Here is a 56,232-nt window from a genome sequence, read left to right as displayed (position 1 = left end):
TTCGTCGCGGTCGTCGCACAGAAGCGGTACTTCTCCTCGGCCTCGGCGGTGGCGTAGGCGAGCCGCTCCGAGTCCGTCAGATTGACCCGGACCTCGACGCAGTCGGCGGGCGCGATGTAGCCCTGCGCCTCGATCTCCTTCCACGGTGCGTCGAAGCGCTTGGGTCCGATGAGCGAGAACACGTCGGACTCGCGCCCGTCCTCCCGGACGAGGGTCGCGGTGAGCCCGAGCCGCCGCCGGGCCTGCAGGTCGGCGGTGAACTTGAAGACGGGCGCGGGCAGCAGGTGCACCTCGTCGTAGACGATCAGCCCCCAGTCCCGGGAGTCGAACAGCTCCAGGTGCGGGTAGATGCCCTTCCGCTTGGTGGTGAGCACCTGGTACGTGGCGATGGTGACCGGCCGGATCTCCTTCTTCGTACCGCTGTACTCGCCGATCTCGTCCTCGGTCAGCGAGGTCCGCTTCACCAGCTCGTGCTTCCACTGCCGGGCGGAGACCGTGTTGGTCACGAGGATGAGCGTGGTCGCCTTGGCCTGTGCCATCGCACCGGCTCCGACCAGCGTCTTTCCCGCGCCGCAGGGCAGGACGACGACGCCGGAGCCGCCGTGCCAGAACCCCTCGACGGCCTGCTTCTGGTACGGCCGCAGCGACCAGCCGTCCTCGGCGAGGTCGATGCGGTGCGCCTCGCCGTCGACGTAACCGGCGAGGTCCTCGGCCGGCCAGCCCAGCTTGAGCAGCGTCTGCTTGATCTGCCCGCGCTCGGAGGGGTGCACGACGACGGTGTCGGCGTCGATCCGCTCCCCGACGAGCGGCTGCACCTTCCGCGACCGCAGGATCTCCTCCAGGACCGGCCGGTCGGTGCTGGTGAGGACGAGGCCGTGGGTGGGGTGCTTGGACAGCGTCAGCCGCCCGTACCGGGCCATGGTCTCGGCGATGTCGACGAGCAGCGCGTGCGGGACGGGATAGCGCGAGTACTCGACGAGCGCGTCGACGACCTGCTCGGCATCGTGCCCGGCGGCCCGCGCGTTCCACAGGCCGAGCGGCGTCAGCCGGTACGTGTGAATGTGCTCGGGCGCCCGCTCCAGCTCCGCGAACGGCGCGATGGCCCGCCGACAGGCGTCGGCGAGCTCGTGGTCGACCTCCAGGAGCAGCGTCTTGTCGCTCTGGACGATAAGAGGTCCGTTCACGTGATCAGGTCCTTCCGACACCGTGCCGTTCCCGTAACGGCCAATCCTCCAGTGTGCCCGACCCGCGGGTCGGCCGCGTCGCCGTGAGCCCGCCCTTACGGGGAAAGAGCTACCGCGGGCATCTTGTTAGGTATTTAGCTAAGGTGCTAAACATAAGCCATGACAGACGCTCAGGACGAGGCAGGGGCCTTTCGGGCCCTCGCCGATCCGACGAGGCGCCAGATCCTCGAGGACCTCAGAGGCGGTGAGCTCGCGGCCGGCGAGATCGCGGCCCGGTTCGCGATCAGCGCGCCCTCCATCTCACGGCACCTCGGCGTCCTCAAGGGCGCCGGTCTGGTCACCGAGCGGCGTGAGGGCAACCGGATCCTCTACACGCTGGCCGAGGAACGCCTGGCCCTGTGCGTCGGCCGGTTCCTCAGCGCCGTCTGCCCCGAGCAGATCGTGCTCCGCCACACCACATGGCGCCCCGGGGCGCAGAACGAGGGGTCATGAGGCAGCCACGACTGTCCAGCGTCATCGAACGACGACTTCTGGTGAACTACCGGGTCGCCCCGGACGCCGCGGCCCGGCTGCTCCCCGAGCCGCTGCGCCCGCAGGTGGTGAACGGCCACGCGGTCGCCGGCATCTGCCTCCTGCGGCTCGGAAAGGTGCGGCCGGCCTGGGCACCCGAGGCGTTCGGCCCCAGCAGCGAGAACGCGGCGCATCGGATCGCCGTCGAATGGGACGGACCCGACGGCGTCGAGACCGGCGTCTACATCCCACGCCGCGACACGGCCTCCCGGCTCAACGCCTGGGCCGGAGGCCGGGTCTTCCCCGGTGAACACGGCCGCGCCGATTTCGAGGTGCACGAGACGCCCCACCGGACGCGTGTGGCCCTGGAGACCTGGGACGGCGACATCCGGGTGGACGTCACCGTCGAGCCGGCCGACGAGCTGCACGGCAGCGAGCTGTTCGCCGATCTCGCGGCGGCCTCCCGTTTCTTCCGCGCGGGGGCCAAGGGCTTCTCGCCCACCGGCTCGGGCCACCGCCTGGAAGGCATGGAGCTGCACACCGACGCCTGGCACGTGGAGGCCGGCCGGGTCCGCGCCGCCGCGTCGTCCTTCTTCGAGGACCCGGACCGCTTCCCGCCGGGGAGCGCGACCCTGGACTGCGCTCTGATCATGCGGCACGTCCCCGCCGACTGGCGGCCGCTCCCCGCGACGGCCACGAGCCGAGGCGCTCTACTCGCCTGCTGAAGGGCGCGGTCACCGCCGGCCGGCCCTCCCGACGCGCGCCCCGGATGAGTACCCGGGCCGCGCCGGATGAGTACCCGCGCGCTGGGGGCCGGACCCGCAGGGGCGGTGGGATGGGGGTATGACGAACAGCACCCGACGGCCCGCCGCCGTCACCGCCGGGGCCTGCGCCGCCGCGTGGCCCGCCGCCACCGCTCCCGGTGACGAGGCGGACCCGCGGTGGTGGGTGGCGCCGCTCGTGGCGACGGTGGCCGCGCCGCTGCTGTCGTTCCTGACGGCGGTGTGGGCGGACCTGTTCACCGCCCTCCCCGTCTTCCTGATCGGCGGCTTCGCCCTGCCCCTCGCGCTGGTCGTGCCGGGCTGGTGCCTCGCCCGGACCCGCCGGCGCCGCCAGGCGCGGATCAATCTCGCCACCCTCGCCTGCTGCCTCGCGGTGGCGTACCCGGCGCTGATCGGCGGCATCGGTGTGGCGGTCGTCGTCGGCCTGTTCCTCACGGGCAACATCCACTCCTGACGGGAAGCCGCCCGTCTAGGCGGCCCCTCCAGGCGGCCCGTTCCCGGCGGCCCGTTCCCGCCGGCCCGTTCCGGGGGCGCCCGCTTCCGACGCGCCCCGCTACACCTGGTCGTCCGCGAGTTCCGCCACGCCCGTGATGCGGTGCAGCGGATACGTGCGGACCTCGTCGGCCGTGTGGTCGTAGCCCGTCACGAAGCCGCCCTCCACCCGGACCGGGGCGATGACCCGCTGGCTCGCCGCGCCCTCCGCGTTGACGTAGCCGATCCAGACGGCCGAGCCCGTCATCGCCGCCGCCTGGACCGTCGCCAGGGTCTCCGCCGCCGACGTGCGCGGCAGGGTGCCCGCGGCCGTCGGGGCCGTCGGCTCCTTGCGCACCGCCGTCGCCGCCCGGTCGCCCGCACGGATCGCGCGGACCGCCGCGCCCAGCAGGGTCGTGTCGGGGGCCGGCGGGCCGTCCGGCACCGGGACCGGGGCCGTGCGGGCCCCCGTGCGGTAGGCGTCCGCGCGGGTGATCAGGACGTCGCCCTCCGCCGACTCGGCGGCCGGCGCGTACCCCATCGACCGCAGCCCTTCGAGCAGCGACGCCGGGTCCGTCTGCGCCGCGAGGACCGTCGGGGCGATCCTGCGCAGGCCCAGACCGGCCGAGCGGCGGTCCGCCAGGATCTCGCCGAGGACGGTGTCGTCGTCGCAGCGCACATACGCGGACGCCGCCCCGACCCGCAGATGCCCGTGCCGTCGCGCCACGTCGTCGACGAGGTAGGCGAGCGGCTGGGGGACCGGGGTCCGGGAGTGCGCCTTGAGGAATTCGTGGAGGTCGGTGGCCGTCTGCCCGGAGTCGAGCGCGCGCCGTACGGACCCGGGAGTGAACCGGTAGACCGTCGCGCCACCCTTCGACTCCACGTCCGCGAGGACGGCGAGCGCGTCGGCCAGCGGCCGCCGCAGCGGCCCCGGTGCGACGGCGGTCAGGTCCGCCTGGAGGAGTACGTGGTCGACGGCCTCGGGCAGCAGCGGTGCCAGCAGGGTCGCCGCGCGGCCCGCCGCCACCGACAGTTCGACGCCGCCGCCCGGCTCGGCGGCGGACGCCGCCTCCGCGAGCGGGAGGTTGAGCAGCGCCCGCGCGGGCCCCGAGAGGGCGCCCCGCCCGGTGAGCCCCAGCAGCTCCGCCTCGGCGAGCGTCCAGCGGGCCAGCCGCGATCTCAGGTCGCCGGGGACCGTCCCGGGCTGGGTCTCCGCGTCCTCCGCGCGGGCCTGCGCCGCGCCCCTCAGCGGCCGTTCCCAGCGGAGCCGGGCGAAGAGCGACTCGGGCTCGGCCGCCGAACCCGGCGGCAGGGTCGCGAGGAGGCCCAGGACCCGGTGCCGGACCTCGGGCGCCGCCGCGCGGTCCAGGTCGGGGCCGAGGACCGAGAGCGTCCGGCCCTTCGTGTCCTGGCCGCCGGCCAGACCCGGTGTACGGGTCGCCGTGAGCCAGGGGGTGACGAGCAGGGCCCAGCGTTCGGCGGGCGGCAGGTCCAGCCAGTCGTCGTAGGCGGGCGTCGGGGCGTACCGTTCGTCCGCCTCGCCGTCCGAGGCCAGCAGCCCCGCCGCGTGACAGAGCTCCAGCCAGAACGCGGCCGTCTCCTCCGTGACGTCCAGGGCCGCGGCGGTCCGCTTCAGGTCCCGTACGGCCAGACCACCCGCGCGCAGCACCGGCGGCCCGCCCCGGTCCCAGGACTTCAGCAGCTCCTCGACGGTGGCGAGCGCCAGCTGCGCCTGCCCGGCCGCCGCGTTGTCCACAACCTGTGGGCGGTACTCGCGCTGCACCCCTGGCTCCGGCGCCAGCGGCTCCGGCGCCCGGTGCGCCCGGCCGCCCCGCAGATGCAGCGCCACCTCGCGCGGCAGCACCATCGTCCGCGGCGACACCGGAAGCAGCAGACCCCGGTCGCGCAGCCAGCGCACCGGAGGTGCCGGGTTCGCCGTCACCTCGCCGTACGGCGGACCCCACACCAGCCGGTCGAGGACGGCCAGCGCGTCGGGGGACGCCATGTCGAGGAGCGCGTCCATCCGGGACCGGTCCGTGAACAGGCCCGTCAGCACGGCCACCGCCGAGACCGGATCGTGCGTCGCGGGCAGCCCGGCCGCCGCGATGATCTCCTGCACGCGGCCCGGCGACATCCCGGACGTCGCCTCGGCCACCGTCGGCCCCAGACCGGTCGGCGAAGGGTGCTGCGCCGACGGCGCGAGCAGCTCCCGCGCCGTCCGCACGAGCCGCAGCCGGTCGTCCTCGCCCCACACGAGCGCCTGCTCGCGCAGCAGCGCCACCGCGCCCGGCAGCGCCCCCTCGATCTCGGGGTCGCCCTCGGTGCCGGTGAGCAGTGCCAGGAGTACGGGGTACGGGGCCGGGTCCGGGGCCACGGCGAGGGCCTCGGCCGTCTGGAGGGCGAACCGGTCGAGCCGTTCCAGGGCGCGTACCACCGAGCCCCGCGTGCCGGCACGCGTCGCCAGCTGCGTCAGGTCGTTCGGCACGGGGTTCAGCAGGTCGGGCCGTGCCCGCAGCAGCGCGGCGAGCCCTTCGTCGCCGCGGGCGCGCAGCGCCTCGGCGAGTGTGCGGGGCGCCGCGGCGGCGCCAGTTACCTCGGGCACGTGCGCCTCCCGGTCGAGCTCACCGATCCCCATCCGCACCACGTTAGCCGCTGCGCAGGCGCTAACGTCGGGCCGTACCGGGCGAACCGGCTGTGGAGGGGCACCGTGGGGATCGAGAGCGACCAGTTGGTCTACGACTATCTGAGCCGGGTCGGCGATCTGGCGCAGCAGCGGCAGCTGCCGGCGAGCGACCGGATGCGGCTGGTGTCGACACTCCGGAACGAGATCGACCGCCGCCGCGCCACTCACGGCGAGGAGAGTCCCGCGGCGGTACGGAGCATCCTCGGCGCGCTCGGCACCCCGGACGAGGTGGTGGAACGGGCGGAGGGCCCGGGCGCGGCGCCGGCATCCGCGCCGTCACCGCCGTCATCCGCGCCGAAGGCGCCGGGGAAGCCGGTGGGGAAGCCGGTGCCGAAGCCCCGCGAGGGGGAGCGGACGAAGGAGCGTACGGGGAGGGGCGCCGGGTGGCTGCCGGGCGCCCGCCGGTCCCTCGACAGGACCGCGTCGGACGAGCCGGCCTCCGGCGGGTCCGGGTCCCGGTCCGGGTCCGGCCGGTCCGCGGCCGGGCGGCCGGTGTCCGCCGTCGGTGAGGGTGCGCGCCCGGACGGAGCCGTCGCCGACACGACCGGGTTCGACACCCCGGGCGGTGGTGACGCGGCCGTCGACGGCGTGTCGGACTGGTGGCGTCTGGAGGACGCCGCCGAGGGTCTGCCGGGCTTCGTGGGCGGGGTCGAGCGCCCGGACCTGTTCAAGGAGCCCGTCCCCGACGAGGCCGAGGACGAGGCCGAGGACGACGGGGAACCCGTCACCGGGAAGCGCCGCCGTCTCGCCCGTGTCCTCCGCCGCCGCAGGCCCGAGGCCCCGGCGGCGGCACCGGAGACCGAGGCGGAGCCCGCGGCGGTGCCGGCCTCCCGCCTCCGCCTCGCGAACCCCTTCGTCCTGCTCGCCGCACTGCTCCTGCTCGGCGGCGCGGTCTTCGGCTCGCTGGTCGCCCTGGCCGCGGGCTGGCTCATCGCGTACGCCTCCCGCCGGCTGACCCCCGGTGAGGTCAGGGCGGCCGTCCTGGTGATCCCGGGCCTCGCCGTCGCGTCGGGCGTCGCCTGGCTGTGGGGCCGGGTGGAGGGCCGTTGGGGCGTCCCGGTGGCGGCGGGCGGCGAGGCGATGGGCGCGGCGGTCTCGGAGACCTGGCCGTGGGTGCTCCGGGGCGCGGCCGTCGCCTCGGCCCTGTTCCTGCTCTGGCGGTCACGCAGGCGCTGAGCGCCGTTCCGGCGGGGTGCCGGCGTGCCGGGGTGCCAGGGTGTCGGCGCGCCGAAGCGCCGGGCGCGGCTCATGCTCAGGTCGTCACCCAGGCACCGAGGCTCGCGTCACCGGCGCCGCGAGCCCCAGCCCCGCGAGCCCCAGCCCCGCGAGCCCCAGCCCCGCGAGCCCCAGCCCCTATGAGCCCCAGCCCCCGCGGGCCTCAGACCGCGTGGGTCTGCGCCGCTTCCTCCGTCTCCCGCCCCGCGTGCCACGGCGCCCCCGGCACCACCAGCGGTGACCCCGTCACCGGGTCCGGCACGACCACCGACCGCAGCCCGAAGACGTCCCGTACGAGCTCCTCGGTCACGATCTCCTCCGGCGGGCCCTCGGCCACCACCCGGCCCGCCTTCATCGCGACCAGGTGGTCGGCGTACCGCGCCGCCTGGTTCAGGTCGTGGAGGACGAGGACGACCGTGCGGCCGCGCAGCCGGTTGAGGCGGCGGACCAGGTCGAGGACCTCCACCTGGTGGGAGATGTCGAGATAGGTGGTGGGCTCGTCGAGGAGCAGCAGGTCCGTCTCCTGGGCGAGGGCCATCGCGATCCACACCCGCTGCCGCTGGCCGCCCGAGAGCGCGTCGACGGGCCGGTCGGCGAGCGCGGCGACGTCCGTGCGCTCCATGGCGTCGGTGACGGCCCGCTCGTCCTCCTCCGACCACTGCTTCCACCAGGCCTGGTGGGGCTGGCGGCCCCGCGAGACCAGGTCGGCGACGGTGATCGCCTCGGGGGCGACGGGCGTCTGCGGAAGCAGTCCGATGGAGCGGGCGATCCGCTTCGTCGGGAGCTTCGCCAGTTCCTCCCCGTCGAGGAGGACGGATCCGCCCGCCGGCCTGAGGAGCCGGCCGAGCGCCCGGAGGGTGGTGGACTTGCCGCAGGCGTTGGGGCCGACGATCACGGTCACCCTGCCGTCGGGGATCACGAGGTCGAGCTCGTGGACGACGGTGCGGTCCTCGTAGGCGAGTGTCAGTTCGCGCGCGGTCAGCCTGCTGGTCATGCCTTGCCTTCCGTACGGCTCCGGACGATGAGCCAGATCAGATACGGGGCGCCGACCGCCGCCGTGAGGACTCCCACCGGCAGTTCGACGGGGGAGAGGAGCCGCCTGCCGAGCAGGTCGGCGAGGACGACGACCGCGGCCCCGGTCAGGGCCGAGCAGAGCAGCGGGATCTGTGCGGTCCTGGTCATCCGGCGGGCGATCTGCGGTGCGAGGAGGGCCACGAAGTCGACCGGTCCCGCGACCCCGGTCGCCACGGAGGCGAGGACGACTCCCACCGTGACGAGCCCGAGGCGGACGCCGCCGAGCCGGGCGCCGAGCGCCGTCGCCGTGTCGTCGTCGAGGGAGACGGTCCGCTGGGCGCGGGCCGCCCACAGCACGGCGGGCAGCATGAGCAGCAGCGTCCAGCGGATCGGCGCGGACTCGTCCCAGCCGCGGCCGTTGAGCGAGCCGGTCATCCAGATCTGGGCCTGCTGGGCGACGAGGAAGTCGCCCTTGGTCATGAAGAGGGTGGTGAGCGACCGCAGGGCGATCGCGAAGCCGATCCCGATGAGGACGAACCGGGTGGCGTGCAGCCCGCCGCGCCAGGCGAACAGGTACACGAGGGCGGCGGCGAGGACGCCGCCGGCGATCGAGAGGTACGGCAGCACGGTGTACGAGGTGAGGCCGAAGGTCATCGCGGCGACGGTGACCGCTCCGGCGCCCTGGCTGATGCCGATGATGTCGGGGCTGGCGAGCGGGTTGCGGGCGACGGTCTGGATGAGGGCGCCCGCGACACCGAACGCGGCGCCGACGGCGAGGGCGACGACGAGCCGGGGCTCGCGCAGCTCCGTCACGACGAACGTCGAGGGCGACGACTGCCCGAACAGGATCCGTACGACCTCGGAGGGGGCGACGAACCGCTCACCGACGCAGAGGTAGGCGACGGAGGACGCGGCGAGGAGCAGCAGCAGGCCCGCGGCGGCGAACGCCGAACGCCGGTGGACGAGGAAGGAGGCGCCCCGGGCGCGGACGAGCCCGTACCCGGCGGGGCGAAGCCTGTCCTTCGTGGGACGGACGGCGGTGGTCGTACTCACGCGGGCACCGCCTTCCGGCGTACGAGAGCGACCAGGAACGGCACTCCGATCAGCGCCGTCATGACCCCGGCGGGCACCTCGCCCGGCGGGAACACGATCCGCCCGGCGACGTCCGCCACGAGCAGCATCACCGGGCCGGTGATCGCGGCCATCGGCAGCACCCACCGGTGGTCGGAGCCGACGACGGCCCGCGCGATGTGGGGAACGGCGAGGCCGACGAAGGCGATGGGGCCGGCGGCGGCGACGCCCGCCCCGGTGAGGACGGTCGCGCCGATCCCGCCCACGATCCGGACGGTCGCGACCCGCTGCCCGAGCCCCTTGGCGACGTCCTCGCCGAGGGCGAGCGCGTCGAGCCCGCGCGCCACGGAGACGACGAGGACCGTGCCGAGGAGCAGGAAGGGCCAGATCTGGCCGACGATCTGGGCGTCGCGCCCGTCGAGGGAGCCGATCTGCCAGAACCGGAACTCGTCGAGCGCGGAGGCCTTGGTGGTGAGGATGCCGGTGGTGACGGAGAGCAGCAGTGCGTTGATCGCGGCACCGCCGAGCGCCAGCTTCACGGGGGTGGCCCCGCCGCGCCCGCCGGAGGCGATGGCGTGGACGGCGACGGCGGCGACCGCGGCGCCGGCGAAGGCGAACCACACGTACCCGGTGAGGGTGTGCACTCCGAAGAAGGCGATGGCGAGGACGACGCCGACAGAGGAGCCCTGGCTGATGCCGAGGATGCCGGGGTCGGCGATCGGGTTGCGGGTGATGCCCTGGAGGGCGGTGCCGGCGAGCGCGAGCGCGGCGCCGACCATCAGCCCGATGAGGGTGCGGGGGACGCGGAGCTGCCGTACGACCTCGGCGTCGGGGCTCGTACCGCCGTGCAGCAGGGCGTCGAAGACCGTGGACGGGGCGATGGCGCGGGCGCCGACGGCGAGGCTGAGGAGGACGGCGAGGAGCAGGGCGACGAGAGCCGCCGAGGTCGCGAGGACCCGTCTGGAACGGAAAGCGGCTGACATCAGGACCCATCGGGTGGTGCGTGTCGGGCGGTACGGGTTCGGTAAGGCTTGGCTCAGTGTAAGCAGCACCCATATGCGGACGCCCGGGCCGGAGGTCCCCCAGAATGGCTCCCATGACGACCTCCGCGACCACCCCGCCGCGCACACCGCCGCTGACCGTCGGCTTCGACCTCGATCTGACGCTGATCGACACCCGCCCCGGCATCAAGGCCGCCTGGGAGGCCTTCTCGGCCGAGACGGGAGTGCCGGTCGACGCGGACCTGGTCGTCAGCCGCCTCGGTCCGCCGCTGGAGCACGAGATGGCGCACTGGGTCCCCGAGGAGCGGGTCACGGAGATGGTGGCCCGCTACCGGGCGCTCTACCCCGCGTACGCGATCGAGCCCTCGGCTCCGATGCCGGGCGCCCGGGACGCGATACGGGCCGTGCGGGAGGCCGGCGGCCGCACCGTCGTCGTCACCGCGAAGAACGGCCCGCACGCCGAGCTGCACCTCGCGCACCTCGGCATCGAGCCGGACGCGGTCGTCGGCGGCCTGTGGGCCGAGGGCAAGGCGGAGGCCCTGAGCGCCCACGGCGCCCAGGTGTACGTGGGGGACCACGTCGGCGACGTCCGCGGGGCCGCGACGGCGGGCGCCGTCTCGGTGGCCGTCGCCACCGGTCCCTGCGCCCCCGAGGAGCTCAAGGAGGCCGGCGCGGACGTGGTCCTGACCGACCTGACGGACTTCCGTGCCTGGTGGGAGGGCTACCTGGCCTGAACCGGTGCGGCCGTGCCGCTCCGGGCCTGCCGCCGCTGGGCCGCGATCGAGCGCAGCACCCCGGCGGCGGCGACGGCGAATCCGACGCCCATCAGCATGGAGACGGTGTACGCCACCGTCGGGAACGGGTCCGTGCCGAGGAACAGCGGAGCCACGGTGACCAGCGTCGCCACCGCGCCGATCGCGAAGAGGATGACACCGGCCTTGACGAGGCCGTCACCCGGAGCGCTGTCGTTCGCCGGTGCGGCAGGGGTTTCACTACGCATCCGGCCAGGGTAGTTCCCTGGCCGAAGGAACACATCGGCGACGTCTTGTCACCGGCCTCCGGACCATTAGCCTGGTGCGGCGGGTCGGGCGACCCGCTGTGCGCCATCCCCATCGACGAGGACGAGGACGAGGACAGACGTGCCTACCGGCAAGGTCAAATGGTTCAACAGCGAGAAGGGCTTCGGCTTTCTCTCCCGCGACGACGGCGGCGACGTCTTCGTCCACTCGTCGGTGCTCCCTGCCGGAGTCGACGCCCTGAAGCCGGGGCAGCGGGTCGAGTTCGGGGTGGTCGCCGGCCAGCGCGGCGACCAGGCACTGTCCGTCACGATCCTCGACCCGACCCCGTCCGTCGCCGCGGCGCAGCGCCGTAAGCCCGACGAACTGGCGTCCATCGTCCAGGACCTGACGACCCTCCTGGAGAACATCACTCCGATGCTGGAGCGCGGCCGCTACCCCGACAAGGCGCAGGGCGCCAAGATCGCGGGCCTGCTGCGCGCGGTCGCGGACCAGCTGGACGTGTAGGACCGCTCGTCGGGCCCCTCAGGGGAAGGCGAGCGCGTCCGGGCCGAGGGGCGGTACGAGTCCCTCGGCCGCGGCGCGGGTGAGCAGCCCGCGGACCGCCGCGTAACCGTGCTCGCCGAGGTCGGCCGTGAACTCGTTGACGTAGAGGCCGATGTGCTGGTCGGCCACCTTCGGGTCCATCTCCTGCGCGTGCTCCAGGACGTACGGCCGGGAGGCCGCCGGGTCGTCCCAGGCCATCCGCACCGAGGCGCGGGCCGCGTCCGCGAGCCGCTCCAGCGTCTCGGCGCCGAGGGAGCGCCGGGCGACGATCGCGCCGAGCGGGATCGGCAGCCCCGTCGTGGACTCCCAGTGCTCGCCCATGTCGGCCAGACAGTTCAGGCCGTAGTTCCTGTACGTGAAACGGGCCTCGTGGATGACGAGCCCCGCGTCGACCTTGCCGTCGCGGACGGCGGGCATGATCTCGTGGAACGGCATCACGACGACGTTCCCGACCCCGCCCGGCACCTTCTCCGCCGCCCACAGCCGGAACAGCAGATACGCGGTCGAGCGCTCGCTCGGCACCGCGACCGTCTTCCCGGTGAGGTCGGCGCCGGTCGCGTCGTCCCGGGTGAGGACGAGCGGCCCGCAGCCCCGGCCGAGGGCGCCGCCGCAGGGCAGCAGCGCGTACTCGTCGAGGATCCACGGCAGCACGGCGTACGACACCTTCAGGACGTCGTGGTCGTCGGTGCCGCTCTCGGCCCAGCCGTTGGTGATGTCGATGTCGGCGAAGGTCACGTCGAGCCGGGGCGCGCCGGGGACCCGGCCGTGGGCCCAGGCGTCGAAGACGAAGGTGTCGTTCGGGCAGGGCGAGTAGGCGATCTTCAGCTTGGTCACGGCGAGGGCTCCAGGAAGACGGTCCGACTGAGCAGCTCGAAGGTGTGCCGGAGCGCGCCGAGGGCCTCGCCGATGCGCCAGGCGGCGCGGTCGCGGGGACCGACGGCGTTCGACACGGCCCGGATCTCGACGACGGGCACGCCGTACGCGGCGGCGGCCTCGGCGACACCGAAGCCCTCCATCGCCTCGGCGGCGGCTCCGGGATGGCGTTCGGCCAGCTCGGCGGCCCGCCCGGCGGTTCCGGTGACGGTGGAGACGGTGAGGACCGGCGCGACGGTGTGCGGCAGGCCCCCGGCGTCCAGGGCGGCGGCGATACGTCCGGTGAGGGCTTCCGGCACGGGGTGCGCGGACCGCCCGAAGCCGAGCTCCTCGACGGTGAGATACCCGTCGGGGGTCTCCGCGCCGAGGTCGGCGGCGACGACGGACGCCGAGACGACGACGGACCCGAGGGGGGCGAGGGGCTGGAAGCCGCCGGCGATGCCGGCGGAGACGACGAGGTCGTAGGGGCTGTCGGAGCCCGTGAGTGAGGCGTGGGCGAGCGCGGTCCCGGTCGCGGCGGCCACGGCGGCCGGTCCGACCCCGCCGACGAGCACGTCGACGAGCGCGCCCCCGCCCGGGGAGGCGGTGTGGCGGCGCAGGACGAGACCCCCCGGCAGCGGGAGGAGCCCGGGGCTGCCGAGGCCGGCGGAGACGGAGTCCGCCTCCGCCGCCACGGCCGTCACGATCAGGATCCGGTGGACCACCGGACGATCAGGATTCCTTCTTCAGCTGGAAGTGCCAGACACCGGTCAGCTTCTTTCCGGTGTTCTCGACGATGGTCACCTGGGTCTTGTCGGTGGCCTCGCCGGTCTGGCTGGAGAAGAAGGCGCTGGCCGGAATGGTCCGGTACGTCTTCTTGTACGGCTCGGGCTCGGCCTGCTGGCCGCCGAGGAAGATGGTCCAGCCGTTGTCCGCGATCTCGGGGTCGACCCCGAAGCGGATCTTGTCGTCCATCGCCACGGTGATGGACTTCTCGGCCTTCTTGTTGAGGCACTGCTGGATCTGCGACTCCTTGATGGCGTCGCCGTCGTTGTAGCAGGCGGCCTCGGAGTGGATCGAGTCGGACCCGACCGTCACGGTCGCGATCGGAGTCGGCTTGTCGCAGGCGGAGAGTACGAGGAGCCCGGCGGAGACGGCCCCGAGGGCGACGGCGGCCCGGCGGCGCGAGCCGGTGAAGAACGCAACGGTCATGAGCCGAAGGCTATCGGGCCGCCGCGCCCGCGCCACGCGGGGGTACGGCGTGCCGCTCTCCGGTACCGGAACGAGACCCCTCCCGGGGCCCCGAACCGGCCCCGACTACGCCACCCGGGCCTTCGACCGGCCCTTGGACCCCGGCCGCCGCCGGGCGGCCGCCAGCAGGCCCCGTACGGAGAGAAGGGCGCCCAGCGCGAGGATCGCGGCCGCCACCGCCATGCCCAGGGTCCCGTTCAGCGGCAGGGCGATGCCGATCGCGCCGCCCACCACCCACGCCATCTGCAGCGCCGTCTCGGAGCGCGCGAACGCCGAGGTCCGGACCACCTCCGGCACGTCCCGCTGGATCAGGGCGTCCAGGGACAGCTTCGACAGGGCCTGGGTGAGGCCCGCGACCGCGCCCAGGACGGCCACCATCGCCCCGCCGAAGAAGATCGACGTACAGATCGCCGTGGCGCAGACCACGCTGATCATGGTGGCGATGATCACCTCGGGCCCGTGCCCCCGGTCCCGCAGCAGCGAGCCGGCCGCCGTGCCGCAGGCGTTTCCCACGCCCGCCGCCACGCCCACGATCCCCAGCGAGACGGCGGCGCTCTGCCCCGACAACGGGTGCTCGCGCAGCAGGAACGCCAGGAAGAAGATCAGGAAACCCGACAGCATCCGCTGCGCCGCGTTCGCCTCCAGCCCGTGCAGGACGGACGGCCCCACCGTCCGCAGGCTCGGCTTCCGCTCGCCGTGCGTCAGCAGATGCGCCCGCCGCTCACCCTTCGCCGAATCCACCTTGGGCGGCATCCGCAGCGCCCAGAACGCCCCGAGCAGGAACAGCGCGCACGCCCCGTACAACGGATACGGGGGCCCCAGGACCTGGAGCCCCGCCCCGATGGGCGCGGCGATCCCGGTCGCGAGCAGCCCGGCCAGGGTCACCCGCGAGTTCGCCTTCACGAGCGAGAAGTCCGGTGGCAGGAGCCGTGGCACGACCGCGCTGCGCACCACCCCGTACGCCTTCGAGGCCACCAGGACCCCGAGCGCCGCCGGATACAACTGGATGCCGCCGGTGGCGACCGCCGCCGACATCATGATCGCCAGCACCGCGCGCGTCAGCATCGCGCCCGCCATCGCCGCCCGCCGCCCGTGCGGGATCCGGTCCAGGAGCGGACCGATCACCGGGGCGAGCAGCGTGAAGGGCGCCATCGTGACGGCCAGATAGAGAGCGACACGGCCCCGGGCCTCGTCGGTGGGCACGGAGAAGAACACGGTGGAGGCGAGAGCGACGGTGATCATGACGTCCCCGGCACCGTTCACGGCATGCAGCTCGATCAGTTTCCCGAGCCCCGACTCGCCCGCGCCGTGCGCGTGAGTCGCCTTGCGAATGCCCTTCGCGGTCCCCGTGAACGGCAGGTGCAGGGCACGACCGACCCTCCGGCCCGCTCTGCGGAGCGGTCCGGCATGATCTTCGGATCGTGCGGGGGACCGTGCGGCTGCCACTCCGTCATAGTGCCCCACCGGCACACCGGACGAACCGTGGCACGACGGTGAAGACCCTCCGGAACGTCCTGAATCCGCCGTCCGCTCCGCCCCACGGACTGTTTCCGGCCACTTTCGCGACCGCCCTCCCGTCCGCCCCCCGGACCTCCCCGGTTCACCTCCCGGACCGTCCGGCACGCCCCTCCGAGCGTCCGTGATCCGGGGCACTTGGGGCGGGCAGGTGGGCTGAGGCCCGCGAACGGGGTAGCGTGCGTAGCGCGTCACCGGCGGAAGCTCTCGGCCGCGCGCCTCTTCGGCATCCCGCAGAATGGATGGCGATAGGTGTGCCCGAGACACGCGAGACAAGTCGGGTGCGCGGACGTCGATGCGGCCCACAGGTCCGCTCCGCCCGCCGCCCGAGGCTTCGCTCCCGCCGCTCGGCCGGCGCACCCGTGAGACGGCGTAGGAGAGAAGCGAGACCTGTGAGTGCTGCGACGACGCGAAGCGGTACCCCGCGTACCCCGCGAGCCACGCGTATCCCCGACCGCCTGTGCGCCGAGGCCGTAGACCTCGCGCGGGAGGCCGCCGAGGAGGCGGCCGCCCCCGGCATCGTAGGGGCACACGTCGAAGTGGTCGCCGAGGGTGACCGCGTCGTCACCCACTACTTCGAGTCCAAGGAACCCGGCTACCGGGGCTGGCGCTGGGCGGTGACCGTCACCCGGGCCTCCCGCGCCAAGAACGTCACGCTCGACGAAACCGTCCTGCTGCCCGGCTCCGACGCCCTCCTCGCACCCGAGTGGGTGCCGTGGAGCGAGCGGCTGCGCCCCGGCGACATGGGCCCCGGCGACCTCCTGCCGACCGAACAGGACGACCTGCGCCTGGAGCCCGGCTACTCGGGCGAGGACACCCCGCCGCCGAACTCCGTGGTGTCGGAGGAGCTGGCCGAGCACCTCGACGTCGAGGACGCCGAGATCGTCACCCGCACCCCCTCCCGGGGCGCGATCGCCGCGGTCGCCGAAGAGCTCGGCATGCGCCGGGCCCGGGTCCTCTCCCGGTACGGCCTCCACACGGCCGCCGACCGCTGGGACGAGGCCTTCGGCGCCAGGACGCCGATGGCCCAGGCCGCGCCGGCCACCTGCGAGTCCTGCGCCTTCCTGGTGCCGCTGGCCGGCTCCCTGAAGCAGACCTTCGGCATCTGCGCCAACGAGTTCTCCCCGGCCGACGGCCGCGTCGTGTCCCTCTCGTACGGCTGCGGCGGCCACTCGGAAGCCGCGATCATGCCGAAGCCCCCGCGTCCGGCACCCCCGGTCCTCGACTCGATGGCGGCGGACGCCTTCCCCCTCCGCCCGGCGAAGGACTCCGGCTCCACGACGGAACCGGACGCGACGTCGGAGGACCTGGGCCACTCGTAACGCCAGGACGCGGCCCGACGCCGCGCCCCGGTCGCCGGCCGCGCCCGCCTCCGCGCGGTCCGCGCACCCTCGTGCGGCCCGCACCTGGCTCGTGCCCCGCGCGGGTCGCGCCCGCCTCGGACTCCAGTGCGGGCCGCGCCTGGCCAGCGCCCCGCGCGGTCCGCGCCCGCCTTCGCCACCCTCGTGCGGGCCACGCCCGCCTTCGCGCACCCACCCCCGTGTGGGCAATCGTCCCGCAGGGCGGGACGGGTGGGCACCCGGGACGACGCCCCTTGCCGGGCCCAGGCTCCTGGTGCCTGGACGTCGCGCTGACGGTGCGGCGCCGTCGTGGGTCGTGCCCACCCGTTCCGCCCCGCGGAACGCCTGCCCACAACCCGGCCCGGTGAGGGCGGCAGCCGCAACCCGGTCCGGTAGGGGCAGGCGGCCGTAACCCCGGACCCGGCCCGGCCGAACGCCTCCGCGCGCCCCGCCCCCCACCGTGCCCCCGCAAGAGCCGTGACCCGGAGCGCGGTACCTTCGGGCACCCGGGCCTGTGGGTCCGGGCCGGACCTCCGGGTTCGGGCAGACCCGGCAGTATCAGCGCCCCGCAGAGTGGAGTCAGACGTGAGCGTCAGCGTCCGGACGACGACCGACGGAACCGATCCCTTCGGCACCGCACGGCTGCGGCGGGGTGTGCTCGACGCCTGGGGCGCCTCGCCCGCCCGGTTCCGGGAGGACGCGAACGCCGAGGAGGACCTCGCCCTCGGCGGCTACCGCGACCGCCTCGTCGTCGAGCTGGCCCAGAACGCCGCCGACGCGGCCCACCGCGCCGGCGTCACCGGCCGCCTGCGTCTCACCCTGCATCCGGCGGATCACGAGGGCCCCGCGATCCTCGCCGCCGCCAACACGGGCGCCCCGCTGGACGCCACCGGTGTGGAGTCGCTGTCGACGCTCCGGGCCTCGGCCAAGCGGGAGCAGACCCAGGGCGCGGTGGGCCGTTTCGGTGTCGGTTTCGCCGCCGTCCTCGCGGTGACCGACGAGCCCGCCGTCCTCGGCCGGCACGGCGGTGTCCGCTGGTCCCTCGCGGAGGCCCGCGAACTCGCCGCGGATTCCGCCAAGTACAGCCCCGGTCTCGGTGACGAGCTGCGCCGCCGCGACGGCCACGTACCTCTCCTGCGCCTTCCGCTGCCCGCCGAGGGCACCGCTCCCGACGGCTACGACACCGTCGTGGTGCTCCCGTTGCGCGACACGGCCGCCCGAGACCTGGCCGAGCGGCTCCTCGCCTCCGTCGACGACGCTCTGCTTCTCACTCTTCCGGGGCTCGCGGAGATCGTCGTGGAGACCTCGGAAGGGGTACGTACCCTCCACCGTTCCGAGGACGACGGCTACGTCCGGATCGTCGACACGGCCACCGGCACCCACCGCTGGCGGACCGTCTCCCACGGCGGCCCGCTCGACGCCGGACTGCTCAAGGACCGTCCGGTCGAGGAGCGCCTGCGCCCCCACTGGTCGGTCACCTGGGCCGTACCCGTGGACGCGGAGGGAGCCCCGCGCTACCCGCGTACGACCCCGGTCGTGCACGCCCCCACGCCCACCGACGAGCCGCTCGGCATTCCCGCCCTGCTCATCGCCTCCCTGCCGCTCGACACGGCGCGCCGTCACCCGGCGCCCGGCCCGCTCACCGACTTCCTGGTGCAGCGCGCGGCCGACGCGTACGCCGAACTCCTCGCGGAGTGGCAGCCGGTGACGACCGCGACGCTCGATCTCGTTCCCGGTCCGCTCGGCAAGGGCCCGCTCGACGGGGCGCTGCGCGAGGCGATCCTGGACCGGCTGCCGAGGGTCGCGTTCCTGGCGCCGGCCGCTCCGTCGGAGGAGCTTCCGGCGCTGCGGCCGATCGAGGCGGAGGTCGTGGAGGGCGCGGGCGCGGACACGGTGGATGTTCTCGCGGAGGTCTTCCCGACGCTCCTTCCGGCCGGTCTGGAGCGGCGTCCGGAGCTCCGGACCCTCGGTGTCGGCCGGGTGCCTCTGACCGAGGCGATCGACCGCCTGGCGGGGGTGGACCGGGCGCCGACGTGGTGGTGGCGTCTGTACGACTCCCTCGCGGGCGTGGACCCGGACCGTCTGTCGGGTCTTCCGGTGCCGCTGGCGGTGCCGGAGTCGGCGTCGGGGCGCGTCTCGGAGCGGTTGGCGGAGCCGGAGGCCGATGCGGACGAGATGTCGGGCTCGGGCGAGCGGGGCCGTATCCGTACGGCCGTCGGCCCTCGCCAGGTCCTCCTTCCGCAGGACCGGACGCCCGCCGAACTGACCCGGCTCGGTCTGAAGGTCGCGCACCCCGATGCCGCGCATCCGCTTCTGGAGAAGCTGGGCGCCCTGCCCGCCACGCCCCGCGCGGTCCTGACGACCCCGCAGGTGCGGGCGGCGGTCGCGGCCTCCCTCGACGCGGGTGAGATCTGGGACGAGGACGCGGAGACGCTGGACGCGGACGAGCTCGTCGAGACGGTCCTCGGTCTGGTCAGGGACGCGGAGCTCGACCCGGGCGAGGAGCCCTGGCTCGGGGCCCTGGCCCTTCCCGACGAGGACGGCGAGCTCTCCCCGGCGGGGGAGCTGGTGATGCCGGGCTCGGCGTTCGCCGCCGTCATGCGCGAGGACGAACTGGCCTATGTCGATGCCGACCTGGCCGTCCGGTGGGGCGAGCGGCCGCTCGCCGCCTGTGGAGTCCTCGCCACCTTCGCACTGGTCCGCGCGACCGATCTGCTGCTCGACCCGGACGAGGTGGAGCCCCGCGAGGGCGACTACCCGGAGCCGGACGACGCCGGGCTCCTCGACGCGGTCGACGTGTGGTGCGAGGACGTCCTCGACCGGCTTCCGGAGTCGCCGGTGCCGCCGGTGGCGACGGAGATCGTGGCCGTACGGGACCTGGACCTGGTCGACGACGACGCCTGGCCGCAGGCCCTCGCGCTCCTCGCGCAGCCGCCGCTGCGGGACGCCCTGACGCAGCCCGTACGGGTGCTGCTGCCGGACGGCACGACGGAGACGGTCCGCTCGTACACGGCCTGGTGGCTCCGTGACCACCCCGTCCTGGACGGCCGGCGGCCGGCCGGACTGCGCGCGGCGGGCACGGACCCGCTCCTGATCGGGCTGTACGACTCCGCCGACGCGACGGGCTTCGAGGACGAGCAGGTCCTCCGGGCCCTGGGGGTGCGCACGTCGGTCGCGGCGCTCCTGGACGAGCCGGGAGGCGCGGCGGAACTCCTGAACCGGCTGGCGGACCCGGAGCGGGAGGTCACGGGCGCCCAGCTGCATGCCCTGTACACGGCGCTCGCGGATCTGGATCCGGAACAGGTGACGCTGCCGGACGAGGTGCGCGCGGTGGTCGACGGCAGGGTGGTCGTGGTCGACGCGTCGGAGGCGATGGTGGCGGACGCCCCGGACCTCCTGCCGCTGGCGGAGGGACTGCCGCTGCTCCCGGTGTCTCCGTCGCGGGCGGCGGATCTGGCGGAGCTGTTCCAGGTCAGGCGGCTGAGCGAGGCGGTGGAGGCGGAGGTCGCGACGAGGGGCGAGGAGCACGAGGTGCCGGACTCGGTCCGCACCCTGCTGGGCCCGGCGACCCCCGCCACGTACATCGAGCACGAGGAGCTCCGGGCGGCGGACACGGAGCTCGACTGGCGTCGCACGCCGGACGGCACGGTCCACGCGTCCACCGTGGAGGGCGTGGCGGCGGGCCTGTCGTGGGCGGCGGGCCAGTGGCCCCGCCGCTTCGAGGTGGCGGCTCTCCTGGAGGACCCGTCGAGGACGGCGGAACTGGCGAGGGACCGCTGGTTCGACTGATTCGACGGGGTGCGACGGGTGCGACTGGTCGGGGCGATGGGGCCGAGGGGTACGGGGGCTCGGTCCCGTCAGTGCTCGACCAGGCAGAACGGGTGGCCCGCCGGGTCCGCGTAGACGCGCCAGCAGCGGGTGCTCCCGCCCGCGTCCAGGAGCGTCGCGCCCCGCGCGACGACCTCCTCGTGGGCGGTGTCCAGGTTCGGTACGCCGAAGTCGAGGTGGAACTGCTGGGGGCGCTCCGGGGCCGGCCAGGTCGGCGGGCGGTGGTCGGGGACTCCCTGGAAGCAGAGGACCGGTCCGCCGGGGGTGTGGAGCGTGGACCAGTTCTCGTCCAGGGACCAGCGGCGGTCCGGCCGGTCGACCTCGCCGCCGAGCACCGCGCGGTAGAACTCGGCGAGCGCGCGGGGTTCGGAGCAGTCGAGGACGACGCACTGCAGTTCGGCGATCATGTGCGGATCCTAGGGTCTGTCGTCACATTCCCGTCGTCGCCCGCGGGGCAGACGGGAATGTGACGACAGACCCTAGGGGGGTCGCGAGCCCGGCCCGATCGGGCGGGCCCGCCGGTCAGCCTCCGGCCGGGATCTTCGCGTCCCTGGGCGTGGGCGTGGCCCGCACCTGGGTCCTGACCGCGCCCATGCTGGCCGCGATCACGAGGGCGATGGCGAGGGCGTCGGTGACCGACAGCGCCTGGCTGAGGATGAGGAAGCCCGCCGTCGCCGCGATGGCCGGTTCCAGGCTCATCAGGATCGCGAAGGTGGGGGCGGGCAGGCGCCGCAGGGCGAGGAGTTCCAGGGTGTACGGCAGGACCGAGGACATCAGCGCGACGGCGAGGCCGAGGCCGATCGTCGACGGCACGAGGAGCTTGTCGCCCGCTTCGGCGATGCCCAGCGGCAGGCTGAGGACGGCGGCGAAGGCCATCGCGAGCGCGAGTCCGTCGGCCTGCGGGAAGCGTCGGCCCGTGCGGGCGCTGAAGACGATGTACGTGGCCCACATCGCGCCCGCCGCGAGCGCGAACGCGGCGCCCACCGGATCGAGGCGGTCGAAGCCGCCGCCGCTGAGCAGGACGACGCCGCCGAGGGCGAGCCCCGCCCACAGCAGGTTCATCAGGCGGCGGGAGGCGACGACGGAGAGGATCAGCGGGCCGAGGACCTCCAGGGTGACGGCGGCGCCCAGCGGGATCCGGTCGGCTGCCTGGTAGAAGAGGACGTTCATCCCCGCCATGGCCGCGCCGAAGGCGACGATCGTGCCCCAGTCCGCGCGGCCGTAGCCGCGGACCTTGGGGCGGCAGACGATCAGCAGGACGGTGGCGGCGAGCACGAGCCGCAGGGTGACGACGCCGAGTGCGCCCGCCCGGGGCATGAGGAGGACGGCGAGCGCCGATCCGAACTGCACGGAGAGTCCGCCCGTGACGACGAGTGCCACGGGGGCGAAGCGGTGACCCGCCAGGCCCTGGACGCGGCTGCCCGTGGGGGCGGCGCCGATCGGCTCCGCACCGGCCACGACCGCCGCCGGGGCCACCTCCTTGACCGGACTGTCCACCGAACCGCTCCTCCACACCGCACACCGGCGCCGTCACACCGACAGCGACACCCTCAACAAAGGTTTAATGAACTGTACTCCTGGTCCAGGATGCTGCACTACCCCTTTCCCGGCCGCCCGGAGCCACTCCGTTCCCCTCTCACGCTACGAGCCCCCGCGCGGCACCGGAAATGCCGATTGTGCTGCGGTTATGCTCCGGACGCATGAGCATCGAGCTGCGCCACCTCCGCTGCTTTCTCGCCATCGCCGAGGAATCCAGCCTCACCAGGGCGGCCGCCCGGCTCCACCTCACCCAGCCCGCCGTCTCACGGACGCTCGCCGCCCTGGAACAGCACCTCGGCGCCCGGCTGGTCGACCGCTCCACCCACCACCTCGCCCTCACCGCCGAGGGCCGCGCCTTCCGGGACCGGGCCGCCGCCGCGCTCGCCGCCTTCGACGCCGCCGTCGACCCGGCCAGGCTGCGCCACCGGCCGCTGCGCCTCGGGCACGCCTGGTCGGCCTTCGGCCCGTACACCACGCCCCTGCTCCGGCGCTGGCAGCGCGAGCACCCCGAGACCCCGCTCGAACTCCTCCGTATCGACGACCGCACCGCCGGTCTCACCCGGGGCGAGGTGGACGCCGCCCTGCTCAGGGGGCCGGTCGACGCGCCGGGGCTGGCCACCGAGGAACTCGCCACGGAAGGCAGGGTCGCCGCCGTCCCCGCCGACGGCCCGCTCGCCGAACGGTCCCGGCTCACCCTCGACGACCTCGCCGGCGGAACCGTCGTCCTCAACACCGTCTCCGGTACGACCACCCTCACGCTCTGGCCCGCCGCCGCCCGCCCGGCGGCCACCGTCACCGTCGCCAACACCGACGACTGGCTCACGGCGATCGCCGCCGGCCGGGGTGTCGGCGTCTCCTCCGCCTCCACGGCGGCGCTGCACCCGCACCCCGGCGTCGCCTACCGCCCGCTGCCCGACGCGCCCCCGCTGCCGGTGGTCCTGGCGTGGCGGGACGCGTTCCCGCACCCGGCGACGGCGGCCCTGGTGGCGATGGCCCGCGAGATCGTCAGCGGGGAGTAGGCGCCGCACCGCCGACGGCGGGACCCACCGCTCCCGGATCGCGGGCGTCATCCGACCCTCCCGGCGCCCTCCTCGATCGCCTCCGCCAGTACCTCCGCCAGGTGCCGCCCCCGCCGGTCCGTCAGGTCGCCGATCTGGGTCCGGCAGGAGAAGCCGTCCGCGAGGACCTCCGCCGCCGGGGCGGCGGAGAGCGCAGGGAGGAGCTGGTCCTCCGCGCAGGCGACCGACACCTCGTAGTGGCCCGGCTCGAAGCCGAAGTTGCCCGCCAGGCCGCAGCAGCCGCCCGCCAGGGCGCCTGTGAGGCCCGCGCGTGCGCGGAGGCGGCGGTCGGCGCCGTCGCCCAGGACGGCGTGCTGATGGCAGTGGGTCTGGCCGGTGACCGGGCGGTCCAGGCGCGGCGGCGCCCAGTCCGGGGCCAGCGTCTCCAGGGCCTCCGCGAACGTCAGGACGGACGCGGCGAGCCGGGCCGCCCTCGGGTCGTCCGGCAGCAGTTCCGGCAGGTCGGTGCGGAGGGTCGCCGCGCAGGAGGGTTCGAGCACCACGACCGGACCCGCGCCGCGCGCCCCGGCCCGCCCCGCCCCGGCCCGCCCCGGCCCCGCCCGCCCCGGCCCCGCCGGCCCCGGCCGTTCCTTCCCGCGCGCCTCCGGACCCCCCTCCAGGACGTCCAGGCTCCGCCGCATCACCCTGCGCGCCGCCCCCAGCTGCCCCGTCGACACATACGTCAGCCCGCAGCACACCCTTCCCTGCGGCAGCGCGACGCCCAGTCCCGCCTCCTCCAGGACCCGTACCGCCGCCCGCCCCACCTGTGGCGCGAGGTGGTCCGTGAAGGTGTCGGGCCAGAGCGTCAGGGCCGCCGGCCGGGTCGAACTCCGGTCGGCGAACCACGAGACGAAGGACTGTTCCGCCACGCGCGGCATCGCCCGCTCCGGTGTCACCCCCGCCAGCCGGGCCGCGAACGGCAGTCCCATCACCGGGTTCAGTGCCCGTCCGAAGACGTCGAGCCAGTGCGGCAGCCGTCCCATCGTCCAGTGCGAACGGGGCCGGCGCAGGACGCCGAGCGGTCCCGCGTAGTGCCGGTCGAGGAACTCGGCCTTGTACGCGGCCATGTCGACGCCCACCGGGCAGTCGCTGCGGCAGCCCTTGCAGGACAGGCAGAGGTCGAGGGCCTCCCGCACCTCCTCCGACCGCCAGCCGTCCGTGATGACCTCGCCCAGCGCCATCTCGTGCAGGAGCCGCGCCCGGCCCCGGGTGGAGTGCTTCTCCTCGCCCGTCGCCCGGTAGGACGGGCACATCACGCCCGGCCCGGAACTCGGGCCGTCCACCCTGCACTTGGCGACGCCCACGCACCGGGCGGCCGCCCTCCCCACTCCCACCAGGGGCAGGCCGGTGAAGCGCAGGCCCTCGTCGAGGGGGCGCGGACGGACCAGCATCCCGGGGTTGAGGCCGCCGTCGGGGTCCCACACGTCCTTGACCGCGCCGAAGAGGCCGACGAGCTCCTTCCCGTACATCCTCGGCAGGAGTTCGGCCCGCGCCTGCCCGTCGCCGTGCTCTCCGGAGAGCGAGCCGCCGTGGGCGACGACCAGGTCCGCCACCGCCTCCGAGAACCGGCGGAAGTCCCGTACGCCCTTCTCCGTCCACAGGTCGAAGTCGATCCGGACGTGGACGCAGCCGTCGCCGAAGTGCCCGTACGGCACACCCCGGAGGCCGAAGTCGGCCAGCAGGGCCCGGAATTCCCGGAGGTACGCGCCCAGCAGTGCGGGCGGGACCGCGCAGTCCTCCCACCCCGGCCAGGCCTCGCCCCCGTCGGGTGTCCGGGTCGCCGTGCCCGCCGCGTCCTCCCGGATCCGCCACAGCGCCCGCTGCCCGGCCGGGTCCTTCACCACGGCCGCGTCGAGCGCGTCCGCCGCCCGGACGAGCCGCCGGGCGGCACCCTCCCCGTCGGCCTCGCAGAACAGCCAGGCCCCGCCCTTCGGCAGCCCGGCCGCGCCGCGTACGAGATCGGCGGCCATGCCCTCCACCGTGAGCGGGCCGTACGGAAGGAGCCCCGCCGCCGCCTCGGCGGCCGCGCTCTCGTCGGCGTACCCGAGGACGACGAGCACGGGGTCGGCGGGCAGCGGGACCAGTCGTACCGTCGCCTCCGTCACCACTCCCAGCGTGCCCTCGCTGCCGCAGAACGAGCGGGCCACGTCCACGCCCCGCTCCGGCAGCAGCGCGTCGAGGGCGTAGCCGGAGATCCGGCGCGGCAGCCCCTCCGGATAGCCGGTCCGCAGCAGTGCGAGGTTCCGTTCGACGAGATCGAGCAGTCCGGGCGGCGCGCCCCGCCCCTCGCGGCCGAGCGTCAACCGCCCGCCCCGGTGCGTCACCACATCCAGCGAGCGCACGTTGTCCGCCGTGGTGCCCCAGGCGACCGAGTGCGCCCCGCAGGCGTTGTTGCCGATCATGCCGCCGAGGGTGCAGCGGCTGTGCGTCGACGGGTCCGGGCCGAAGGTCAGCCCGTACGGCCGCGCCGCCGCCCGCAGCCGGTCGAGGACGAGCCCCGGCCGGACCACGGCCGTCCGCGACTCCGGGTCCAGGGAGACCAGATCCGCCATGTGCCGTGTGAGGTCGAGCACGACGCCGGTGCCGGTGGCCTGGCCCCCGATGGACGTACCGCCGCCGCGTGCCACGACCGGCGTCCCGTGCGCCCGGCACACCTCCAGGACCGCCGCCACGTCGTCGGCGTCCCGGGGCGCGACCGTACCGACCGGAATCCGGCGGTAGTTGGAGGCGTCCATCGTCGCCAGGGCCCGCGCCGAGGCCGAGAAGTCGACCTCTCCGGCGACGGCGGCGCGCAGCGCGGCGGCCAGGCCGGCGGACCTTGCGGCGCGTTCCTCGTCTGTTCCCACAAGGCCAGGATGTCTCAGTCCTCGTCTCATCGGGCGGACATCCGGCGACCGGCCCCTTCCCGACCCGATACTCTCCGCCTCGTGGCTGATATCCAGATTCCCGCTGACATCAAGCCCGCCGACGGCCGTTTCGGCGCGGGCCCCTCCAAGGTGCGTACGGAGGCGCTGGACGCCCTGGCCGCCACCGGCACCTCTCTCCTCGGCACGTCCCACCGCCAGGCTCCGGTCAAGAACCTGGTCGGCGAGGTACGTTCCGGCATCCGTGACCTCTTCTCGCTCCCCGAGGGCTACGAGGTGATCCTGGGCAACGGCGGCTCCACCGCCTTCTGGGACGTCGCGACCCACGGTCTGATCGAGCGGAAGTCGCAGCACCTCACCTTCGGCGAGTTCTCCTCCAAGTTCGCGAAGGCCGCCAAGCTGGCCCCGTGGCTGGCGGAGCCGACCGTGATCTCCTCCGACCCGGGCACCCACCCGGAGCCGGTGGCCGAGGCGGGCGTCGACGTCTACGCGTACACCCACAACGAGACCTCCACCGGTGTCGCCGCCCCGATCAAGCGGGTCGCCGGTGCCGACGCGGGCTCCCTCGTCCTGGTCGACGCGACCTCCGGTGCGGGCGGCCTCCCGGTCGACATCACCGAGACGGACGTCTACTACTTCGCCCCGCAGAAGTCCTTCGCCGCCGAGGGCGGCCTGTGGCTGGCGGCCTTCTCCCCGGCCGCCCTGGAGCGGGCGCAGTCGATCCACGACTCGGGCCGGCACATCCCCGAGTTCTTCTCGCTGACGACGGCGATCGACAACTCGCTGAAGAACCAGACGTACAACACCCCGGCGCTGTCGACCCTCTTCCTGCTCAACGAGCAGCTGAAGTGGATCAACGGCCAGGGTGGCCTCGACTGGGCCGTGGCCCGGACGAAGGAGTCCTCGGACGCGCTGTACGGCTGGGCCGAGGAGTCCAAGTACGCGACGCCGTTCGTCACGGACGCGGCGAAGCGCTCGCAGGTCATCGGCACGATCGACTTCGCGGACGAGATCGACGCGGCGGCGGTCGCCAAGGTGCTGCGCGCGAACGGGATCGTGGACACCGAGCCGTACCGCAAGCTGGGCCGCAACCAGCTGCGGATCGCGATGTTCCCGGCGATCGACCCGGCGGACGTGCGCGCCCTGACGGCCTGCGTCGACTACGTGATCGAGAAGCTGTAACACCCTGTCGTACGCGAGGCCCGGCGTCGGACGTGTCCGACGCCGGGCCTTCGTCGTTCCACCCGACGGCCCCGTGGGGGTCCGACCGCGCCTCCTCGGCCCCACCGCGCCCGCACGTGGGGGAAACGCCGCGGGTCAGCCCCGTCGCAGCAGCCGCTTGACGCCGAAGACGAGGACGAAGGCGCCCGCGAGGACCAGGAAACCGACGGTGACGTTCCCCTTCTCGCCGTCGGCCGCCGGGGACTGCGGGGCCTGCGGTGCGCCCGGGGTGTCCGGGGTGCCGCCCGGCTTCTCCGAGGGGCCGCCGGTGTTCTGCCGCTCCAGCCGCACCACCCGGCTGTTCGCGCCCTCCGCGCCGAGCATGAACGCCGAGCCGTCCCTGGTGTACGTCACCGATTCGGCCTGGCCCTGGAATCCGGCGCCGATCGAGGTGCCGTCGTCGGCGAGGCCGCCGTCCTTCCACACGTACTCGCGGGCCATGAGGTAGCCGCGCAGGACGAGCCGGTCGCCGTCCGGGGAGAACGCGCCGTCGGTCACCCACGGGACCTCGTCGACCCGCCGGAAGACGTTCGTCCCGGACGAGGAGAGCCGCTCGGGGCCCGCGTACAGGCCGCCGCCGTCCTCGTTCTTGCTGGCGATGTACACCCGGCCGGTCTTCGGATGGACCATCAGGGCCTCGGCGTTGCGCGCCCCGTCGGCGTACTTCACGACGTACTGCTTCGCCGCCACCTTCTGGTCCTTGAGCACCTTCGGCTCGGGGAAGCGGTAGATCCAGACGTGGTCCCAGGAGCCGTCGAGGTTGTCGCCGATGTCGCCGACGTAGATGTCGCCGTCCGGGCCGACGGCGATCGCCTCCATGTCGCGGGGGGTTCCGACGCCCTGCATGGTCAGGGTCGCCACGGTCTTGCCCGTACGGGAGTCGACGCCGTAGATCAGGGGCGCGTCCTGGTCGTTGTGCGTCCAGTAGATCCCGGGGTGGGCCCGGCTCGCCGCGAGGCCGCTGGACTCGGTGATCCGGGAGTCCTCGATGGTGAAGTCCCGGTCCGGCTCCTGCCCTTCGGCATGGGCATGACCGACCGGGAGCAGCACCAGGGCCGCCGCCGCGCCGAGGGCGCACAGAGCAGATCGCATGTCCCCCAGCCTGCCACGACGAGGCGACGAGAGCCGGGTCCGCCGACCCTGAAACCTCCTTGACCTGCCCCGGAGCTGCTGTCAGGGTCACGCCCATGGCTACCCCCGTCCCGCAGACGCCCTCCGCGCCGAGCTCCGCCCCGCAGACCTTCACCGCACCCGACGGCACCACGCTCGCCTTCCACGACACCGGCACCGGCGACCCGCTGCTCTGTCTCCCCGGTGGTCCGCTCCAGGACTCCGTCTATCTCGGCGACCTCGGCGGTCTCACCGCGCACCGGCGGCTCATCCGGCTCGACCTGCGGGGCACGGGCGCGTCGGGAGTGCCGGAGGACCCGGCCTCGTACCGCTGCGACCGGCTCGTCGACGACGTGGAGGCGCTGCGCGCGCACCTCGGCCTCGACACCGTCGACGTCCTCGGGCACTCGGCAGGCGCGAACCTGGCCGCCCTGTACGTGACCCGCCACCCGGAGCGCGTCGGCCGGCTCGTGCTCGTCACCCCGGGCACGGCGGCCGTGGGCCTCGACACGGCTCCGGAGGAGCGGCTCGCGGCGGCGCGGCTGCGCCGGGAGGAGCCCTGGTTCGGGCCCGCGTACGCGGCGCTCGAGGACGTCACCGCCGGGCGCGGCACGGCGGAGTCCTTCGGGGCGGTGGCGCCGTTCTTCCACGGGACCTGGGACGAGGCGGCGCAGGAGCGGCACGCTGCGGCGGACGGGCAGCGGAACGGTGAGGGCGCGGGTGTCTTCGCGGGCGAGGGCGCCTTCGATCCGGCGGGCACGCGCGCGGTGTTCGCGGAGTTCGCGCGGCCGGTGCTCGTGGTGGCCGGGGAGGGGGACGTGAACACCCCGGTCCCGACGGCCGCCGCGTACGCGGAGCTGTTCCCGACGGCGGACTTCGCCGTCCTGGACGGCGCCGGGCACTTCCCCTGGCACGACGACGCGGAGCGGTTCGCGCGGACGGTCGGCGACTTCCTGGACCGGTGAGCGCCCACGGCCCGTGTCCCGGATCACGTCGCAGGTCCGGGACGCCGTCCGCGATGATGTGACCATGCGTTTTCTGTTCGTCGGCGACAGCATGACCATCGGACGCGCCGGCGACTGGACCTGGCGGTACCGCATGTGGCGGCACCTGGAGTCCGTGCTCCCCGGCGGGTACGAGATCGTCGGCCCGCGCACCGCCCTGTACGAAGCGGCCGTCGACGCGCCCGCGTCGGAGGCCTACGCCGACCCGGCGTTCCCCGCCGCCGCCCGGCGTCATCTGGCCGGCTGGGGCGAGGGCTGGCTGCACATGGCGCCGGTGATCGGAGAGACGGTCACGGAGACCGGGGCCGACGTGCTGCTGATCTCGCTGGGCCTGATCGACCTGGGCTTCTACACGAACAGCGAGCAGACCGGGGAGAACGTCCGGGCGTTCGTCGCGGCGGCCCGCGCCGCGAACCCGCGCGTCCGGGCCGTCCTCCTGCCGGTCATACCCAATGTGCGCGCCGGGTACGACGCGCCCTTCGCCGCCGAGTGCGCCCGCTTCAACGTGCTTCTCGCGAAGGCGGTCGCCGATCTGGACACGGCCGCCTCGCCGCTGCTGCTGGCGTCGGTTCCGGAGTCGTACGGCCTCGACGAGGACACCTACGACGGCACCCACCCGGGCCCCACGGGCGAGCACAAGCTGGCCGCCGCCTTCGCCGACGCGATGCACCAGGCCTGGGGCCTGGGCGGCCCGTACCGCTACTGACTCCGGTTGCGCAGGCGCGAGCCGATCCAGACGACGAGGAAGGTCACCACGGGGGTGATCAGGATCCACTCGGGGTCCATGGCGGAGTCTTCGGTGAACAGCAGGGCGATGAAGAGGAGGGTGGCGGCGAGGACCGAGCAGAGGGCCCAGGCCGTCGCGGTGGAGAGGGAGCCCTCGAGGGCGGACCGCTGGGCGATCCGCCGGTCGGCCCCGGCTCCCGGGGTCCAGTGGGCTCCGCGCAGTTCCTCCCAGGCGGCCCGGAGCACGGCGATCTCCCGGGCGACGGCGACGTTGTTGTCGTCCACGTACATGAGCTGGACCCGGCTCCCGTCGCGCCTGTACATGAACGAGATGGTCCCCGGCTGCCCCTGGCCCATGCCCGCGCCGGGGTTGGGCACGGCCCTGATGTCGTGGATGTCCTCCCAGGCGAGCCGGCGGTTCTTGACCATGCCGCGGACCCGGATGCCCTTGAGGTCGGCGGAGGTGGCGCAGTTCCGGGCGGCGAGGACGAGCCAGCCGAGGAGTGCGACCAGCAGCAGGGTGATGAGGCTCCCCGGTACTCACGCGGCAGTACGCGCTTCGCCTCCATGGTCCCCCCTGTGTCCCCCGTACGACGGAAGATCAGAGTAGGGGTCAACTCCCTTGTGCTGAAAGGGCTTTGGGTGAATGTCAGGCGGCCCGTGTGAAGCGGTTGGCGAACGTCGAGACGGTGTACGCGCCGATGCCGAGGATGACCTCCAGGGCGTTGCGGCGGGTGTAGCCGGCGGCCTGGAAGGCGGCCAGCTCCTCGTCGGTCACCGCGCCCGAGGAGGCGAGGACCCGGAGGGTGAAGAGGCTCACGGCGGCGAGACGTTCGGGGTCGGGTGCCGGGCCGAGCGCGGCCATCTTGGCCTCGTGCATGTCGACGCAGAGGTGGCACTGGTTGCGGGTGGCGACCGTCAGGATCACGGTCTCGCGGGAGTGCGGGTCGAGGGTGGTGGACTCGAAGGTCCGGTTGAGCGTCAGGAAGCCGTCGAGGGTCTCGGGGGACTCCTTGAGGAGGGTGACGGCGTGGGCGGCGCGGGTGGACATGTCGGTGGACAAGGCGTCTCCGATGCGAGGGGAGTGGGTGTGAGGAGTGGAGAGGAGTAGAATCGACAACATGGTTGACCGTGTGGTGAGAGAAAACGTAAACCAGGTTGTCGATAATGGCAAGGGGGAGGGGCGGGGCTACGAGCTGCCCCTGCTCCTCTTCGGCGGCTTCCGTACCCTCATCGACCGGCTCCACCTCCGCCTCGCCGCCGAGGGCCACCCCGACCTGCGCCCCGCCCACGGCTTCGCCATGCAGGCCATCGGCGCCCGGGGAGCCACCGCCAGCGAGATCGGGCGGCGCCTCGGCGTCTCCAAGCAGGCCGCGGGCAAGACCGTCGACCGGCTGCTCGCCCTCGGCTACGCCGAGCGCGCCGACGACCCCGCCGACGCCCGCCGCAAACTCGTCCACCTCACCCCGTGGGGGTACGAGGCCCTCGCCCGCTCCGCCGCGATCTTCGACGAACTGCGGGCGGAGTGGGCCACGACCCTCGGCGCGGACCGCGTCCGGGACATGGAGGCGGCCCTGCGGAACGTCGTCCCCGCGGAGACGGCGTTCCGCCTGGACGCCACGAGCTGGCTCGGCGCCCCCTAGGGCCTGTCGTCACATTCCCGTCTGCCCCGCGACGCCTGGCACGCACTCTCGCCGCACCGGGCGAAAGTGCGAGTACGTCCAGTACGAGCGCTTCCCCCCGGCACGCCGAGAGCACGCACCAGACGCCGCAGGGCCGCCCTGCGGGCGACGACGGGAATGTGACGACAGGCCCTAGGCCGACAGGACCCGGCCCCCGGGCACGACCGGAAGCCGTACGGCACGGGTCCCGGTGCTACCAGGGGCCGTACGGCCGGGCCCGGTGCGGCCGTACGGACGTCACCAGGCGAAGGCCTCCGGGGACGGACCCGGGCCCGGGAAGATCTCGTCCAGCGCGGAGAGGACCTCCTCGCTCAGCTCCACCTCCAGGGCGCGCAGCGCGCTCGTCAGCTGCTCGGGCGTGCGCGGGCCGACGATCGGGCCCGTCACACCGGGGCGGGTGAGCAGCCACGCGAGAGCCGCCTCGCCCGGTTCGAGACCGTGCTTGTCGAGCAGGTCCTCGTAGGCCCGGAGCTGGGCGCGGGCCGCCGCGTCGGCGAGCGTGGCCGCCGCGCGTCCCTCCGTACGCCGCTTGCCTTCGGTCTCCTTCTTCAGGACGCCGCCGAGCAGGCCGCCGTGCAGCGGGGACCAGGGGATGACCCCGAGGCCGTACTCCTGCGCGGCCGGGATGACCTCCATCTCCGCGCGCCGTTCGAGGAGGTTGTAGAGGCACTGCTCGCTGACGAGGCCGACCGCGCCGCGCCGGGCGGCCGCCTCGTTGGCCTGGGCGATCTTGTAGCCGGGGAAGTTGGAGGAGCCGGCGTAGAGGACCTTGCCCTGCTGGATCAGGACGTCGACCGCCTGCCAGATCTCGTCGAAGGGCGTCGAGCGGTCGATGTGGTGGAACTGGTAGACGTCGATGTAGTCGGTGCCGAGCCGCTTGAGGCTGGCGTCGACGGCGCGGCGGATGTTCACCGCGGAGAGCTTGTCGTGGTTGGGCCAGGCCTCGCCGTCGGCGCCCATGTTCCCGTACACCTTGGTGGCCAGGACCGTCCGGTCGCGGCGGCCGTCGCCCCGCGCGAACCAGGAGCCGAGGATCTCCTCGGTCCGGCCCTTGTTCTCACCCCAGCCGTAGACGTTGGCAGTGTCGAAGAAGTTGAGCCCCGCGTCCAGCGCCGTGTCCATGATGGCGTGGCTGGTGGCTTCGTCGGTCTGCGGGCCGAAGTTCATCGTCCCGAGGACGAGTCGGCTGACCTTGAGTCCGGTGCGTCCGAGCTGCGTGTACTCCATGAACGCCAAGCCAACTGCTTGGAGCGCACTCGAAGCAAGGGCGTTCCCACGGGGTGGCACGCGACGGCGTACCGGGGGAGGGCGAGGGCTACTGGCTGGTCACCGAGGCCACCGCGATGATCGCGAACATCAGTACGAGCACGCCGGCCATGATGCGGTTACGGGTCTTAGGGTCCACACATCGAGGTTAACCCGACCGCTCCCCACGTCCTTCAAGGGGCCAGCCGTCGACCCTCTCGTACCGCGGCTGCTCGCCCCGCACCCCGCTCACCGGCAGGTTCGAGCGGACGAGGGCCAGCTCGCCGGCCTCCCAGCGGGTTCCCTCGAACGTGCCGAGTTCGTCGAGGAAGGGGTGCAGGTCGATCTCCTCGCGCCGCGCGCGGGCCACCGTCAGATGCGCCTGGTACCGGCGGTGCTCCTCCATCGCGACCCCGGCCCGGCGCGCCGCCGCGTCGGCCCGTTCGGCCAGCAGCCGCAGCTCGTCCAGGTCTCCGGCCACGCCCGACCACAGGGCCCGGCGCCCGAAGTGGCCGCCGCCGTGCAGCCGCAGCGAGAGCGGCGGGGTGCGGTGCGCGGCCCGGGCGAGCCGGACCCGCAGCTCGGGCAGCAGCTCCTCGTCGACCTCGCCCATGAAGGCGAGGGTGAGGTGCCAGCCGGGCCGCGAGGTCCAGCGGAGCCCGTCCGCACCGGGCAGCCGGTGCAGACGGTCGACGACGTGTCCGAGTTGGTCCAGCCGCTCCGGGGGCGGCAGGACGGCGGCGAAGAGCCTCATGCGGGCAGTGTGGCAGGAGACGGGCCGCCGGCCGGGTCAGGAGACCTGGTCGTACTTCGCGTCCCAGGCGCCCGGTACGCCGGCCCCGGTGGAGGTGCGGGGCTTGAGCGGGGCCTTCCAGTCGCCGGTGCCGGGGTAGAAGTAGGCGGCGCCGGTCGCGGTGCGGGTGTACAGGTCGGGGCGGCCGTCCTTGTTGCCGTCGCCGATGCCGACGATGTCGGCGTAGACGTTCCAGCCGCCGCCGATCTTCGTCCGGGGCGCGTAGGTGCCGTCGCCCTTGCCGAGGTACAGCCAGAGGACGCCGTCCTTGTCGAGGGCGACGAGGTCTCCGGCCGGGCCGCCGCCGATGTTTCCGGTGGCGGTGATCTGGTGGTAGATCCCCCAGCCGTAGCCGATCTTCTTGCGCGGCTCGAAGGGCGCGGTGACCGAGCCTGTCGCCTTGTACAGGTAGAGGTCGCCCGCCTTGTCCGTGGCGACCAGGTCGGCCCGCCCGTCGCCGGTCAGGTCGCTGCCGCCGGTGAGCTGGGTGTACGTGTTCCACCCGCCGCCGATCCGTACGGGTGCGGCGGTGGCCCCCGGGTCGCCGACGTGCAGCCACAGGACTCCGGTCTTGTCCCGGGCGACGGTGTCGAAGACCGAGGAGCCGGCGATGTCGCCGACGGCCTCGACGCGGTCGTAGCGGTTCCAGTCGCCCGTCCACGCCGTCGAAATGTGGGTCCGCGCGGCGACGAGCCGCCCGGTGGCGTCGTCCCAGAGCGTGTCGATCGCGTCGAGGCTGCCGTCCGTCCGGCGCGCGAACAGGTCGGGCGAGCCGTTCCCCGTGTAGTCGTGCGCCTGGGGCGAGCGGGTCGCGGTGAACGTGCCGGAGGCCGTGACCGACGGCATCCCGTTCCACGGCCTGGCCGTCACCGTCCACTCGTACTCCCCGGCGGGAGCGGACGACCGGTAGGTGTCGCGGCCCAGTTCCCCGGTCCAGTCGAAGCCGAGCGAGCCGTCGGGGAGGGCCCCGGTGCCGGTCTCACGGGGGCGGACGGTCGTCGTGAAGCGGCTCCCCGACTCCTTGTGCCGGAGCTCGACCGAGAGGTCCGCGCCGGTGGTGGAGAACGTCCAGCCCAGCCGGGTCCTGGCGACGCCGTCGAGGCCGAAAGCGGCCGGGACGCTGTCGCCGGTGTAGGTGAGGGGGGTGGTGGGCCCGGGCTGCCCGCTGGAGGCGATCAGCTCGGCGGTCGGCTTCCCGTCCGCGAGCGCGAGCCGGTACACGCCGCTCCCGCCGTCGGCGGTGGTTCCGACGGCGAGCAGGGTGCCGTCGGCGGCCTTCATGACGCTCTCGGCGTGGTCGAGGAGCTTGACGGAGGTCCCGTCCGTCAGGGAGCGGGCCACGACGCCTCGCTGATCGTCGCCGAACACGAACCGGTCGCCACCCAGGGCGCCCATGAGCTTCTTCGGAACGTCGGCGGCGAGCGGCACGCGGGTCACCTCGGCCGAGCCGCGCCGCGCCGACGCGAGGACGGTCGTGCCGTTGAGTTCCTCCGTCCAGGCGACGCGGTCCTGCGTGATCGTGGCTGTTCCGCCCAGCGTCGCGCCTTCGGCGGCGGTGTACTCCTGGACGACGCGGGCGGTGGCGATGTCGACGACCACCAGCTTGCGCGGTCCGGCGTGTTCGAGGGCGCGGTAGTACCCGAGGGCGGTGCCCGGCAGGCTGTCCGCGACGGAGAACTGGCTCTCGCTGCTCTCGGTCATGCCGACCACCTGGCTGGAGGTCGTGACGCCGCCCTGCTGGGTGCTGAGGATCGGGTGCGCGAAATGGCCGTCGTCGAACAGCGCCGAGCCCACCGCGGCCGTGACCTCCCCGTCGAAGTCGGAGTAGGTGACGGGGGCGGCGCCGGTGGCCATGTCGCGCACGACGGCCTTCTCGGTGCCGTACTGCTGCAGCTTGGGCCATGTGACCACCACGGAGTCCGAGGCGGAGCCGAGGACCCTGCCGCCGGTCGTGTCGATCACGGTGGAGACGCCGTCCGCGTACCGGGTCCAGCGCGCGACCCCGTCGGCGTCCCGGGTGAGGAAGCCGGTGGTTCCCGCGCCGATCAGCTGTCCGCCGGAGGCCAGGAACGGGACCGGGATCGGGGCGGCGGTCGTGGCGGCCGGCGCCGTCGCCGCCTCGGGAGCAGCGGCGGGAGCCGCCTCGGGAGCAGCGGCGGAGGCGACGGGAGCGAGGAGCGAACCCGCCGCGACCACCGCCAGGACGGCTCCCACGGACATCTGGACAGGGCGACGGGACAAGGCAGTGCGCAAGGCGTGTTCCTCCCCGACCTGATGGATACGCCCTTGACGACCCCCCGGACCTCCGAATGGTTGTACGACTAGGTTGGCCGGATGACGATCTCCATAAGGAAGGGCGGGGCGGAGGACCTCCCCGCGATACTCGGCGTCCTCGACAGTGCCGTGGTCTGGCTGAACGGCAAGGGGATCACCGCCCAGTGGGGCACCGAGTCGTTCTCCGGGCGGCCGAAGGCGGTGGAGCAGGTCCGGCGGACGATGGGGGAGGGCGATCCGTGGATCGCCGAGATCGACGGCGTACCGGCGGGGACGATGACGCTGACGCCGCACCCCGGGCAGTACATCGAGCCGGCCGACGAGCCCGAGGTGTACGTACGGCTGCTCGCGACCGACGAGCGGTTCCACGGCCACGGGGTGGGCGCGGCGCTGATCGCGCACGCGGTGGAGGAGACGCGGCGGCAGGGGGTGTCGCTGCTGCGGGTGGACTGCTTCGCGGGCAGCGAGGGCCGGCTCGTCGCGTACTACGAGGGCCGGGGCTTCACCCCGACGGAGACGTTCGCGGTGGGCGACTGGCCGGGCCAGGTCCTGGAACAGCGCGTCTGAAACGGGAACGGGCGGCGGCCCGGGACTCCGCCCCGGCCGCCGCCCGCCCGAGGGCTACGCCGCTGTCGCCAGGCGCTCGCGCGCGACGAACCGCACCTGTGGGTGTCCGTGCCGCCAGGCCCAGGCGACCTTGAGGCCGCCGACCCTGGCCAGGACCAGGCCGACGACGACCGCCGCCGTCAGCGAGATGACGCCGCCCGTGGCGAAGCCGACGCGGGCGCCGTAGGTGTCGGTGACCCAGCCGAGGAGCGGTGCTCCGATCGGTGTGCCGCCGGCGAAGACCATCATGTAGAGGCTCATGACGCGGCCCCGCATGGCCGGGTCGGTCGCCATCTGGACGGCGGAGTTCGCGGTGATGTTGACCGTGAGGCCGATCATGCCGATCGGTACGAGCAGCAGCGCGAAGAGCCAGAACGCCGGCGACAGGGCCGCCGCGATCTCCAGGACGCCGAAGACGCCCGCGGCGAGCACCAGCATCCGCAGCCGGGTCGATCCGCGCCGGGCCGCCGCGAGGGCGCCCACGAGCGATCCGGCCGCCATGAGGGTGTTGAGGAAGCCGTACGCGCCGGCGCCGACGTGGAAGACGTCGCCGGAGAACGCGGTGAGCCAGATCGGGAAGTTGAATCCGAAGGTGCCGACGAATCCGACGAGCACGATCGGCCAGATCAGGTCGGGCCGCGCGGCCACGTAGCGCAGGCCCTCGCGCAGCTGGCCCTTGCCGCGCGGGGCGCGCTCCACCTTGTGGAGTTCGCTCGTCCGCATGAGCAGGAGGCTCGTGAGGGGCGCGAGGAAGAACAGGCCGTTGAGGAGGAAGGCCCAGCCGCTGCCGACTCCGGCGATCAGGACACCGGCGACGGCGGGGCCGACGAGCCGCGCGGACTGGAAGTTCGCCGAGTTCAGGGAGACCGCGTTGCGCAGGTGGTCGGGGCCGACCATCTCGGAGACGAAGGACTGCCGGGCCGGGTTGTCGACGACCGTCACCATGCCGAGGAGGAAGGCGATCAGGTAGACGTGCCAGACCTGGATGTTGCCGGAGAGCGTGAGGACGGCGAGCGCGATGCCGCAGAGTCCGAGGGCGGCCTGGCTGAAGAGGAGGAGCTGCCGCTTGGGGTAGCGGTCGGCTATGACGCCGCCGTACAGCCCGAAGAGGAGCATCGGCAGGAACTGCAGGGCCGTCGTGATGCCGACGGCGGCGGCCGAGCCGGTGAGGCTCAGGACCAGCCAGTCCTGAGTGATCCGGGCCATCCATGTGCCGGTGTTGGAGACGATCGCGCCGGTGAAGAACAGCCGGTAGTTACGGATCCTGAGCGAAGAGAAGGTTTCCCTCCGCCCCCGGGTGTCGAGGGTGGGTTTGTGGACGGGTGCGGAGTCTGCTCCGGGTCCCGTACTCAAAGTGCGTCGCCTCCTTGGCGCATGGATTACAGGTGGGCGAGCTTCTCCAGGACCGGGGCGGCCGCGCGCAGCTTGGCCCATTCGTCCTCGTCCAGGCCTTCGGCGAGGGTGGCCAGCCAGGCGTTCCGCTTGCGGCGGGACTCTTCGAGCATGGCTTCGGCCTGCTCGGTCTGGCTGACGACCTTCTGTCGGCGGTCGTCGGGGTGCGGCTCCAGTCGGACCAGTCCCTTGGCTTCGAGCAGCGCGACGATGCGGGTCATCGACGGCGGCTGGACGTGCTCCTTGCGGGCCAGCTCACCGGGGGTGGCGGAACCGCAGAGCGCGAGGGTGCCGAGTACCGACATCTCGGTGGGGCTCAGTGACTCGTCGACGCGCTGGTGCTTGAGGCGTCGGCCCAGTCGCATGACGGCGGAGCGGAGCGCGTTCACGGCCGCGGCGTCGGCGGCGGTCCCGTGGGACAGGTCAGACATGTTTGTTAGCCTAACTCATTACTCTGTCTAAATACCAACGGGAACGCGCCGACGTAGCGCGCGTCACACCCGTATGGCCGCACCCGTGCGTGAACCGGATGCACGCAGATCACGCTTCGGCATCCATGTATCACCCAAACGAGTGAGTCGGATCCGGAAAGTGACGCAAAGAGGCCCCGGCTGCCCCGACCCTGAACGACATGGGATCGACAGTGCTCAGCCTGCGCATCGACGGTGAGCTGCTCGACCGGCTCAGGAGTCACGCCGCGAAAAGAGGAATGAGCGTCCAGGACTATGTCGTCCGGACGCTCATTCGCGAGGATTTCGACGAGCGGTTCAAGACCGCCGTCGACGAGACGGAGAAGTTCTACGGGGACGCGGGCGCGGCCGAAGGGGCTGCGGCCGAAGGGGCGGCGGGCGGCACGGCGACCGACGCCCCCCACGGTCACGTGAGGCCGAGCGCCGGCATCGCGTAGTAGAAGACGAAGACCGCCGACACCACGTACATGGCCACCGGGACCTCACGGCCCCGGCCGGCCGCGAGACGCAGCACGCTGAACGTGATGAAGCCGATGCCGATGCCGTTCGTGATCGAGTACGTGAACGGCATCATCACCATGGCGAGGAACGCCGGCACCGCGATGGTGTAGTCGCTCCAGTCGATGTCCTTGATCGAACCCGCCAGGATCAGGAAGCCGACCGCGAGCAGCGCGGGCGTGGCCGCCTGGGACGGCACCATCGTCGCCAGCGGCGTGAGGAACAGCGCCACCGAGAACAGGGCGCCGGTCACCACCGAGGCCAGACCCGTGCGCGCACCCTCGCCGACGCCCGCCGTGGACTCCACGAAGCAGGTGGTGGCCGAGGAGGAGGTCGCGCCGCCGGAGGCGACGGCCAGGCCGTCCACGAGCAGGACCTTGTTGATGCCGGGGAAGTTGCCGTCCTTGTCGATCAGCTTGGCCTCGTCGCCGACGCCCAGGATCGTGCCCATGGCGTCGAAGAAGCAGGACAGCAGCACGGTGAAGACGAAGAGGACGCCGGTCAGCATCCCGACCTTCCCGAAGCCGCCGAAGAGGCTGACCTCGCCGACCAGACCGAAGTCGGGGGAGGCGACCGGGTTGCCGGGCCACTCCGGGGTGGTCAGACCCCAGGAGGGGACGGTCGCGACCGCGTTGATCACCATCGCCACGATCGTCATGACGACGATGGAGATGAGGATCGCGCCCGGCACCTTGCGGATGATCAGGGCGAGGGTGAGGAGCGTGCCCAGGATGAAGACGAGCACCGGCCAGCCGGTGAGGTGACCGTCGGCGCCCAGCTGGAGCGGGACGGTGGTGTGCGCGGCGTCGGGGATGCGGGAGACGAAGCCCGAGTCGACGAGGCCGATGAGCATGATGAAGAGGCCGATGCCGATCGCGATGCCCTTGCGCAGGCCGACCGGGACGGCGTTCATCACGCGCTCGCGCAGACCGGTCGCGACGAGCAGCATCACGACGACACCGGCGAGGACGACCATGCCCATGGCGTCGGGCCAGGACATCTTCGGCGCGAGCTGGAGCGCGACGACCGTGTTGACGCCGAGGCCGGCGGCCAGCGCGATCGGGACGTTGCCGATGACTCCCATGAGGAGCGTCGAGAACGCCGCCGTGAGGACGGTGGCGGTGACGAGCTGGCCGCTGTCGAGCTGGTGCCCGTACATGTCCTTGGCGCTGCCGAGGATGATCGGGTTCAGCACGATGATGTAGGCCATCGCGAAGAAGGTGGCGAAGCCGCCGCGGATCTCGCGGGCGACGGTCGAACCGCGCTCCGAGATCTTGAAGTAGCGGTCGAGACCCGAGGCCGGCTCCTGGGGAGCGGAGGGCTCGGGGGGCATGGCCTTGGCGGTGGCCGTGGTGCTCATGGGGTTCCTCATGGGGAGACGTCCGATGGCGGTCCATGTGCTCGTACGTCACGTCTTTGTGTGTTCGTACGAGGGAAACCCGCCAGAGGCAAACCGTTTCAGTATGAACACATGAACGAGTGGGCGTCTATCTCCGCGCGTAGATACGAATTCCGGGCACCTAGACTGACCCCCATGGCGAAGTGGACACCGAAGCACGAGGCACCCGAGCCCCTCGAAGGGCCCGTCGTCGCCACCATCACCGGCGGAACGATCCTCTGGTTCGTCCTCTTCCTCGTCCAGGTCCCGTTCTACGGCTGGTTCGACGACCGGGACCTGACCTGGTGGGTGTGGACCTGCCTCGCCGGAGCCGGCCTCGGCCTCATCGGCATCTGGTACGTACGGAAGCGGGACGCGGCGATCAAGCGGCACGAGGCGGCGCGGGCGGCGGAGACGGCGGACGCGACGCCCGGCTCCGAACCGAACCCCGGCTCCGAACCGAACCCCGGCTCCGGGCCGGCCCCCGGCGCGTAGCACCACGGGACCGTTCCCGCCGTTTCCCGTCCTCCCGCGGTCTGATCTTCGCCCTTCTCGGCAGGTGAACGGCCGATTCCGGTCGTACCGTCGAAAACATGACTCAGCGGGCGAAGATCGACACGGGCGGCAGCGGGACGCCGGGGACCGGACCACCTGCGCCCGTCGTCCACCGCCCCGCCGGACTCACCTCGGCCGAGGTCGCCGAACGCGTCGCGCGCGGCGAGGTCAACGACGTACCGGTACGGAGCTCCCGCTCGACCACGGAGATCGTCCGCGCCAACGTCTTCACCCGCTTCAACGCCATCATCGGCGTGCTGTGGGTGATCATGCTCTGCGTCGCCCCGATCCAGGACAGCCTCTTCGGCTTCGTGATCATCGCCAACACCGGCATCGGCATCGTCCAGGAGCTCCGCGCCAAGAAGACCCTCGACGGACTCGCCGTCATCGGCGAGGCGAAACCGACCGTCCGGCGCGACGGCACGGCCGCCGAACTCTCCACCTCGGAGATCGTCCTCGGCGATCTGATCGAGCTCGGCCCCGGCGACAAGGTCGTCGTCGACGGCGAGGTCGCCGAGGCCGACAGCCTGGAGATCGACGAATCCCTGCTGACCGGCGAGGCCGACCCCGTCGTGAAGAAACCCGGCGACCGGATGATGTCGGGCTCGTTCGTCGTCGCCGGCGGCGGCGCCTTCACCGCCACCAAGGTCGGCCGCGAGGCCTACGCGGCCCAGCTAGCCGAAGAGGCCTCCCGCTTCACGCTCGTCCACTCCGAACTGCGCAGCGGCATCTCCACCATCCTCAAATACGTGACGTGGATGATGATCCCCACCGCGATCGGGCTCGTCATCAGCCAGCTCGTCGTCAAGGACGACGACTTCAAGGACGCGGTCGCCCGCACCGTCGGCGGAATCGTCCCGATGATCCCCGAGGGGCTCGTCCTGCTCACCTCGGTCGCCTTCGCGATCGGAGTCGTACGACTGGGCCGCAAGCAGTGCCTCGTGCAGGAGCTGCCCGCCATCGAGGGCCTCGCCCGCGTCGACGTCGTATGCCTCGACAAGACGGGCACCCTCACCGAGGGCGGCATGGACGTCACCGAGCTGCGGCCCCTGAACGGCTCCGACGAGACGTACGTACGGAAGGCGCTCGGCGCCCTCGGCGAATCCGACCCGCGCCCCAACGCCTCCCTCCAGGCCATCATCGACGCCTACCCGGAAACGGTGGAGTGGCGCTGCACGGAGGCCCTGCCCTTCTCGTCGGCCCGCAAATACAGCGGCGCCGCCTTCAGCGAGGGCGACGGCGAGAACTCGACCTGGCTGCTCGGCGCCCCCGACGTCCTCCTCACGGCGGAGGACCCCGTCCTCGCCGAGATCGACCACCTCAACGAACAGGGCCTGCGGGTCCTGCTCCTCGCCCGTACGGTCCACGAGCTCGACTCCCCGGACGTCGCCGCCGACGCCCGCCCGGCCGCGCTCGTCGTCCTGGAACAGCGGCTGCGGCCCGACGCCGCCGACACCCTCGCCTACTTCGCCGACCAGAACGTCGCCACCAAGGTCATCTCCGGCGACAACGCGGTCTCCGTCGGCGCGGTCGCCGGAAAGCTCGACATGCCCGGAGCCGAGCACACCGTCGACGCCCGGCACCTGCCCACCGACCGGGACGAGATGGCGAAGGTCCTCGACGAGAACGCGGTCTTCGGCCGGGTCACACCGCAGCAGAAGCGGGACATGGTCGCGGCGCTCCAGTCCCACGGACACACCGTCGCCATGACCGGCGACGGCGTGAACGACGTGCTCGCCCTCAAGGACGCCGACATCGGCGTCTCGATGGGCTCCGGCTCGGAGGCGACGAGGGCGGTCGCCCAGATCGTGCTGCTGAACAACAGCTTCGCGACCCTCCCGTCCGTGGTGGCGGAGGGCCGCCGGGTCATCGGCAACATCACCCGGGTCGCGACCCTCTTCCTCACGAAGACGGTGTACTCCGTCCTCCTGGCGGTCCTGGTGGTCTGCTCACAGGTCGAGTACCCCTTCCTCCCCCGCCACCTGACGCTCCTCTCGACCCTGACGATCGGCGTCCCGGCGTTCTTCCTCGCGCTCGCCCCCAACAAGGAACGCGCGAAGCCGAACTTCGTACGGCGCGTGATGCGGTACGCCATCCCCGGTGGCGTCATCGCGGGCGCCGCCACCTTCACCACCTACCTCCTGGCCCGCCACCACTACACGGGCCCGGACGCCCTGGCGGCCGAGACCAGCGCCGCCACCCTCACCCTCTTCCTCGTCTCCATGTGGGTCCTGGCGATCATCGCCCGCCCCTACACCTGGTGGCGCCTCACCCTGGTCGCCACCATGGGCGGCGCCTTCCTCCTCGTCCTCGTGGTGCCGTGGCTCCAGAACTTCTTCGCCCTGAAGCTGGCGGGCGTGACGATGCCGTGGACGGCGGTGGCGATCGCCGCGGCGGGAGGGGTGCTGCTGGAGGTCGCGTGGGGATGGGTGAGCCGGAGGTTCCCGGCGTAGAAGCGGAGGGGGCGGCCGCGTTCGTCGTGCGAGAGGGGACGACGGTGGGTCCTGGGGTTCAGGGAGTTGGGAACGCAGACGAGCGTAATCCGATGGACAGTCCTCAAGGACTGGGTGAGCATCTCCGCGATGAACAACGACACTCTCCCCACTCCCAAGAACGTCCGCTTCGTCGAACTCGGCGAAAGGACGTCGCGCGCACTGGCCGAAGGCGACCTCGCAGGCGGCAGCGCCGAGGCCGGGGTCGCCCTTGACGAGTACTTCGTCTCGGACCGGTCGCGCTACATCTTCGGCTACCGGGCCGACCAGATCGCCAAGGACCCGTCTGCGGCCCCGTGGATCGCGAGGGCAGCGGTCTCGGAGCCGGACGGAACGGTCGTCGGCGACGCGGGCTTCCACGGCCCGCCGAGCGAGGCGGGCGTACTGGAGATCGGCTACACGGTGGCACCCCAGTACCGACGCCAGGGCTACGCGCGGGCGATGGTGAGGGCGCTGCTGGCGAGGGCGGCCGAGGAACCCGGGGTGAGGACGGTGCGGGCCACGATCCGCTCGGACAACACGGCCTCGTTGGCCACCGTCGCGGGCGCCGGCTTCACGCGGGTGGGCGAGAAGGGGAACGAGGAGGACGGGTTCGAGGTCGTCTTCGAGCTGGAGCTTGGGCGGCTTGTCCTTGAGACGCCGGGGTCGGCGGGGTCGGTAGGGACGGCGGGGACGGCGGGGACGGCGGGGACGGCCGGGACGGTTCAGGCCGAGTAAGGGAGTGAACGGCCCGGCCGGTCGGCGTCCAGGAACAGGTGCTGGGGGTGGGCCGGGTTGGTGGGTGGCGCGTGGGACCGCCCTCTTTCCGAGAGTCGCTCCTGGAGGCGGCGCGTCAAGGGCGCCTGTCGGCGTCGCTGCGCGATGGCCTTCGGCCACCCTTGACCCGCCGCCTCCAGGAGCGAGAGACCTCTCGGAGGGCGGTCCGGGGTGGGCGCCACGCGGACGGTTCGGGTAATGGTCGGGCGTTGCGTGCGCCTGCGGGCCGGTGGGTGGGGGCTCGGTTAGTGGCGGGGGTGGGCGGACGCAGTCCGCTGGGTTGGTGGTGCGCGGCAGTTGAATGGGGCGGCCCGGATCCGGCTTGGCGAGCTGCGGTCGTGGGTTGGCGGGGCTTCAGGCCCCGCTGGTCACTCTTGGAGGGTGGGGGGATGGAGTAACTCTGCATTTCTCGAAGCAATCGGCCCACGAAAAGCCTCAAAGGGGACAATTTCCCCTTCCTGGTCCGAGAAACTGCACGAAACTCTCGCCACCACCGTCGGCCACCCCCGGACAGTGACCAGCGGGGCCTGAAGCCCAGCCAACCCGCGACCGCCACCCGCTGAGCACGGCCGGGCCGCCCCATTCAACAATCGCGCACCCCCGACCGGCCGGACCAGGCCCACCCACCCCGGCCGCTGACCGAGCCCCCACCCACCGGCCCATCAGCCGCAATCAGCGCCCGGCCATGACCCGAACCTCGGCGTGGGGCTCCCCCCCTCGGCCGCCCTCCGAGTGTGAAAAGGCGGCCTCCGTCGCCGGGTCAAGGGGGGCCGAAGGCCATCGCGCAGCGACGCCGCAAGGCGCCCTTGACGCGGTGGCGGAGGACGCCACACTCGGAAAGAGGGCGGCCGCACGCGCGCCCCATCAGAAACGCCCACCCCCAGCACCCCGGCCTGTCGGCAGCACGTCGGTCCCGACGTGCGCCCGCGCCCCCGCCCCTCCGCGCCCCCGCCAGTCGGGCCGCCCCCCGCTCCCGTAGCCCCGTGCCCCACAAGGGAGTTCAGGCCCTGCTCCGAGCGTCCTCCAGGCCGCTCCGGCGCTCCCTCGCAGCATCGGTCGAAGCGGAGGCGTCCCGCCGCCAATCAAAGCAAGCATGCTTGATTGTTTTCAGGTTCGCTGTCATGCTCCGGGGCACGCCGCCGTGTCCCGAGGGGAGCGCACCGTGTCCGAGCCCGCCGTCGTCCTCGATGATCTGCGCGAGGAGAGCGAAGCACTCGATCTGCTCGTCCGCGAGCTGGGGGAGGACCGGTGGGGTCTGCCCACCCCCGCGCCCGGCTGGACCGTCGCCCATCAGATCGCGCACCTCGCCTGGACCGACCGGGCCGCGCTGCTCGCCGCCACCGACGCCGAGGCCTTCGCCGCCGAGACGGAGAAGGCGCTGGCCGCTCCCGACCGCTTCGTCGACGAGGGTGCGGAGGAGGGGGCGAAACTGCCTCCCGCCGAGCTTCTCGCCCGCTGGCGCGAGGGTCGCGAGCGGCTCCAGGAAGCTCTGCGCGCGGTCCCCTCCGGCTCCCGTTTCCCCTGGTACGGGCCGCCGATGAGCGCCCCCGCCATGGCGACCGCGCGCCTGATGGAGACCTGGGCCCACGGCCAGGACGTCGCCGACGCCCTCGGGGTCGTCCGTGCTCCGACGGCCCGCATCCGGCATGTCGCCTGGATCGGCCACCGCGCCCGTGACTACGCCTTCCTGGTGCGGGGTCTTACCGCGCCCGCCGACCCCTTCCGCGTCGAACTCGTCGCGCCGGACGGGGAGATGTGGGCGTACGGCCCCGAGGACGCCGTCCAGCGGGTCACCGGCCCGGCCCTCGACTTCTGTCTGCTCGTGACGCAGCGGGTGCACCGCGACGACACCGCGCTGGTCGCGGAGGGGCCCGACGCCGAACACTGGCTGACCATCGCCCAGGCCTTCGCCGGCCCGGCGGGCCGGGGCCGCGCCCCCGGGGAGGCGTGATGGTCCTCCGGATCGGCAACGCCTCCGGTTTCTACGGCGATCGGTTCGACGCCGTCCGCGAGATGCTCACCGGCGGCGGGCCCGAGGGTGCGATCGACGTTCTGACCGGCGACTATCTCGCCGAGCTGACCATGCTCATCCTCGGCCGCGACCAGCTGAAGGACCCGGCCGCCGGGTACGCGAAGACTTTTCTGCGGCAGATGGAGGAAGGTCTCGGTCTCGCCCACGAGCGCGGCGTCCGGATCGTCACCAACGCGGGCGGCCTCAACCCCGCCGGTCTCGCCGACGCCCTGCGTGCCCTCGCCGCCGAGCTCGGCCTGCCGATCCGGGTCGCGCATGTGGAGGGTGACCGGATCGCCGCCACGGACGCCATGGGCGGGGCGCACGGCATCCTGGCCGCCAACGCCTATCTCGGCGGCGCGGGGATCGCCGCCTGTCTCGCCGCCGGGGCCGATGTCGTCGTCACCGGGCGGGTCACCGACGCCGCCCTCGTCACCGGGCCCGCGCAGTGGCACTTCGGCTGGGGTCCGGAGGAGTACGACAAGCTGGCGGGCGCGGTCGTCGCCGGGCATGTCCTGGAGTGCGGCACCCAGGCGACCGGCGGGAACTACGCCTTCTTCCGCGAGCACGATCCGGAGGTCTTCCGCCGTCCCGGCTTCCCGGTGGCCGAGCTCCACGCGGACGGCAGCGCCGTCGTCACCAAGCACCCCGGCACCGGTGGTCTCGTCGACGTGGGTACGGTCACGGCTCAGCTTCTCTACGAGACGGCCGGCGCCCGCTACCCGGGCCCGGACGTCACCGCCCGGCTCGACACCGTTCGGCTGACCCGGGAGGGTCCCGACCGGGTCCGGATCGACGGTGTGCGGGGTGAGGCGCCACCCCCGACGCTCAAGGTCGGGCTCAGCCGGCTGGGCGGCTTCCGCAACGAGGTCGTGTTCGTCCTGACGGGTCTCGACATCGAGGAGAAGGCGGCGCTCCTGAGGGCTCAGGTGGACGACGCCCTCGCGAAGTCCCCTCCCGCCGAGGTTCGTTGGGAGCTCGTGCGGACGGACCGTCCCGACGCGGACACCGAGGAGACGGCGAGCGCCCTGCTCCGGCTCGTCGTCCGGGACCCGGCGCCCGAGCCCGTAGGCCGTGCTCTGACCGGCGCCGCGATCGAGCTGGCCCTGGCGAGCTATCCCGGTTTCCATGTGACCGCCCCACCCGGCAGGGGCGCCCCCTACGGCGTCTTCGGGACCGCGTACGTGCCGGCCGCCGACGTCCCGCACACGGCCGTCCTGGCGGACGGGACCCGTGTCCCCGTTCCCGTACCGCCGACGACCCGTGAGCTGGAGCCGGTCCCGGAGCCGGTGCTTCCCGAGCCGCTTCCGCCGGGGCCGGTGCGCCGGGTCCCGCTCGGCCGGCTCGCCGGGGCCCGCAGCGGGGACAAGGGCGGCGACGCCAACATCGGTGTCTGGGTGCGGACGGAGGAGGAGTGGCGCTGGCTCGCGCACGCCCTCACCGTCGCCAGGCTTCGTGAACTGCTGCCGGAGACCGCCGATGTGGCCGTCACCCGGCATGTCCTTCCGCATCTGCGCGCGCTGAACTTCACCGTCGCCGGGATCCTCGGCGAGGGTGTCGCCTCGCAGGCCCGCTTCGATCCCCAGGCCAAGGCCCTCGGCGAGTGGCTCCGCTCGCGCCACATCGACGTACCGGAGGAACTGCTGTGACCGTCGCGCCGAAGGCCGCCCCGGCCGCCGTCCGGGAGGAACTGCTGTGACCGTTCTCGCCTCCGCTCTCGACACCGGCGGGTCCGACTACGCCGCCGCCCGTGCGGCCATGCTCGACAAGCTGGCCGCTCTCGACACCGAGCACGCCAAGGCCCTCGCGGGCGGCGGCGAGAAGTACATCGCCCGGCATCGCAAGCGGGGCAAGCTGCTCGCCCGTGAGCGCGTCGAGCTGCTCGTCGACCCGGACACGCCCTTCCTGGAGCTGTCGCCGCTGGCCGCCTGGGGGAGCGACTACGCGGTGGGTGCCTCTCTGATCACCGGTATCGGGGTCGTCGAGGGTGTCGAGTGTCTGATCACGGCCAACGACCCGACCGTGCGCGGCGGCGCCTCCAACCCGTGGACGCTGAAGAAGGCCCTGCGCGCGAACGAGATCGCGTTCGCCAACCGGCTTCCCGTCATCTCCCTGGTCGAGTCCGGTGGTGCCGATCTCCCCTCGCAGAAGGAGATCTTCATCCCGGGCGGGGCGCTCTTCCGTGATCTCACCCGGCTCTCGGCGGCGGGGATTCCCACGGTCGCGGTGGTCTTCGGCAACTCGACGGCCGGTGGCGCGTACGTCCCCGGCATGTCCGACCACGCCGTGATGATCAAGGAGCGCTCGAAGGTGTTCCTCGGGGGTCCGCCGCTGGTGAAGATGGCGACGGGGGAGGAGAGCGACGACGAGTCCCTGGGCGGCGCGGAGATGCACGCCCGGACGTCGGGGCTCGCCGATCACTACGCCGTCGACGAGGCCGACGCGTTGCGCCAGGCCCGCCGGATCGTCGCCCGCCTCAATCATCGCAAGGCGCATCCGGACCCCGTCGGCCTCGCCGAGCCGCCGAAGTACGACGAGGACGAGCTGATCGGGATCGTGCCCGGGGATCTCAAGACGCCCTTCGATCCGCGCGAGGTGATCGCCCGGATCGTCGACGGGTCCGACTTCGACGAGTTCAAGCCGCTGTACGGGCCGAGTCTGGTCACGGGCTGGGCGAGCCTGCACGGTTACCCGGTCGGTGTCCTGGCCAATGCCCAGGGTGTCCTCTTCGGTCCGGAGTCGCAGAAGGCCGCGCAGTTCATCCAGCTCGCCAACCAGCGTGACATCCCGCTCGTCTTCCTCCACAACACCACCGGTTACATGGTGGGCAAGGAGTACGAGCAGGGCGGCATCATCAAGCACGGCGCGATGATGATCAACGCGGTGTCGAATTCGAAGGTCCCGCATCTCTCCGTCCTCATGGGGGCGAGCTACGGGGCCGGGCACTACGGCATGTGCGGCCGGGCCTACGACCCCCGGTTCCTCTTCGCCTGGCCGAGCGCCAAGTCCGCCGTCATGGGGCCGCAGCAGCTCGCCGGCGTCCTGTCGATCGTGGCGCGGGCGAGCGCCGTCGCGAAGGGGCAGCCGTACGACGAGGAGGCCGACGCCGGTCTGCGGGCGCTGGTCGAGGCGCAGATCGAGTCGGAGTCCCTGCCGATGTTCCTCTCCGGCCGGCTCTACGACGACGGGGTCATCGACCCCCGCGACACCCGCACGGTCCTCGGGCTGTGCCTCTCCGCGATCCACACGGCTCCGGTCGAGGGCGCCCGTGGCGGCTTCGGCGTCTTCCGAATGTGAGGCCCCTCGTGATTTCCACTGTCCTTGTCGCGAACCGGGGCGAGATCGCCTGCCGGGTCTTCCGCACCTGCCGTGAGCTGGGCGTCTCCACCGTCGCCGTGTACTCCGACGCGGACGCCGACGCGCTGCACGTACGGGAGGCCGACACGGCGGTACGGCTGCCGGGGGCGGCGCCCTCGGAGACGTATCTGCGCGGCGACCTGGTGGTGAAGGCGGCGCTCGCGGCGGGCGCGGACGCCGTCCACCCCGGCTACGGCTTCCTCTCCGAGAACGCCGACTTCGCCCGCGCCGTCCTGGACGCGGGCCTGGTCTGGATCGGCCCGCAGCCGGCGGCGATCGAGGCGATGGCCTCGAAGACCCGGGCGAAGGAGCTCCTGGGGATCGCCCCGCTCGTGACCTCCGACGTCACGGAGGCGGACCTGCCGGTCCTCGTGAAGGCGGCGGCGGGCGGCGGCGGCCGTGGCATGCGGATCGTGCGTGAACTCCCCGCTCTCAAGGGGGAGTTGGAGGCGGCGTCGGCGGAGGCGGCGAGCGCGTTCGGTGACGGCGAGGTCTTCGTCGAGCCGTACGTGGAGAACGGCCGCCATGTCGAGGTGCAGCTCCTCTGCGACACCCACGGCACGGTGTGGGCGCTCGGCACCCGCGACTGCTCCCTCCAGCGCCGCCACCAGAAGGTCGTGGAGGAGGCTCCGGCGCCCGGTCTGCCCGCCGCGCTGGAGGCCTCCCTCCTGGACACGGCCGTGCGGGCGGCGAAGGCCGTCGGGTACGTCGGCGCGGGCACGGTCGAGTTCCTGGTGGCGGACGGCCGGGCGCACTTCCTGGAGATGAACACCCGCCTCCAGGTGGAGCACCCGGTCACGGAGGAGGTGTACGGGGTCGATCTCGTCGCCCTCCAGCTCGCCGTCGCCGAGGGCCGCGAACTGCCGCCGGAGCCCCCGGCCCCGCGGGGCCACGCGATCGAGGCGCGGCTGTACGCGGAGGACCCGGCGCGGGAGTGGGCGCCGCAGACGGGAGTCCTGCACGGCTTCGACCTCCCTGGGCGGGTCGGCCTCCGGGTGGATACGGGGTACGTCTCCGGGGACACGATCGGCGTCCACTACGACCCGATGCTCGCGAAGGTGATCGTCCACGCCCCGACCCGCGCGGAGGCGGTCCGTGGGCTCGCCCACGCGCTGGAAAGGGCCCGGATCCACGGCCCGGTCACCAACCGGGAGCTGCTCGTGGCCTCGCTCCGGCACCCGGAGTACGGATCGCCGGAGGCGCTCGACACCGGCTTCTACGACCGGAACCTGCCCGCCCTGACGGCCGCCGTGCCCGGGGAGGAGTACGCGGCGGTCGCGGCGGCACTCGCCGGGGCGGCCGCCGGACGGGGCCGGTTCGGGGGTGCCTGGCGCAACCTCCGTTCCCAGGACGAGACGCGGACGTACGGCGATCACGAGGTCCGTTACCGGCCGACGAGGTCGGGCGGCTACGAGGTCACGGCCCCGGAGGGCGTCGGGGTCGTGTCGGCGGCCCCGGACCGGGTGGGCCTGGAAGTCGCCGGGGTCGTAAGGCACTTCGACATCGCGGAGTACGGGGACGGCGTCGTCCACGCCGGCCGGCACCGGCTCACCCCCCGCCCCCGCTTCACCGATCCCCGGGAGCAGACCGCCCCCGGCTCGCTGCTCGCCCCCATGCCCGGCACCGTCGTGCGGGTCGCGGACGGTCTCGCCGTCGGCGACCCGGTCGAGGCGGGGCAGCCGCTCCTGTGGCTGGAGGCCATGAAGATGGAGCACCGCGTCGTCGCTCCCGCCTCCGGCACGCTCACCGCGCTCCACGCCGCCCCCGGCCGTCAGGTCGAGGTCGGTGCTCTGCTCGCCGTCGTACAGACCGAAGCACAGGCATCCGTACAGACCGAAGCACAGGAGGACCAGACCGTATGAGCACCATGATCGAAAGCGAAGAGCTCTCCGCGCTCCGTGCCGCCGTCTCCGCGCTCGGCCACCGGCACGGCCCCGGTTTCGACCGGGCGAGCCTGTGGGCGGAGGCGGGCAAGCTCGGCTATCTGGGGGTGAACCTGCCCGAGGAGTACGGCGGCGGGGGCGGCGGCATGGCCGAGCTGTCGGTCGTCCTGGAGGAGGCGGGCGCGGCCGGTGCGCCGCTCCTGATGATGGTGGTCTCGCCCGCGATCTGCGGCACGGTCATCGCCCGGTTCGGTACGGAGGAGCAGAAGCGGGCCTGGCTGCCGGGGCTCGCGGACGGTTCGCGGACGATGGCGTTCGGGATCACCGAGCCGGACGCGGGCTCGAACTCGCACCGCATCACGACGACCGCGACCCGTACGGAGGAGGGGTGGGTCCTCAACGGCCGGAAGGTGTTCGTGTCGGGTGTCGACATCGCCGACGCGACCCTGATCGTCGGCCGGACCTCGGACGCCCGCACCGGGAGTCTCAAGCCCTGTCTCTTCGTCGTCCCGCGTGACGCCCCCGGCTTCCAGCGGCGGCACATCGAGATGGAACTCGACGCGAACGAGAAGCAGTTCGAGCTGACCCTCGACGAGGTGCACCTGCCGGTCGACGCGCTCGTGGGCGACGAGGACGCGGGTCTGCTGCAGCTCTTCGCGGGGCTCAACCCGGAGCGCATCATGACGGCCGCGTTCGCGATCGGCATGGGGCGGTACGCCCTCGCGCAGGCGGTGAAGTACGCGAAGGAGCGCCAGGTCTGGAGGGCGCCGATCGGTGCCCATCAGGCCATCGCGCACCCGCTGGCGCAGGCGCACATCGAGCTCGAACTGGCGCGGCTGATGATGGCGAAGGCCGCGCACCTCTACGACGCGGGTGACGACGTCGGCGCGGGCGAGGCGGCCAACATGGCCAAGTACGCGGCGGCGGAGGCCTGTGTGCGGGCCGTGGACCAGGCCGTTCACACGCTGGGCGGGAACGGCCTGACCCGTGAGTTCGGGCTGGCGCGTCTGATCACGGCGGCGCGGGTGGCCCGGATCGCCCCGGTCAGCCGGGAGATGATCCTGAACTACGTGTCGACCCACACCCTGGGGCTGCCCAAGTCGTACTGAACCCGCTCGCGGTCGTCGACGGCCGTCTCGGGCAGGGCGGCGACCTCGTCGATCCACTGCCGGACCCGCGCCTCGAAGTCCACGTGGCCGACCTCGTGGTGGGCGGCCACGTGGCGCACGGCCGGCGGCTTCTTCCACCAGTCCCTCTGTGTCAGGCCGGACCTGCGGAGGTAGATCTCGGCGCCGACCGCGTTGGAGTGGAGGTACAGCTCCATGTTCTGCGGGCGGTCCGGTCCGGCCGCGGCGGCCAGGGTGGCGACGAGGCGGAAGCCCTGGCGCATGAAGAGGATGTGGCGTTCGGTGCGCGGGATGTGGTCGTCGTCGATCTGTGCGCTCCGGCAGGAGTACCCGGCGGCGGCGAACGCGTCGAGGACGGCCTCGTGCAGGGGCGTCGCGGCGATGCGCAGGGGGTCGCTGTCCGTGCGGTCCGCGATCCCTCCTGCCTCGACCTCGGTGTACAGGGCGAGGCGCACGCCGTCGAGCCGCTTTCCGCGCACCTCGGAGACGGGGCTCTCCCACCGCAGCCGGTACCGGAGGGGTACGCGCCGTTCCTCGCCCCTGGGGACGGTGAACAGGCTGGTCGCCTGGAAGTGCGCGAACGTGTCGCCCGAATCCGTGTCGACGGTGTCGTTCTTGCCGAGGGCGGCCGACGCGTTGGCGACGAGCTTCACGTTGACGGTGCGTACGGCCACGTCCCGGTCGAAGGCGCGCAGCACGATCTCCCCGCGCAGGATCCCGCCCGCCCGGACGGCCTCGTCCGGTAGGACGGTGTCGATCTCCAGCGGTATCCCGCTGCTTCCGTTGCCCTTGCCCCGCAGACGTTTGAAGACCATGGGCGCAGGCTAACCGCCCGATCGCCGCGCGGGGAAGGCGAGTTCGGCCCCCGCATGGCGGGTGGCGGAGGTCCCGATCGAATATCGCATTCCGTACGAAGGGGTACCGGTTGTGAACATCGTGTGTACGATCTTCGCCACTTCGTCACATGCTCACAGTCGCAGGGAGAGCCGCCCGTGTACCCGCCTCCGCCGCCTTTCCAGCCCGCCCCTGTGCCCGTGCGGCGCTGGTGGCAGCATCCCGCCCTGATCATCTGCCTTCTGGTCTTCTTCCCGCCGGCGGGCGTAGCCCTGACCTGGACGAGCCGCTGGAGCCGGAACAAGAAGATCGTCGCGACCGTCCTCGGCGGTCTGTGGTTCCTGCTGGTCTTCTTCAGCGACCCGCCGGAGGAGGAGAAGGACGACGCGAAGGGCGCGGCGAAGCCGACGGCGACGGCCTCCCCGACTCCGAGCCCCACTCCGACCCCGACTCCGGCTCCGTCGAAGACGGAGGAGACCCAGGAGATGCCCGGGCTGGTCGGCGGGACGTACGCGGACGCCGAGCGGCTCCTCACCGACCACCGGGGCCGGGCGTACGGCGCCTACAAGGACGTCGACCTCCCTGCCGAGTACGGCACCTGGACGGTCTGCTTCCAGCGCCCGGACGCCGGTGCGCCGGTCTCGTCGGCGGTGCCGGTGGTGTACCTGACGGAACCGGGCGTCCCGTGCCCGAAGTCGCCGAGCGAGCTGCTCCACAAGCCCACTCCGAAGCCCACGACCGCCGCGCCGAAGCCCGCGCCGACCACGCCGAAGCCGGTGCGCACCCAGGCGCCGGTGCCCACGCGGGAGCCGACGCCCACGCAGGACGCCGGTGACGACTCCTCGGGCGGAGGCAGCGTCTCGTACGAGAACTGCGCGGCCGTCCGCGCGGCCGGAGCCGCGCCCATCCACGCGGGCGAGCCGGGCTACGCGCGGCACCTCGACCGCGACGGCGACGGCGTGGGCTGCGAGGGCTGACGCGCTACGGGGGCGGGGGCCGGCTCACCGCGAGGGTGTCGTGCCGGCAGGGCCGGTGCACGGTGGGGCGTTCCCCGACCGGTCGTGCTCAGGCCGGCTTGCGCCATACGGAGACGTGCTTGCCGGAGTTCTCGGTGAACGGCGTCCCGTCCCAGTCCCCGACCCGCCGTTCCGGTTCGAGCCCGGCGATCCGTGCCATCAGGTCGAGTTCGGCCGGCCAGGCGTACCGGTGCCGGGAGTTGTCGCGGCGGTAGTGGCCGTCGTCGCCGTCCCGGCTGAAGTGGTGCGAGACGAGGATCTGTTCGACCAGGTCGAAGGTGTCGAAGCCGAGGTGCTGTTCGGAGATGTCGAACGGCACCGCGACCTGGCCGGGCGGCAGGAACCGCAGCGGGGGCACGCTCAGCTCGATGACGAACCGGCCGCCGGGGCTCAGATGGCGTGCGGCGTTGCGGAAGCACTCGACCTGCTCGTCCTGGGTGAGCAGGTTCGAGATGGTGTTGTAGACGAGATAGACCAGGGTGAACTCGCCGGGGACGACGGTGGTCGCCATGTCCCCGATGGTCACCGGGAGGGTGTCCTCGTCGACCTTGCGCCGCAGCACCGCCGCCATGTGCTCGGACAGTTCGATGCCCGCGACCGGTACACCGCGTTCCCGGAGCGGGACGCCCACGCGTCCCGTCCCGATGGCGAACTCCAGTGCCCGGCCGTCTCCGGCGAGCTCGGCGAGGAAGGCGAGAGTCGGTCCGAGGACGGCGTCCGAGGACATCTCGGTCTCCCCGGCGTCGTAGCGGTCGGCGTTCGCGCGTGTCCACATCTCGCTGCTCGTCACGAGCGAGCACTCTGCCGGGTGCCGCGAGCCGCTGTCGACGCAATTAACTCCGCCCTCGCGGATCGCGGACTCGCGCCCCGGAGGCCCGCTCCGGTCGCGGTGGGGGCGGATCCGAGAATCATGCATGCATGCTTGATTGTTTCCCCGGAGTGCTGACAGGGTCTCCCCAAGGCGTACCGACACACGCGATCCTGGCGACCACCTTCCACCGCTCCAGGGGGCTTGCATGGTGTTCCACAGCGAGTACGAGGCCGTCTCCACCGTTTCCCTGCCGATCCACGACGCGGTGCTCGGCCGCGCCGCCGAGCGGGGCGACGCTCCCGCCCTCGTCGACGGGACCGGGGAGTTCACCCTCACGTACGGGCAGGTCGACGCCTTCCACCGGAGGGTGGCGGCCGGACTCGCCGAGGCCGGTGTGCGCAAGGGGGACGTGCTCGCGCTGCACAGCCCCAACACCGTGCTCTTCCCCGTCGCCTTCTACGCCGCCACCCGGGCCGGGGCCTCCGTCACCACCGTGCACCCGCTGTCGACACCCGAGGAGTTCGCGAAGCAGCTCCGCGACTCCTCCGCGCGCTGGATCGTCACCGTCTCGCCGTTGCTCCCCGCCGCCCGGGCCGCGGCCGAGCTCGCGGGCGGGATCGAGGAGATATTCGTCTGCGACCAGGCGCCCGAAGGCCCCGAGGGGGAGGGGGTGCGGTCGCTGCAGTCCTTCCTCGGGTCGACGGGTCCCGTGCCCGAGATCGACGCCGACCCCGACGAGGACATCGCCGCGCTCCCGTACTCCTCCGGCACCACGGGCGTGCCCAAGGGCGTGATGCTCACCCACACGTCCATCGCCACCAACCTCGCCCAGCTGGACCCGGTGATCCCGATGGGGCCGGGCGACCGCATCCTGGCGGTGCTGCCGTTCTTCCACATCTACGGGCTGACCGCCCTCATGAACGCGCCCCTCCGCCAGGGCGCCACCGTCGTCGTCCTGCCCCGCTTCGAACTCGACACCTTCCTCGGCGCCATCCAGAAGCACCGCATCAACGGCCTGTACGTGGCTCCGCCGATCGTCCTCGCGCTCGCCAAGCATCCGGCCGTCGCCGACTACGACCTGTCCTCCCTGGAGTACGTCGTCAGCGCCGCCGCCCCGCTCGACGCGGCGCTCGCCGAGGCCTGTTCGGCCCGGCTCGGACTGCCGCCGGTCCTCCAGGCGTACGGCATGACGGAGCTCTCCCCGGGCACCCATGTCGTCCCCCTCGCGGCCGAGAACCCGCCGCCCGGCAC

General features: G+C 73.0%; 49 protein-coding genes (2 of these 49 running past the window's edge). 25 read left to right on the top strand and 24 right to left on the bottom strand.

Annotated elements, in window-relative coordinates:
* Positions 1-1,184, bottom strand: the 5' portion of a protein-coding gene (locus ACH4MY_RS25690) for a DNA repair helicase XPB (RefSeq protein WP_328943277.1). Its footprint begins 457 nt before the window's first position; only the first 1,184 of its 1,641 coding nucleotides appear in the window; it begins with the start codon at positions 1,182-1,184; its stop codon lies off the left edge, out of view.
* A 159-nt stretch (positions 1,185-1,343) separates the two neighbouring features.
* Between ACH4MY_RS25690 and ACH4MY_RS25685 the strand changes: the two genes are divergently transcribed.
* From ACH4MY_RS25685 to ACH4MY_RS25675, 3 genes are all read left to right on the top strand, one after another.
* Entirely contained in the window at positions 1,344-1,676 is a 333-nt protein-coding gene (locus tag ACH4MY_RS25685) for a metalloregulator ArsR/SmtB family transcription factor (RefSeq protein WP_398006058.1), read from the top strand.
* The gene (locus ACH4MY_RS25680; RefSeq protein WP_398006057.1) at positions 1,673-2,419 is read left to right on the top strand and encodes a DUF2071 domain-containing protein; all 747 of its coding nucleotides are present in this window, start codon (positions 1,673-1,675) and stop codon (positions 2,417-2,419) included. Before ACH4MY_RS25685 ends, ACH4MY_RS25680 begins: the two co-directional genes overlap by 4 nt.
* A gap of 118 nt (positions 2,420-2,537) precedes the next feature.
* Positions 2,538-2,930, top strand: a complete 393-nt coding sequence (locus tag ACH4MY_RS25675) for a hypothetical protein (RefSeq protein WP_398006056.1) — start codon at positions 2,538-2,540, stop codon at positions 2,928-2,930.
* A gap of 99 nt (positions 2,931-3,029) precedes the next feature.
* Here ACH4MY_RS25675 and ACH4MY_RS25670 read toward each other — a convergent pair whose 3' ends face one another.
* The gene (locus ACH4MY_RS25670) at positions 3,030-5,582 is read right to left on the bottom strand and encodes a helicase-associated domain-containing protein (RefSeq protein ID WP_398006055.1); all 2,553 of its coding nucleotides are present in this window, start codon (positions 5,580-5,582) and stop codon (positions 3,030-3,032) included.
* A gap of 72 nt (positions 5,583-5,654) precedes the next feature.
* Here ACH4MY_RS25670 and ACH4MY_RS25665 point away from each other — a divergent pair, with 72 nt between their 5' ends.
* Positions 5,655-6,806: a hypothetical protein gene (locus ACH4MY_RS25665; protein ID WP_398006054.1), complete on the top strand. Its 1,152-nt coding sequence runs from the start codon at positions 5,655-5,657 to the stop codon at positions 6,804-6,806.
* Positions 6,807-7,008: 202 nt separating this feature from the next.
* Here the strand turns inward: ACH4MY_RS25665 and ACH4MY_RS25660 are convergent, their stop codons facing one another.
* Genes ACH4MY_RS25660 through ACH4MY_RS25650 form a run of 3 tightly spaced genes read right to left on the bottom strand, consistent with a single transcriptional unit; the run spans position 7,009 to position 9,913 of the window.
* Positions 7,009-7,839 carry an ABC transporter ATP-binding protein gene (locus ACH4MY_RS25660; protein WP_398006053.1) on the bottom strand — a complete coding sequence of 277 codons (831 nt, stop codon included), beginning with the start codon at positions 7,837-7,839 and terminating at the stop codon, positions 7,009-7,011.
* Positions 7,836-8,912, bottom strand: coding sequence for a FecCD family ABC transporter permease (locus tag ACH4MY_RS25655; protein ID WP_398006052.1), 1,077 nt, complete (start codon positions 8,910-8,912; stop codon positions 7,836-7,838). Before ACH4MY_RS25655 ends, ACH4MY_RS25660 begins: the two co-directional genes overlap by 4 nt.
* Positions 8,909-9,913, bottom strand: coding sequence for a FecCD family ABC transporter permease (locus ACH4MY_RS25650; RefSeq protein WP_398006051.1), 1,005 nt, complete (start codon positions 9,911-9,913; stop codon positions 8,909-8,911). The genes ACH4MY_RS25655 and ACH4MY_RS25650 overlap by 4 nt, the downstream gene beginning before the upstream one ends.
* 104 nt (positions 9,914-10,017) lie before the next feature.
* Between ACH4MY_RS25650 and ACH4MY_RS25645 the strand changes: the two genes are divergently transcribed.
* The gene (locus ACH4MY_RS25645) at positions 10,018-10,665 is read left to right on the top strand and encodes an HAD family hydrolase (protein WP_398006050.1); all 648 of its coding nucleotides are present in this window, start codon (positions 10,018-10,020) and stop codon (positions 10,663-10,665) included.
* Here ACH4MY_RS25645 and ACH4MY_RS25640 read toward each other — a convergent pair.
* Complete coding sequence (locus tag ACH4MY_RS25640) at positions 10,653-10,931, bottom strand: hypothetical protein (protein WP_398006049.1); 279 nt, start codon at positions 10,929-10,931, stop codon at positions 10,653-10,655. The two genes, ACH4MY_RS25645 and ACH4MY_RS25640, sit on opposite strands and share 13 nt — an antisense overlap.
* Before the next feature lie 139 nt (positions 10,932-11,070).
* Here ACH4MY_RS25640 and ACH4MY_RS25635 point away from each other — a divergent pair, with 139 nt between their 5' ends.
* Positions 11,071-11,454, top strand: a complete 384-nt coding sequence (locus tag ACH4MY_RS25635) for a cold-shock protein (protein ID WP_015035334.1) — start codon at positions 11,071-11,073, stop codon at positions 11,452-11,454.
* Between the two features lie 18 nt (positions 11,455-11,472).
* On the opposite strand, the gene ACH4MY_RS25630 is transcribed toward ACH4MY_RS25635, so the two are convergent.
* The 4 genes from ACH4MY_RS25630 to ACH4MY_RS25615 form a co-directional block, all read right to left on the bottom strand.
* Positions 11,473-12,327: a 1,4-dihydroxy-6-naphthoate synthase gene (locus ACH4MY_RS25630; protein ID WP_398006048.1), complete on the bottom strand. Its 855-nt coding sequence runs from the start codon at positions 12,325-12,327 to the stop codon at positions 11,473-11,475.
* Entirely contained in the window at positions 12,324-13,070 is a 747-nt protein-coding gene (locus tag ACH4MY_RS25625; RefSeq protein WP_398006047.1) for a futalosine hydrolase, read from the bottom strand. Before ACH4MY_RS25625 ends, ACH4MY_RS25630 begins: the two co-directional genes overlap by 4 nt.
* 7 nt (positions 13,071-13,077) lie before the next feature.
* Positions 13,078-13,557: a DUF2771 domain-containing protein gene (locus tag ACH4MY_RS25620; protein ID WP_398006046.1), complete on the bottom strand. Its 480-nt coding sequence runs from the start codon at positions 13,555-13,557 to the stop codon at positions 13,078-13,080.
* A gap of 105 nt (positions 13,558-13,662) precedes the next feature.
* Complete coding sequence (locus ACH4MY_RS25615) at positions 13,663-15,060, bottom strand: MFS transporter (RefSeq protein WP_398006045.1); 1,398 nt, start codon at positions 15,058-15,060, stop codon at positions 13,663-13,665.
* Positions 15,061-15,503: 443 nt separating this feature from the next.
* Here ACH4MY_RS25615 and ACH4MY_RS25610 point away from each other — a divergent pair, with 443 nt between their 5' ends.
* Positions 15,504-16,433: a DUF3027 domain-containing protein gene (locus ACH4MY_RS25610; RefSeq protein WP_398006044.1), complete on the top strand. Its 930-nt coding sequence runs from the start codon at positions 15,504-15,506 to the stop codon at positions 16,431-16,433.
* 591 nt (positions 16,434-17,024) lie between these two features.
* Positions 17,025-20,240 carry a sacsin N-terminal ATP-binding-like domain-containing protein gene (locus ACH4MY_RS25605; protein WP_398006043.1) on the top strand — a complete coding sequence of 1,072 codons (3,216 nt, stop codon included), beginning with the start codon at positions 17,025-17,027 and terminating at the stop codon, positions 20,238-20,240.
* A 68-nt stretch (positions 20,241-20,308) separates the two neighbouring features.
* On the opposite strand, the gene ACH4MY_RS25600 is transcribed toward ACH4MY_RS25605, so the two are convergent.
* The gene (locus ACH4MY_RS25600; protein ID WP_398006042.1) at positions 20,309-20,686 is read right to left on the bottom strand and encodes a VOC family protein; all 378 of its coding nucleotides are present in this window, start codon (positions 20,684-20,686) and stop codon (positions 20,309-20,311) included.
* 115 nt (positions 20,687-20,801) lie between these two features.
* Positions 20,802-21,719 carry an EamA family transporter gene (locus ACH4MY_RS25595; protein WP_398006093.1) on the bottom strand — a complete coding sequence of 306 codons (918 nt, stop codon included), beginning with the start codon at positions 21,717-21,719 and terminating at the stop codon, positions 20,802-20,804.
* Positions 21,720-21,979: 260 nt separating this feature from the next.
* Between ACH4MY_RS25595 and ACH4MY_RS25590 the strand changes: the two genes are divergently transcribed.
* Positions 21,980-22,837: a LysR family transcriptional regulator gene (locus ACH4MY_RS25590; protein ID WP_398006041.1), complete on the top strand. Its 858-nt coding sequence runs from the start codon at positions 21,980-21,982 to the stop codon at positions 22,835-22,837.
* Between the two features lie 47 nt (positions 22,838-22,884).
* On the opposite strand, the gene ACH4MY_RS25585 is transcribed toward ACH4MY_RS25590, so the two are convergent.
* Positions 22,885-25,752 carry an FAD-binding and (Fe-S)-binding domain-containing protein gene (locus ACH4MY_RS25585; protein ID WP_398006040.1) on the bottom strand — a complete coding sequence of 956 codons (2,868 nt, stop codon included), beginning with the start codon at positions 25,750-25,752 and terminating at the stop codon, positions 22,885-22,887.
* A 51-nt stretch (positions 25,753-25,803) separates the two neighbouring features.
* On the opposite strand from ACH4MY_RS25585, the gene serC reads away from it, so the two are divergent.
* Entirely contained in the window at positions 25,804-26,922 is a 1,119-nt protein-coding gene (gene serC, locus ACH4MY_RS25580) for a phosphoserine transaminase (protein ID WP_398006039.1), read from the top strand.
* Between the two features lie 135 nt (positions 26,923-27,057).
* Here serC and ACH4MY_RS25575 read toward each other — a convergent pair whose 3' ends face one another.
* Positions 27,058-28,053, bottom strand: coding sequence for a WD40 repeat domain-containing protein (locus ACH4MY_RS25575; protein WP_398006038.1), 996 nt, complete (start codon positions 28,051-28,053; stop codon positions 27,058-27,060).
* Between the two features lie 95 nt (positions 28,054-28,148).
* On the opposite strand from ACH4MY_RS25575, the gene ACH4MY_RS25570 reads away from it, so the two are divergent.
* A complete protein-coding gene (locus ACH4MY_RS25570) occupies positions 28,149-29,036 on the top strand; it encodes an alpha/beta fold hydrolase (RefSeq protein ID WP_398006037.1) in 888 nt (295 codons plus the stop codon).
* Between the two features lie 64 nt (positions 29,037-29,100).
* Positions 29,101-29,781: a GDSL-type esterase/lipase family protein gene (locus ACH4MY_RS25565; RefSeq protein WP_398006036.1), complete on the top strand. Its 681-nt coding sequence runs from the start codon at positions 29,101-29,103 to the stop codon at positions 29,779-29,781.
* Here ACH4MY_RS25565 and ACH4MY_RS25560 read toward each other — a convergent pair.
* Positions 29,775-30,314, bottom strand: coding sequence for a PH domain-containing protein (locus tag ACH4MY_RS25560; RefSeq protein WP_398006092.1), 540 nt, complete (start codon positions 30,312-30,314; stop codon positions 29,775-29,777). The genes ACH4MY_RS25565 and ACH4MY_RS25560 overlap by 7 nt on opposite strands.
* A gap of 136 nt (positions 30,315-30,450) precedes the next feature.
* Positions 30,451-30,864 (bottom strand): carboxymuconolactone decarboxylase family protein, encoded by a 414-nt coding sequence (locus ACH4MY_RS25555; protein ID WP_398006035.1) that lies wholly within the window; start codon positions 30,862-30,864, stop codon positions 30,451-30,453.
* Between the two features lie 58 nt (positions 30,865-30,922).
* On the opposite strand from ACH4MY_RS25555, the gene ACH4MY_RS25550 reads away from it, so the two are divergent.
* On the top strand, positions 30,923-31,444 hold the full coding sequence (locus ACH4MY_RS25550) for a MarR family winged helix-turn-helix transcriptional regulator (protein ID WP_398006034.1): 522 nt from the start codon (positions 30,923-30,925) through the stop codon (positions 31,442-31,444).
* Between the two features lie 276 nt (positions 31,445-31,720).
* On the opposite strand, the gene ACH4MY_RS25545 is transcribed toward ACH4MY_RS25550, so the two are convergent.
* The 3 genes from ACH4MY_RS25545 to ACH4MY_RS25535 all read right to left on the bottom strand — a co-directional run bounded on the left by ACH4MY_RS25545 (position 31,721) and on the right by ACH4MY_RS25535 (position 35,741).
* On the bottom strand, positions 31,721-32,710 hold the full coding sequence (locus tag ACH4MY_RS25545) for an aldo/keto reductase (protein ID WP_398006033.1): 990 nt from the start codon (positions 32,708-32,710) through the stop codon (positions 31,721-31,723).
* Positions 32,711-32,897: 187 nt separating this feature from the next.
* Positions 32,898-33,482 carry an RNA 2',3'-cyclic phosphodiesterase gene (gene thpR, locus ACH4MY_RS25540; protein WP_398006032.1) on the bottom strand — a complete coding sequence of 195 codons (585 nt, stop codon included), beginning with the start codon at positions 33,480-33,482 and terminating at the stop codon, positions 32,898-32,900.
* Positions 33,483-33,518: 36 nt separating this feature from the next.
* Positions 33,519-35,741 (bottom strand): FG-GAP repeat domain-containing protein, encoded by a 2,223-nt coding sequence (locus tag ACH4MY_RS25535; RefSeq protein WP_398006031.1) that lies wholly within the window; start codon positions 35,739-35,741, stop codon positions 33,519-33,521.
* A 114-nt stretch (positions 35,742-35,855) separates the two neighbouring features.
* Between ACH4MY_RS25535 and ACH4MY_RS25530 the strand changes: the two genes are divergently transcribed.
* A complete protein-coding gene (locus tag ACH4MY_RS25530) occupies positions 35,856-36,362 on the top strand; it encodes a GNAT family N-acetyltransferase (protein ID WP_398006030.1) in 507 nt (168 codons plus the stop codon).
* A gap of 54 nt (positions 36,363-36,416) precedes the next feature.
* Here the strand turns inward: ACH4MY_RS25530 and ACH4MY_RS25525 are convergent, their stop codons facing one another.
* Positions 36,417-37,754 carry an MFS transporter gene (locus ACH4MY_RS25525; protein ID WP_398006029.1) on the bottom strand — a complete coding sequence of 446 codons (1,338 nt, stop codon included), beginning with the start codon at positions 37,752-37,754 and terminating at the stop codon, positions 36,417-36,419.
* A gap of 26 nt (positions 37,755-37,780) precedes the next feature.
* Positions 37,781-38,224: a MarR family winged helix-turn-helix transcriptional regulator gene (locus tag ACH4MY_RS25520; protein WP_398006028.1), complete on the bottom strand. Its 444-nt coding sequence runs from the start codon at positions 38,222-38,224 to the stop codon at positions 37,781-37,783.
* A gap of 200 nt (positions 38,225-38,424) precedes the next feature.
* Here ACH4MY_RS25520 and ACH4MY_RS25515 point away from each other — a divergent pair, with 200 nt between their 5' ends.
* The gene (locus ACH4MY_RS25515) at positions 38,425-38,700 is read left to right on the top strand and encodes a hypothetical protein (RefSeq protein ID WP_398006027.1); all 276 of its coding nucleotides are present in this window, start codon (positions 38,425-38,427) and stop codon (positions 38,698-38,700) included.
* Here ACH4MY_RS25515 and ACH4MY_RS25510 read toward each other — a convergent pair.
* Positions 38,670-40,121, bottom strand: coding sequence for an NCS2 family permease (locus ACH4MY_RS25510; RefSeq protein ID WP_398006026.1), 1,452 nt, complete (start codon positions 40,119-40,121; stop codon positions 38,670-38,672). The two genes, ACH4MY_RS25515 and ACH4MY_RS25510, sit on opposite strands and share 31 nt — an antisense overlap.
* A 174-nt stretch (positions 40,122-40,295) precedes the next feature.
* On the opposite strand from ACH4MY_RS25510, the gene ACH4MY_RS25505 reads away from it, so the two are divergent.
* The 8 genes from ACH4MY_RS25505 to ACH4MY_RS25470 all read left to right on the top strand — a co-directional run bounded on the left by ACH4MY_RS25505 (position 40,296) and on the right by ACH4MY_RS25470 (position 52,302).
* Positions 40,296-40,634, top strand: a complete 339-nt coding sequence (locus ACH4MY_RS25505; RefSeq protein ID WP_398006025.1) for a DUF2530 domain-containing protein — start codon at positions 40,296-40,298, stop codon at positions 40,632-40,634.
* A 98-nt stretch (positions 40,635-40,732) separates the two neighbouring features.
* The gene (locus ACH4MY_RS25500; RefSeq protein WP_398006024.1) at positions 40,733-43,147 is read left to right on the top strand and encodes an HAD-IC family P-type ATPase; all 2,415 of its coding nucleotides are present in this window, start codon (positions 40,733-40,735) and stop codon (positions 43,145-43,147) included.
* A 129-nt stretch (positions 43,148-43,276) separates the two neighbouring features.
* Positions 43,277-43,903 (top strand): GNAT family N-acetyltransferase, encoded by a 627-nt coding sequence (locus ACH4MY_RS25495; protein WP_398006023.1) that lies wholly within the window; start codon positions 43,277-43,279, stop codon positions 43,901-43,903.
* A gap of 1,201 nt (positions 43,904-45,104) precedes the next feature.
* Positions 45,105-45,893, top strand: coding sequence for a TIGR03084 family metal-binding protein (locus ACH4MY_RS25490; RefSeq protein WP_398006022.1), 789 nt, complete (start codon positions 45,105-45,107; stop codon positions 45,891-45,893).
* Entirely contained in the window at positions 45,893-47,602 is a 1,710-nt protein-coding gene (locus ACH4MY_RS25485; RefSeq protein ID WP_398006021.1) for an acyclic terpene utilization AtuA family protein, read from the top strand. Before ACH4MY_RS25490 ends, ACH4MY_RS25485 begins: the two co-directional genes overlap by 1 nt.
* 46 nt (positions 47,603-47,648) lie before the next feature.
* The gene (locus tag ACH4MY_RS25480) at positions 47,649-49,250 is read left to right on the top strand and encodes an acyl-CoA carboxylase subunit beta (protein WP_398006020.1); all 1,602 of its coding nucleotides are present in this window, start codon (positions 47,649-47,651) and stop codon (positions 49,248-49,250) included.
* Positions 49,251-49,258: 8 nt separating this feature from the next.
* Entirely contained in the window at positions 49,259-51,172 is a 1,914-nt protein-coding gene (locus tag ACH4MY_RS25475) for a biotin carboxylase N-terminal domain-containing protein (RefSeq protein ID WP_398006019.1), read from the top strand.
* Positions 51,169-52,302, top strand: coding sequence for an acyl-CoA dehydrogenase family protein (locus ACH4MY_RS25470; RefSeq protein ID WP_398006018.1), 1,134 nt, complete (start codon positions 51,169-51,171; stop codon positions 52,300-52,302). Before ACH4MY_RS25475 ends, ACH4MY_RS25470 begins: the two co-directional genes overlap by 4 nt.
* On the opposite strand, the gene ACH4MY_RS25465 is transcribed toward ACH4MY_RS25470, so the two are convergent.
* On the bottom strand, positions 52,260-53,135 hold the full coding sequence (locus ACH4MY_RS25465) for a sporulation protein (protein ID WP_398006017.1): 876 nt from the start codon (positions 53,133-53,135) through the stop codon (positions 52,260-52,262). The two genes, ACH4MY_RS25470 and ACH4MY_RS25465, sit on opposite strands and share 43 nt — an antisense overlap.
* A gap of 213 nt (positions 53,136-53,348) precedes the next feature.
* Here ACH4MY_RS25465 and ACH4MY_RS25460 point away from each other — a divergent pair, with 213 nt between their 5' ends.
* Complete coding sequence (locus ACH4MY_RS25460; protein WP_398006016.1) at positions 53,349-54,131, top strand: excalibur calcium-binding domain-containing protein; 783 nt, start codon at positions 53,349-53,351, stop codon at positions 54,129-54,131.
* Positions 54,132-54,219: 88 nt separating this feature from the next.
* Here the strand turns inward: ACH4MY_RS25460 and ACH4MY_RS25455 are convergent, their stop codons facing one another.
* Positions 54,220-54,960 carry a class I SAM-dependent DNA methyltransferase gene (locus tag ACH4MY_RS25455; RefSeq protein ID WP_398006015.1) on the bottom strand — a complete coding sequence of 247 codons (741 nt, stop codon included), beginning with the start codon at positions 54,958-54,960 and terminating at the stop codon, positions 54,220-54,222.
* Between the two features lie 226 nt (positions 54,961-55,186).
* Between ACH4MY_RS25455 and ACH4MY_RS25450 the strand changes: the two genes are divergently transcribed.
* Positions 55,187-56,232, top strand: partial view of an AMP-binding protein gene (locus tag ACH4MY_RS25450; protein ID WP_398006014.1) — the 5' portion only. 541 nt of this gene lie beyond the right edge of the window; the window shows 1,046 of its 1,587 coding nt (coding positions 1-1,046); it begins with the start codon at positions 55,187-55,189; the stop codon falls past the right edge of the window.

The sequence above is a fragment of the Streptomyces sp. NPDC017246 genome, from assembly GCF_044331325.1.
Taxonomy (GTDB): domain Bacteria; phylum Actinomycetota; class Actinomycetes; order Streptomycetales; family Streptomycetaceae; genus Streptomyces.
This window is presented reverse-complemented; position numbering and strand designations above follow the sequence as displayed.

Excerpts from the sequence above, each read along its gene's own strand:
- ACH4MY_RS25685 (WP_398006058.1), top strand. The coding sequence starts at position 1,344 with ATGACAGACGCTCAGGACGAGGCAGGGGCCTTTCGGGCCCTCGCCGAT.
- ACH4MY_RS25680 (WP_398006057.1), top strand. The coding sequence starts at position 1,673 with ATGAGGCAGCCACGACTGTCCAGCGTCATCGAACGACGACTTCTGGTG.
- ACH4MY_RS25675 (WP_398006056.1), top strand. The coding sequence starts at position 2,538 with ATGACGAACAGCACCCGACGGCCCGCCGCCGTCACCGCCGGGGCCTGC.
- ACH4MY_RS25670 (WP_398006055.1), bottom strand. The coding sequence starts at position 5,582 with ATGGGGATCGGTGAGCTCGACCGGGAGGCGCACGTGCCCGAGGTAACT.
- ACH4MY_RS25660 (WP_398006053.1), bottom strand. The coding sequence starts at position 7,839 with ATGACCAGCAGGCTGACCGCGCGCGAACTGACACTCGCCTACGAGGAC.
- ACH4MY_RS25650 (WP_398006051.1), bottom strand. The coding sequence starts at position 9,913 with ATGTCAGCCGCTTTCCGTTCCAGACGGGTCCTCGCGACCTCGGCGGCT.
- ACH4MY_RS25645 (WP_398006050.1), top strand. The coding sequence starts at position 10,018 with ATGGCTCCCATGACGACCTCCGCGACCACCCCGCCGCGCACACCGCCG.
- ACH4MY_RS25640 (WP_398006049.1), bottom strand. The coding sequence starts at position 10,931 with ATGCGTAGTGAAACCCCTGCCGCACCGGCGAACGACAGCGCTCCGGGT.
- ACH4MY_RS25620 (WP_398006046.1), bottom strand. The coding sequence starts at position 13,557 with ATGACCGTTGCGTTCTTCACCGGCTCGCGCCGCCGGGCCGCCGTCGCC.
- ACH4MY_RS25600 (WP_398006042.1), bottom strand. The coding sequence starts at position 20,686 with ATGATCGCCGAACTGCAGTGCGTCGTCCTCGACTGCTCCGAACCCCGC.
- ACH4MY_RS25590 (WP_398006041.1), top strand. The coding sequence starts at position 21,980 with ATGAGCATCGAGCTGCGCCACCTCCGCTGCTTTCTCGCCATCGCCGAG.
- ACH4MY_RS25585 (WP_398006040.1), bottom strand. The coding sequence starts at position 25,752 with ATGAGACGAGGACTGAGACATCCTGGCCTTGTGGGAACAGACGAGGAA.
- ACH4MY_RS25575 (WP_398006038.1), bottom strand. The coding sequence starts at position 28,053 with ATGCGATCTGCTCTGTGCGCCCTCGGCGCGGCGGCGGCCCTGGTGCTG.
- ACH4MY_RS25570 (WP_398006037.1), top strand. The coding sequence starts at position 28,149 with ATGGCTACCCCCGTCCCGCAGACGCCCTCCGCGCCGAGCTCCGCCCCG.
- ACH4MY_RS25565 (WP_398006036.1), top strand. The coding sequence starts at position 29,101 with ATGCGTTTTCTGTTCGTCGGCGACAGCATGACCATCGGACGCGCCGGC.
- ACH4MY_RS25550 (WP_398006034.1), top strand. The coding sequence starts at position 30,923 with ATGGTTGACCGTGTGGTGAGAGAAAACGTAAACCAGGTTGTCGATAAT.
- ACH4MY_RS25545 (WP_398006033.1), bottom strand. The coding sequence starts at position 32,710 with ATGGAGTACACGCAGCTCGGACGCACCGGACTCAAGGTCAGCCGACTC.
- thpR (WP_398006032.1), bottom strand. The coding sequence starts at position 33,482 with ATGAGGCTCTTCGCCGCCGTCCTGCCGCCCCCGGAGCGGCTGGACCAA.
- ACH4MY_RS25535 (WP_398006031.1), bottom strand. The coding sequence starts at position 35,741 with ATGTCCGTGGGAGCCGTCCTGGCGGTGGTCGCGGCGGGTTCGCTCCTC.
- ACH4MY_RS25530 (WP_398006030.1), top strand. The coding sequence starts at position 35,856 with ATGACGATCTCCATAAGGAAGGGCGGGGCGGAGGACCTCCCCGCGATA.
- ACH4MY_RS25520 (WP_398006028.1), bottom strand. The coding sequence starts at position 38,224 with ATGTCTGACCTGTCCCACGGGACCGCCGCCGACGCCGCGGCCGTGAAC.
- ACH4MY_RS25515 (WP_398006027.1), top strand. The coding sequence starts at position 38,425 with ATGGGATCGACAGTGCTCAGCCTGCGCATCGACGGTGAGCTGCTCGAC.
- ACH4MY_RS25510 (WP_398006026.1), bottom strand. The coding sequence starts at position 40,121 with ATGAGCACCACGGCCACCGCCAAGGCCATGCCCCCCGAGCCCTCCGCT.
- ACH4MY_RS25505 (WP_398006025.1), top strand. The coding sequence starts at position 40,296 with ATGGCGAAGTGGACACCGAAGCACGAGGCACCCGAGCCCCTCGAAGGG.
- ACH4MY_RS25500 (WP_398006024.1), top strand. The coding sequence starts at position 40,733 with ATGACTCAGCGGGCGAAGATCGACACGGGCGGCAGCGGGACGCCGGGG.
- ACH4MY_RS25495 (WP_398006023.1), top strand. The coding sequence starts at position 43,277 with ATGAACAACGACACTCTCCCCACTCCCAAGAACGTCCGCTTCGTCGAA.
- ACH4MY_RS25485 (WP_398006021.1), top strand. The coding sequence starts at position 45,893 with ATGGTCCTCCGGATCGGCAACGCCTCCGGTTTCTACGGCGATCGGTTC.
- ACH4MY_RS25470 (WP_398006018.1), top strand. The coding sequence starts at position 51,169 with ATGAGCACCATGATCGAAAGCGAAGAGCTCTCCGCGCTCCGTGCCGCC.
- ACH4MY_RS25465 (WP_398006017.1), bottom strand. The coding sequence starts at position 53,135 with ATGGTCTTCAAACGTCTGCGGGGCAAGGGCAACGGAAGCAGCGGGATA.